This is a genomic window from Neobacillus sp. YIM B06451, assembly GCF_032667185.1.
Taxonomy (GTDB): domain Bacteria; phylum Bacillota; class Bacilli; order Bacillales; family Cytobacillaceae; genus Bacillus_D.
In genome coordinates this window covers 1-57671 of record NZ_JAVFKJ010000010.1, presented here as the reverse complement: position 1 = coordinate 57671, position 57671 = coordinate 1, and the positions used below count along the sequence as shown (strand labels likewise).

The window sequence follows — 57671 nt, the reverse complement described above, 5'->3', positions numbered from 1 at the left end:
GCTCCTTGCATGATTGCCTTTTGCAGTCTTATAAAGAACAAGCGGTTTTGATTTTCGCTTCTCTTCATCAGTCAGAATAATAAGTTCATTATTATAAAATTTCTTGTTGCAGAACTCGATGATTTTCGGGTGGCAGCGATAATGTTCTTTTAAAAGTGTTTTGGGAATTTCTTTATATAGACCCATAATTGAAGTGAGCAAACTATGCTCAGCGTAATTGTATGCTGGGTTCAACCCTGAATTCTGAAAGATCTTGTTGGCTAGTTCTTTTTCTTGGGCCGGGATAACATTAGGCAGCTGTTTCGTATCACCGACAATTACAACATTTTTTGCACACGACAGTGCCAAGGCTCCTGTGACTAGATCGACCTGTGATGCCTCATCCATTAAAACGTAATCAAAGAGGTAATTTTTTGCTGCACAGTTTCGCAATGAGTGCGTCGTGCTTAAAATAACCGGGTATTCTTCTATAAACTTTTCAAACTCTTTCTCTTTCCAGAGTGCATCGTCACTAAATGTCCTTCTCACACTTTTCGTGTATCTCTTAGCCAAATTCGCTTTAAATAATTTCATGGAATTCTGCGAGTATTGGTTCATTGCCCTTTCAAATTTGTAAGCATTTAGCTTTCCAGACAACTCGTCAATATTCGCTTGGAGTTCCCTGCTTTTAACCTCATAATAATCTTGTTGCAAAGATGTGATAACAGCATCCACAGGAAATTTATAAAACTTCAAATTGAAAATCCTATAAGAGAACATATTGTACAGCTTTCTTTTGAGAGATATGCTTTCCTCTTCAGCAGAAAGCTTATAATCCAAAATGAATTTCAATATCTTATCAGCCTTAAGCCGATGCACCCACTTCATATCTATTGGGGTAAAATTGGATTGACTTATGTACTGCTTAAAATATTCATATTCCGTTTCCAATTGGGATAGCTCCTGCTTTACATCTGCCAGTTCATTTTGATAGCTTAACATTTCATTTAGTTTCTGCTGAGAGTTACGAAGGGTCTCCGCTAATACTTTCATTACTTCATCATTAAGTTTCCAAACGGACATGTCTGGGTAGGATTGAGGTTGTTTTGAAAAAAAATCAACCCGGTTTTCTTTATTTCCCAGGTAAGCAGCTAAAAAGCCAACTTCATACCTTTTCATTTTTTCAAGAACATTAGCTGTCGCAGAATTATTATTGGATACCACTGCAACTGTCTTCCCATTCAGTACCGCGTTGGAAATGATATTTAAAATTGTTTGAGTTTTTCCAGTCCCCGGCGGACCCTCAATAACACTCGCCTGCTCGGCGAGTGCTCGTTCTGTCGCGGCTTTCTGGCTCATATTGAACCCAAAAGGAAAGATTACTTGTCCTATCCTCGTTCCTTTTCTGAACGGAACTCCTTCTAAGTAGGAGGCTAAAACACTACGTGGACTGATCGCAGTTAAGCTTCCATATTGCCTGCTTAAAAAACTTTGTTCTTTCTCATCTTTCACACTTATAAATGAAGCCAATCTTTTAAAATACTCAAAACAGTTAAGAACCGGTTTCCTGGTAAGAGAAGTTTCTTCAATAATAAGACTCGCCCTTCTGTACACCTTCTGGTAGCCCGACCCAAAAATTAGCCTTACATAATCACCAAAAATCAGTATCTTAACAACCCCAGATATCGGAAGGTTATTTTCATAAACCACACAGGTTTTAGCGTCTTTTATTAAAGGATCATCATGTTTTTCTATGTTCAAATAATTGTACGAGTATGGTTTAGTGGAATTAAAGAATTTAATTTGCCACTTTTGATGTTCATACCTCATCCATTCAATATCTTCAGTTTTATCTTCACCTTTAACAAGAATAAGGAATTTTTCTATATTCAAACCAAAATAACACCTCTTCATTAGTCCGCATGTTTTAAAAGAGCAACATCTAAATTATACCATTTCTATCTTGGAAGGCGGAGGAACAAACTGCGGCTAAGGGATAGATTGACTCTTTCCGCTATTTAACAATACAAATACTTAAAAAACCACCTTGGCAGGTGGTTTCCTAGGTTATAATTTTTTCTCTTTTTTCTTCTTCATAAACTCTTTCTGCAACAAATTGTTTTAATAATGTCTGGTAAGGAATCTGTTTGATATCTGCAATTTTTTGTAGCCTTTGCAATAAATCATTTTCGATTCTAAGATTAATCGGGTTTTGTCGACTGTTTCCTTGGAGGAGGAAGGTCTTCATCATCTTCTTCAAAATATGTCTCTGCCATAAGTTCTTCGCTCATCGCATGTGTTTCCCAATAATGAATTGTTTCTTCTTCATTCACATTTTCTGGAACTTCATTTAAGTCATGGATTATTATCCTGCCTAATTCGTCGTATTCCTTCTCTACAAATGAATTCAATTTTAAATTTTCTTGAACCATTTTGTTTTTCTTTCCTTTTGCCCCATTTCCAACATTATCCATCTTGTTACCTCCTTCTTCTATTGTATTATTTTCTTTCGCTTTCTGTAGCATCCCATCCTGTGAAGGGTCGGAACTTATTCTCTCTTTTTGTGTAAATTATAGCTAAAATTCGGCCTTCTTCGGTCATGCCTACAATTTTTCTGTTCCTACTATGAGCTATTATTGAAAAAAATGTATGAAAAAAGGTCAGCTGGCTATAAAAGGATGGGGTATCTGACTGACAAAGAGAGTGTTGGGAAAGTAGAACAGATGGGGTTGTTTTAAAATGCTTAGGGAGTGGCCAGTGCAATATTAGCATTTAGCCTTTCCCTAACTGTTCGGTTGCATTCGGAGACCGAGGAACCGGTTTTTACCTTCCTTAAATGCTCACAAGAAAGAGGATAAAATGAAGCATTACCAATACCAGATAAACGCCCCTTTCCACTCCAACCCAAAGAAAAGACTTACACCAAGTTACCGCCCCTTACTCTTTCTAGCGGCGTCATAACACAAAGTAGGATTTCCGAACTGAATGGTAAAGACGCCATCCTTGAAAGTTACCATATAGCTCTCATCCTGATTGATGTCCTCCGCTAAGAAAGCATTTCTGTATTCTTCAATTTCTTCTTCAGTCAGTTCCCTGCTTAATTCTTCGAACACGTTTGGGACCACTTTTTTTGTGAGGCGCAGCATTCCATGCCCTCCAAATTCTGACTCTATAACAGGTACCCAATTATCACCCTGTTTTATTAAGTGTTGATCGTACCTGTATCCGCAATAACTACAGATGAAATATTCATCCCCGCTTTTATAATAGACATCCTTTAAAGCAGGTTTTCCACATACGGGACAATCTACTTCTTCCAAAAAAGAAGCCAAATAGGTCCATCTCCTTTGTAATAGAATAAGGACTTGCCAAAATAGATAGGAATTTAGATTAAAAGAAGAACAGGAAAAGAAAAGGATGTGGAGTCAAAAGATGTGGGATAATTTAGGAGTGGAAAAGGGGCTAGCTTTATTCTATCCCAGTGTAAATTATTGTCAAATATAATAGCGAAAAAGGACGAAAAATATTTGGTTAGTGATTGGAGACTTCTTCAATAATTAGAATTCGTCAAATCTCTATGATTCCCCAAGTAAAATAAAAGAACAGGCCTGCCCCGAAGTAGCATGGGCAGGCCGTCCAATTATTTAAACGTAACATTTACCGCATAACCAATATTCTTAAAAAAATCCTTTAACACTTTTTCTGCATTTTTTTCTGCTTCTTCAAGTAAACCTTCAGAAATGACATTTTGAGTAATTTTCTCTTGTGCCTCAGCGGCCATTTCAAACCCCTCATTCATTTTAACATCACCTCGGAAAAGTCCATTCTTGTCCAAGGCTTGTATTTTATCCATCTGTAATGCTGGTTCCTGGATGAGCTCTGCACGAGGAAGGGAAATATTTATTTCTTTTGTTTCTTCATTAATAACCATGTCCTCAGAAGTAACCTTTTTCAAATCAACCCCTGCAATAACCGTCGCGGGTACAACTAATAAAACTTCTCGATTTGTTCCTGGTAGATTAATATTCAAGAAATTCCGATTATCCTTTACGTGTATAACCTCTTTCGTATAAGCTTTAGCGGTTGCAAGTGTAGATAGCTTTTGAATTCTTTCAACAAACGTGACAGACTCTTTCTTGGTGGTACTGCCCGCAAATTGCCAAATTACTGCTGAGGCAATAATTAAAAGAACTAGGATGGGCAAAATAATTTTAAATACACCAGCTTTAAAAAAGAAATTAGAAATTCCTTTTGGCGGAGATACAGATCTTAAGTTATGATCTACCGCAATAGTTGCAGCACTTTGCTGTTGTGCTTCCTTTAATTCCATTAATAGTCTTTCTAGCTGTGCTATTTTTTCGTCTTTTTCTTCTATATTTTCTCTATTTATACTCAATATTCTCACCTTCCATTTGGATTTCAATCAATCAAAAATACCTTGAAAGTCTTCCCAAATTGCATTTTCCCATTTCAACAAAATTTCAATTGCCATGATAAATATATCATAAGATATTACAAATTAATGTAGAAAAGTTAAAAAATTATCTAATAATGTAGGATTTTCCAACAAACCAGTACTTGCTGGGTTTTCTGATTGATATATAAATAAAGAGAGAAGTGCTCGTAACACTTCTCCCTGCAACGCCTAATATCAGTGTGGTGATATCAAAGGTTATTGATTTAAGAACCACCCTTTTGCTTACGACAGAGCAGAGCGGTTTTCCTTCCGATAAAAATAAGCAGTTTCTTTCCGCAAATTTTTAGACTGTTGCCATTTGTTACATCTCAAACTCCCATTCTTCCTTCAAATGGAGGTAGAGGGCGAGAAGGTTATTTTCGAGTTCTGCCTCTATTTGGGTGTGCCACTCTACTCCTGCTTTTGTAAGTAGTATGGCAGCAACTTGCTTTGTTAGTTCGGTTTTTTCATTTTTGGGGAGCTGGAGGAAGCGGGCGGCGTATGTGTTGATGAGTTTCCAGTCCTTGGCACTGAAGGATTTGATTGTCCAGTCGTCAAGTGCCAGCGTTTCCTTGCTGATGCCCCTGTTCTTCATTTCCGTTTCCAGCGGCGAACTCTTTTTTCCCTTTTTCACCTTTCGCTCATGAATGACAATAGTTCCGGCGACGAGGTCACCGAGCCTTTTGTGCTGTTTATGGAAAAAAATCATGACAATGCCGATGAAATAAAAACCGGGCAGCATGTCAATGATGCGAATTAGATTACGGATTAGGCTCGACAGAAGCGTGATGCTGTGCCCGTTTTCCTGCATGACACGGATGCCTAGAAGCTTTTTCCCAAGCGTCCCGCCGCCGGAGAAAAACTCATACACAAAAAAATATCCCCAATTGACCACAAACAGCCCGATAATAAGAAATCCCAGTACATACGATTCGGCATAACGGATCAGCCAGACCTCAAAGCCAGCCCCAAGGGAAAGTAAAACAATCAGTACAACAGCAATATTGAATGCCATCAACAGCACCTGGTCGATCAGGAACGCTGCCGCCCTGCTGCCAAGTCCTGCGGTTTGGAATTGCAAAGAAACGTATTCCGGTGTTTTGATATCGATTTTTTCCTGCTGCATGCTACTCCTCCGGCTCTTACAGTTTTCTATTAATCTTTCTATTCTCGGCAAAAAAATCTATAATGTAGATAAATGCCAATGAAATCCAGTACAAGCAGGTGCCTATATGGACGTAAAACAGCTGATCAAAAAACATCGTGAAGAATGGAAACAGCTTGAACAGCTCATTACAGAGCTTAGCGGGCGCAAAAAGGGAATCACCGGAGAAAAAATCGACTCTTTTCACCGGCTTTACCAGAAGGCCTCCCAAAACCTATCCTATTGCCAGACGCATTTTCCGACTGATGACGTCACCGGATACTTGAATGGCCTCGTTTCAAAGGCTCATAATCTCCTGTATAAAGACCAAATCTCAAGCGGCAAGCAAATCCGCCATTTTTTCAGCACAAAATTCATTGGGCTGCTGCTTGAACAATGGCGGTTCGTCTTCATCGCGTTCGTGCTGTTTACCGTTGGGGCGGCCGGCAGCTTTGTTGCGGTCGTGAACGACCCGCTTCATATATATACACTTCTTCCCGATAACATCTCGCATGCGGTCGACCCGGACCGGCTCGGGGAAGGTCATGAGACAATAGATTCGGCCGTCATGTCCACGGAAATCATGACGAACAATATCCAGGTCGCGTTTCTCGCCTTTGCCGGCGGCATTACCTTTGGGCTTTTGACTGTGTATTTGCTCGTTTACAACGGGGTAATCGTCGGCGCCCTTGCCGCCCTTTTCTGGCACTCAGGGAAAACGTATGATTTCTGGGCATATATTGTACCTCACGGCATGATCGAATTGACTGCCATCTTCATCGCTGGCGGATCAGGCCTTTTGATGGGCTACAAGCTGTTTGTACCCGGCAATCTGTCGCGCGGGTACCAGCTGAAAAGGCAGGCAAAACGATCCGTCCAGCTGCTGCTCGGCACGATTCCCTTGTTCGTCATCGCCGGGATCATTGAAGGCTATATCACACCTGCAAGTATTTCGCTCGAAGCAAAGTACGCGGTGGCCATTTTAACCGTCTTTGCACTTTTGCTTTATACCATTGTCGGAGGACTGAGATTTTTTAGAGCAACTCCTAAAGAGCATTTTGGTTCATGATGTCGATATAATGCGAAATCGCCGTGACGGCGAGATGTTCCTCTTTGGCCTCCACCATTTGGAGGCCCTGCTTTTCCCATTTGTTTTTGCCTCTTTGTTTAAGCTGCTCCTGTTGCTGGGCGATACTTTTGATCATCGCCGTTTTCACCTCGTCTGGCCTCATTGCGATCCGTTCTTTTAAGGTTCCATCCTCGATTCCAACCATGAAAAACAAATGCCGTTGCCGCAGCCGTTTCAAATAAACGAGAGCGTTTTCTTCATGAAGGAAGGCCCGGACATCGCTGAACAGCAGCAAGAGGCTCCTCTTCTTCTGGACATTCTCGAGATACTGTAGCACTGCTCCGTAATTCGGCTCGACTGGATCGACTTCAAGACCGTAAACCGCCTGAAGAATTGTCTGAAGATGATTCATCCCCTTTGCAGGCGGGACATACACCTTAATGTTTTTTGAAAAAGCAAGGACTGATACATAGTCGCCTTTTTGCAGCACAGCGGCCGCCACCGTCAGCGCTGATTCCAGTACCTGTTCCAGGCGGTTGCCTTTTTTCAATTCGGCTCCCATCATCCTCCCGCAATCGATCAGTAGCGTGATGTACTTCCCATGTTCGGGCTCGTATTCATTCGCCATTACTTCGTGCAGCTTTGCAGTTTGGCGCCAATTGATTTTCCGCGGATCATCGCCGGGCACATAGGAGCGTACCTTGGCAAAATCGCCTTCGCCCATCCTTTTTCGGCGAATAGCAGTACCTTCATGCAACAGGAATTGCTGGGCATTTTCCAGATACCTGCGCGTTTCCGTTAAGTCAGGGATCACCTTCACCTGGTCGGCAAGGTGGGACGTCACCTGTTTTTCCCATAACCCGAGACTGCTGCGGTAACGAAAGAATAAGTTGCCAATCTGATAATCTCCGCGGACAGAAGCGACCGTTTCATATGGGATGATTGTTTCCGATTGTCCATTTGCACTACCTGTGACAGGAAACGGCTGCCTAAAGGTTTGCGGTACTCCGTCGATGAAGCGGAACAAAAATGCGTGCCGCGACTTGTTCGCTACCAGCACCTCAATCCTGGCTGGTATTCCCCTCTCCATTTCGCCTGGGAATACCCTCTGGAAGGACAGCTCCTTCCGCTTCGGTGTAAAAAGCAAATCGGCCAGGCTAAGTGCAAGGAAAAGCACATTCGCACCAAAAATCACCAACCAGGAAACCTTAACTATGACTGCACCCAATAAAAGGGCGGATAGCGACAAAAAAGCTATTAGCAGCCTTTTTGTCGGGACAATACCCCTATCTCGGAACAGGAACCGATCCCACAAGTTCTTCAATGATCTGGTCAACGGCCGCTCCCTCCAATTCCATATGCGGTGCAAGCTGAATCCGATGCCTCAGTGCTGGTTTTGCCACCATTTTCACATCATCGGGCGTCACATACTGCCGGCCCGACAGATAGGCCCAAGCGCGCGCCGCTTTTCCGATGGAAATCGCGGCACGTGTGCTCGCCCCATAGCGGATATAGTCGGACTCCCTCGTTTTCCTGACTATTTGCATCATATAATCGAGCACTTTGTCCTCGACTGTAATCGACGCGATTTCATTTCGAATAAAGATAAACGTTTCAAGATCAAGGACCGTCCGTATGTCTTCGACAGCAAAAACATCGTGCAGGTCGTTTTTCAGAACCTGTTTTTCCTCTTCAAAGGATGGAAAGCCAATGGTCAGCTTAAACAGGAACCTGTCCTGCTGCGCCTCTGGAAGTGGGTACGTTCCTTCGAATTCAATCGGGTTTTGAGTGGCGACAACGAAAAACACATCCGGCAGACGGTAGGTGTCGCCCTGGATCGTCACCTGCTTCTCCTCCATCGCTTCAAGCAAAGCAGCCTGTGTTTTGGCGGGTGTGCGGTTGATTTCATCCGCCAGGAGAATATTCGTAAAAATAGGCCCCTTCAGTGTCTGGAAGCTGCCTTCCTTCATATTGTAAATCATGCTTCCGGTAATATCGCTCGGGAGCAGATCTGGCGTAAACTGAATGCGGCCGAAATCCCCGCCGAGCAGGCCGGCAAGAGTCCGCACTATTTTTGTTTTCCCGGTGCCCGGTACTCCTTCGAGCAGCACATGGCCTCCTGTCAGGACCGCACACAATAGCAGGCGCAGATTCGTACCCTGTCCAAGAATCCTTTCCTCGTAGGAATCCAATAATGCTTGCAGCTGTTTATTCAACCTTTCTCCACCTCTATCCTCAAGTCGTCGAGAATCCTCGACCAAAGCAGGTACTCTTGTTTGTTCAGGCCGTCTTTCACCAAAACGGCGGACAGCCCCTGTAAAAACTCTTTTATTTCCTCTGCCGATTTTACAGTCCATTTTCTTTCCAAATAATCTGCCGCATCAATCCATGGCATTGAATATGGAATTCGCCACTTTTCCTGAAGCTTCTGCTTCGTATAATCGGCCTGAATCTTGATGCTGTCCCCGTAACGCCTACCGCGGATATACCATGCGGCGAGCGCCCGGATGCCTTCGTCACTAAAACGTACGTACTCCTCACGCGGTGCGTAAACCGGACCAAACCGTTTCCCTTTTAGCCAAAGGAAAATGGCGGCGGCAATCGTTCCTTGAAGGACGAGGAGCAGAAACCATTTCGGATAAACGTGTACTCCTGACAATGCACTTCGCTCACCATGCACATACTCATCAAACAAAACGGCAGAAGGGTCAGCATCGTTCAGTATTTTCAAAAAGACTGCTAGGTTGTCCTCCTTCAGCACTTCACTATTTGTGATAAGGTCTGGCGCTACAAGAACATATAATTTCCCTTTTCCAACTTCCCTTTGGGTGGCAACAGCACCCTCCTTGTCGTTGAGGAGAATCTTATCCTTTTTTGATGGAATCAGCCTGTTAGGCAGGTTTACATTCACTTTGTATGTATTCTTTTCTTCGTCTTCCAGCAGGTACGGTTTTTCCACCGGTTTGACGGCTGCGGTTTTCAAGGCGAAAAAACCGTCCGGTATGTGTGACAGAAGCAGGATTGAATTCCCCGCCTCCATGAATTCCTCATACTGCTCCATTTCTGCGGTTTTCGAGATATTCAGCGGCTCTACCATGATCAGAAGCTGGCCTTGGGCCGATTTAGGCAGTACCTTTGGCGGGTGCACCCATTCCTGCGCACTTTTCTTATCTTGCAGGAATGTATAAATCGCCTTCACACCGGTTGGTGCCGGTGATGAGGCGATGTATTTTGGATAGTTTCTTGCTTCAGGCTGATATCCAATAATAAGAATGGCTATAAAAACCGTAATCAGTCCAACAAAGGGAAGCCATGAACGCAGGAGTGAGCCACGTTTACCCATCATCGCTCCACCCTCCCTTCCTCCAGCCATGCAGCAATTTTACTGCGGAAGGAGAGAAAATCATTGTTGCTGATTTGCCTTTCACCGTATGTCACTTCATCAAAAACAGAAGCAAGCTCATAGAAACGATCTGCATCAACCCTGCTGGATTTACCTAGTTCAGCGAAGTATTCCCAGTTCGTTTTCCACTGTCTTGCTTCAATGCACTTTTGCTCGTCCAAAAACAATAGCAGGGCGAGGAAAAAATGGCGGACAGCCGCACGGAGCTGGCCCTCAGCTTCAAGCCTGGAAGCCCTCTCCATATGCATCTCATACGTCCAGTCGATTTCCCGGGAAAACTGAAGCGGCTTATATTCCCTATTCAGTATTTTCCTTCGGCTATTCCTGATCAGCAGATAGGCAATCCAAGCTAAAAGGAGAACTGCAATGGCAATAATCGCAATAAGCAGCGGCGCCGCAGCTGACCTAGACCCTTGTTCCAGGGAAGGAAACCAGCTTTCCAAAAGATCAGAAAGCCAAGCCATTGCCTGATTCCACCATTTTTCAATAAACCCGGGCGGTTTGGAATAAACAGTATATTCATCTTGTTTAAGGATTTCTTCAAGTTCTTTCTTTGCCTCAGTAGAATCAATCAAAACCTTCACCCAACTCAAATTCGAAATTTGCCCTTAAGAAGAAAGATGCTCATATTCTGAAAGCAATCCCTTCAGGTCATCCGCCTCGTTTCTCACTTTTAAATCAAGGTAGATGACACAATAGCCTACGGAGAAAAACATCGTTGTCAAAATGGAAAGCAGACTGACGATGATCGACAGTAGTACACTGCTCCCCAAAAAGGCGGTAAAGGCCATCTCGACGGATGATGCGATAATAGTCGTAATCAGGGAAAAGACAATATAGATGCCGAGCAGCTTCCATGTCCGCTTTTTCGTCAGCGTCCAACTGCGGCCGAGCCCTGGCGATTTGCGGTCCAGTACAACTGAGCCAAAGTAAAAGCTGAAGCGCGTCAACAACAGTACCGCGACAAGGAACAGGCCAATCGAACCGATGACGCCCAGGATGATGCCCGTAGCATCATTGAATAACGCGCCAATCATACCCCCTGCGACTATTCCAATAGTCGGGATGATTATAATAGCGATGGCGAGGAGAAAGAACAAAATCGAGCTTCCAAGCATTGCCCAATAGCGTGACAACGCCAATTTGAATACCGAACCAACCGTGTACTCTTCGTTTTTACGAACATGGTTAACCGCGAAAAGAATGGCAGCTTGGGCAATCGGAAATAAAAACAGGCTAAGCAACGCAGTCACGCCGATTCCAACAAGTTCAGCCGTCATAAACGAGGGGTCAACTTCCCCTGTTCCCTCAAAGCTAGCCATCATCTGCTCAAACCAATCTCCCTCGCCACTCTTATCGCGAAACAATGGTTTACCCGCACCCACCTGAATCAGCGCATCAATGAGATAAACCGGTCCCATAATAGCCAAGAGCACGGTCATGAACTTCTTAAAATGATTCTTGCTCAGCGTAAACGTATGATCCAATATTTCCCCAACACTCTTTGGCTTGCTAAACCTATCATCCACTAAAAAATCCTCCCAAAAGTTAAGATTATTCATAATAATCATTTTAACATGGGGACCGTCCCCCCGCTCCCACTTTTACAAAAAATTTGAAATTCCATAGAGGTGCCTTGCACATATTCTAAAAAGAAAAATGGCTCCACTTTCATTTCAAGGTCACAAGATTGGAACTGTGAAACAACTGTATCGATTAAAGAATTGCCAACAACCTGGCACGTTTTTATAAAAATGATATTATGTTTATTAGTACTTAATTAAACGGAGGTCCTCATGAAAAAGACAGTAAAGGTAGTAGCAGCAATTATAGAAAATGAACAAAATGAAATCCTTTGTGCACTAAGGTCACCAGAAATGTCGATTCCGAATATGTGGGAGTTTCCCGGTGGGAAAGTCGAACCTAATGAAGATTTATTTTCTGCCCTGACGAGGGAAATTGAAGAGGAATTGCATTGCCAGATTGAACCGATTGAATTACATAATGACATTATTCATGAATATGATACGTTCATCATAAATTTGATTACCATTAAATGCAGAATCACTGGCGGTACGCCAACGCCTACAGAGCATTCAAAATTGATCTGGCTTAAGCGGGAAAACCTAAACTCGTTAGTGTGGGCACCTGCGGATGTACCGGCTGTTGAAAAGTTGATAAACGAAAAAAGTATAGTCCTTTGAAGACTATACTTTTTTCGTAAATTCGATATAAAGATTGTATGGCAGCTCGTGTTCCAATTCCATTTGTACGGTGATTGGCTTGTTGCCTTCAAAACTAGTCGTATTCCCTTTTCCGATATAGATAAACGGTTCATTTTTGCCGTCAATGAATTTGTATTTCCTGATAAACAAATGAAGGTTAATTCCTCGGGCTTTATTGTAAATAATATTCTGCCCTGTGTTCGTATGCTGGGCTGTTGTGTGAGGCGTTTGCCACTGGAATTCACGGGTGCTCTTTATTTCATCCTTATATGCTAGCCTTTCCTCAACATCCGCGTCCTTATGCAGGTCGATATACAAGAAATAGTCATTCCCATTTGTTAATAGGCCTGATCCTCTAAAGGAACTGTGGCTTTTCCGAAAATTTGAAAGCAATGCTGCATCCGCCATTTTATACTGTTCATACAGTTTGAAATGCGGGACGCCGTAGTATTCGTTCTTGAATTCTTTTTCATAACGGAAAATCCCGTACATGACAATATCCTCAATGTACTTCCGGTATTCATCGTTCGTAAGAATACTTTCAAATACTGGTGTCTTAACAAGAATTCCATCCTGTAAATCGAATAATTTCAAATTACGGCTCAATTCTCCGCTGTCATAAAAATCCTGATTCAAAGTTTGGAATGAATGAAGGACACTATCATCATCAGCGAACTTAACCCACTTAAAAATCTCCTTTTTGGCGGTAGCTAAAGAGATGTAGTCATGGTCTAGCAGATACTTAATAACAACAAACTCATACACTCGCTTAAGCGGCAACTTACTTGAAAGTTCTTTCAGTACTCGTTCAAACGAATCATCGCTCAATAAGGATTTTAGCCGCTCAGTCTTCTCCACTTTGGCGACAAATTGCAAATAGGTTTTCTCTTTATCGATGAATTTTATCGGATCAGGCGCTCCATCATACTTCAAATAATCCAACAGGAAATAAGGGATCCTTCCCTGATTTAGCTTTTTAAACTCAAAATATTCTTCCTTTAAATACTTCATCCAATTGAAGTTTTCCTGGTCGATCTGCGAAAGAATTCGTTCCTGCGAAATCTTGTCCATTTGGATGTGGGTACACCCAGGAATATTGGCAAAACCGGTCGCAACCGCAACCTTCAAGCTCTCTTTGTCATAATAGCGGCTGCCATTCAGGGCCAGGGCAATTAAGAACGTTTTATTATGATTCCCGATAAAATCAAGAACTGTCAAAAAGCTTTTACCCGCGTGCTTCCGCAACCCACGGCCAAGCTGCTGGATAAAGATGATCGGCGAGTTTGTCGGCCTTAGCATGAGGACAGAATTTACTGAAGGAATGTCGACACCTTCGTTAAAAATATCAACGGTAAAAATAAACTCTAGTTCATCATCGTCATTTTCCAATCGGTTTATGGCCGCTTCACGAATCCTGGAAGAATCCCCACCTTGCAGGCACGTACTCTTGTAGCCTCTCCGATTAAACTCCGCAGCCATGTACTGGGCATGCTCAATGCTCGCACAAAACCCGAGACATTTGCGCTTTTCGCCGTCATATCCGTAGAATTCCATCTTCTCAATGATAAAATCAACCCGCTCATTCACCTTTAAGCGCTTTGTTACTTCCGCGATGTCATCAATAGAAACATCACTCAGATCGATTCCTTCTATATCTGTGATGCCGAAGTAATGAAACGGGATGACCAGCTCGTCATCAAGCGCTTCATGGAGACGGACTTCGAGCGCCACATTATTATCAAACAGATCGAAAACATTATTTCCGTCGCTCCGTTCAGGCGTTGCCGTCATCCCAAGAGTGAATTTAGGCTCAAAATAATCTAAAACGGCTCGGTACGTTGAACTAGTGGCATGATGGGCTTCATCGATGATAATATAATCGAATTCATCTCTCTTAAATTCGTGATAACAATTCGAGATTGTGAGGTTCGTAGTGAAAATATAATCCGCATTCTTCTGCTTGTAATTGCCTGTTAATAACCCGAAGGTGATTCGTTCATTCGGTAACAGCTTTTCAAAAGTTTCTTTTGCTTTTCTTAAAATCTCTTCCCTATGTACAACAAAAAGCAGTTTCTTAGGCCGGAAGCTTTTCACATCAAATGCGGACATATATGTCTTGCCCGTACCAGTTGCTGCAATGACAAGAGCCTTTTTTTCACCAAATTCCCGAAGCCTGGCAAGATTATCAATGGCGCGACGCTGCATACGGTTCGGAGTAATGTACTCCGGTTTTTCAAAAATCAATTGCTGTGAAGCTTGGGTCCCCTTAAGAGTCTTTAGGAATTCCTCATATTCTGCAATCAGCTTCTCGTCAGCAACCTGGGACCTTTCCCATAGAGCATCATATTCCTTCAAGACCTCCTTAATAAAAGAAGCATCACTCTTTGAAATGACCTCCACGTTCCATTCAACATTACTTTTCAACGCGCTCTGCGTAATATTGGATGAACCAATGATCACCTTATAGGAATCTAAATACTCAAAAATATAAGCCTTCGTGTGAAAACCGATTTCCTTATCCGTCACAAACACCTTTAAATCAACGTTCTCGAACTCAGTAATTTTCTCTAATGCTTTCGCGTCCGTAAAATTGAGGTACGTCGAGGTAATAATCTTCCCAGTTACTCCTTTTTTCCCCGCCTCCCGCAACGGATCAAGCAACAACTGAAGCCCACTGAAATTAATGAACGCAACACTAAAATAGAACCGCCTGCACTCATTCATTGAATCTATCAATTCCTGTAGTAAGTTCCCTTTATCAGAATTTACGATTAATCGTTTTTCAACCTGCATGATTCTACTCCTGTCGACAAATTCATTGTTGCTAAAATTTTACTATAATGACAGGGAAGAAGGAAGATCAAAAACCCAAACCACTAGTTCCTCTTCTTAATAAGTCAACAAAAATATGTTTTGTTAAAAGTGCCTACTTTTATTCTTGCGCTTCTGTTTCAACAAACTGACGTAATTTTTTAGTTATTTCTTCATTCCATGCCCCAGGTACCATCTGCATGGCCCCCATCCTGTATCGCTCATGAAACTCTGGGCTGAAATACCTCATCTCATCCGCTTGTTCATCTTTGGTTGGTGTAAGAATATAAACTTCCTTTACAACATGTTTTCCTGTCTCTCTCTCAACAATGCCATCCCGGTATTTATGCATTTCTTCCAAGGCAGTCCCAAGGTTACCGGGTACGCGGTACTTTGGATCAAAGACGATAATTCCTCCTTTGTTTTCCAAAACTATATCCGGAATCATTCTCTGTGTGTATGTATGGTTTGGAGATGAGTTATATTGATAAATACGTTGAAAGTAAAGCTCCATCCCGCCACTGAGCGCAACCGAACTTTCCTTGTTTTCAACCAAGTTTAGGAAGAGTCCTTCTCTTGTTGTTTTAAATAAATTACTGGTATCCAGAATATAGTCTGATTCACGCAAAATCTTTACAACTTTCATATAGCACCATATTTCATAAAGGAAAAAGGTATCCTTTAATGAAATCGAATAAGCAAAACCGAGCCTCTGGTTTTTATGTTTATACAATTTATCGAACCAGTCATACCAGAGGCGGTACACGGGATGCTTCCGAAATATTTGTGTGATTTTATAAGCCCCTTTATTCTCCTTTACCTCTCTCAAAAAAGGGCTGTTTATCCACCTCTGAACGCTACCAATATACTTGGTCAGGTTCCCGACAGTGGAATCTTCTATGCTAACTTCCTCATATCTACGTAGCAAGCGGTAAAAGTCCTGAAGTTGCTGCTTGATTACCTGATTTTCAAAAATGTCGAATGTCTCATTGCTCCTACTTGTTTCTACGAGGATGGGAATCTCTGAGCCATGACCTTTTCTATCCAGCCAATTGAGAGTTACCTGTTCAGCGCGCTGCACTTTTTCTCGTTTCATGGTTACAGGGTATTTAATAAGCCTGCGTATAGGGCTTTTTTCAATCCTTGTGAATATCATCCGAAGTTGGTGAAAGGAACGTTCAATGTAGTTCCATTGAGGCCAGGAAACGTTCCGGCTTTTTTCAAAAGCGTCCATTTTCATCTCAAGCCCGCTTAATTGAAAACAAATATTTGCCTCCGCCAAAATCTCATCTAACATCACTGTGTATTGCTGCTCAGTCAGTTTACGACTATCCGGATATATATAGGTTTCAAAATGTTCTCCATTGACTGATACATGTAAGATTCCGCTTTGAAATGGGGAAATAAACAAAGCATAGTAAGCATTTTGTTCCCGATAAAACGGAACGGGAATTCCGTGAAATAGGATTTCCGCCCTCTCTCCCAAGAAACGAAGCCTATACTCAGTCGCTTCTGTCAAAAAGGCATCTTTAAAGGGAATCCATCCAGATTCAGAAACCCAGATCTCCAGCTGATTACCTCCAGAATTGGGCTGCTCCATAATACTCCAGCTCCTCTTCCATCCTGTTCACATGCCCAAGGGAAATTGACTCATTGCCGAGATTCTCCCTCAACCAAAGTTCCAAAGTCCTCAACATTTCTGAAATTCGCTCATCGCCACGAATTTTGGTTAGTACTTTTTCTGAAATCACTCGATCCAGCGCCTGCAATGGTTCAATCTGATGTTCCTCTGGAAGCTGATAATTGGCATACAGTTTCTTCAGCATTTCATCCATCGTCCTATAGCCAAAATGCAAATTATAACTTAATAATGTTCCATGCAGTGTTTTAAGCAGGAAAAATTCCTCTTCCAGCTTTACTTTTAAATCAGGATCTACCTGACTCCAATACGAATCAAAATCGACGTCCGAAAGTGTCATGACAAAAGCGCGGTCCAAAACTTTGTCCGAGATGGCATGGGTTGTTTCATCCACATTGATCGTGCCTAAAAGATATACATTTGGTGGAATCATTAGTTTCTTTGGAATATCTATAACGTTTTCATCTTGGTGCAAAGGAATTTCCTTTCTTGATTCAACAGCACTGAGGTAGTCGCTCAAATAGTACTCCACCCGCGCTAAATTCATTTCATCGAGTAAGATGAAATGCGGCTTTTCTCGTTCTTTTAAAGCATTCAAAATTACATTCAGGAACTCTGTTTTTACATAACGCTTTTCAAAAGAACTGTAGTAGCCGAATAGGGCGCTTGCATCCGTCCAGTCCGGCCTTACCGGGATAGTTGTAAAATAAGGATTTTCACTTTCATATTCCAACCCATATACCGCATTTGCATACAAACGGCATAATTGGGTTTTGCCAGTGCCGGAGATACCGCTTAAAAGGACAAAATGCTTATCATCCAGAGCTGTCAGATTTAAATGCAAGTCACGAATAATGTCTTTTGAAAAAGTAAAAAGACTGTTTGAAATTGTTTGGTAGATTTCTTCAAAACTAAAATTAGGCTCAAGTTCTTCACTTAATTGAGGTTCATCTTTAAGTTCGTCTGTTACATCATTCGAGGGCAATTCCAACTTCTCACTAGCATGTGCAAAAATAAGGGCGGAATCTATAAAATTCTTTTTTACTGTATCTACTCCTTCAACAAAAAAATCCATCTCATTGTTGAAAGAACCGACACAATATTCAGTTCCCCTCACCCGTACCCCGTGGTCCTTTAGTAGACTCATAGCGTTGCGCATGACTTCATTATTGTTCAGGCTATGGGTACTAAATGTTTTGGTAATCCACCACTCTTTGACTCCATCCCCCAGGATTTCACGCGCATTGGTAAAGATGTGGTTATGACCTTCAAGTTGGACCATTATGGTTTGAAAAGGAGAAAACTTCTCATGATAGTCAAGATAATACACAAACCCTTTTGTCACCATTTGGTCGCCATCGCCATCGTAAATATAAAAAGCCTGCCGTTTCCCGTTTGTTTTTAAATTTTCAATTGTAGATAGCTCAATAGAATAATTTCGTCCCAGTAATTCCGTTTCAGTCAGATTTCTCGATGAAGCCAAGCTCATTAAAGCATCCAAGGCTCTTCTCGACGTTTCAATTTCTTCATCATAATAGGAACGGAACGGTCCTAACTTCTCCCAAGAATCAATTAGTTCTTTGATAAGCATTTCCTCATCCAATTCCCCTGCCAAAGGAAGGGTTTTACCTATCTGGAACCACGGGCGTTTTCTCGGTTTAATACAGTCCTTGATATACTGAATAAACTGTTCCCGTTCAATCACTTCTTTTTCCTTCCATCCTGTTAAAATAGAATACTCTGCAGGAATAGAATCCATGACATCTTGAATGCGGTCATTTTTATACCAACCCCAAAACGGAATAAAGTTAAGTTCAGTATGTAAAAGGATCAGCCCGTTCAAACCATTAAGCTCTAAAGTAAACAGATTAAATTCCTTATCATTGATCTTTCGGTAAAGACCAACATAATATTTCCTCCCTATATCGGAGACTTTTTTCTTCTCTGCATAGGTGGGATTCCGTGAATCATGATATGTAGTAGTAAGAGTTGTGTCATAGCTTCGAATATAGAGTTCACTATTTAACGTGATTTCCAACCTGGCAACAAACCGTTCAAATAGGCTTTTAACAGTTGGAGAAACTTCATCCAATACCCTACGGCACCGTATTTCAGTATTTTCTTCATCAAAGATTGTTTGATAATATGGAAGATTTAGCACGATAGCACCTCTTTATAAAATATTTCCATAATTAACTTTCATACTACTAAAAATGGTTGACGTTTGTATAGAAACATCACTATTAATCCTATCATTTAACAAAAACTCAAGGTTTCATATAAACTGTAATTACGAACCTAGTTAAAGGGAGGAGCGAGATGTACAACATTTCCGGTAACAAAGCCGTCGCAGTTGATGCCGTGACGTTTTCCGAACTTGGTATGACGGAGAATGACATGGAGGAGTTGCTAAGGGCTAATATTGAAATGATATGTGATGAAGAAGAATCCATGTTGATTGTCGGAAAGCAGGTCAGAAATGCTAAGCATGGGCGAAGCGACTTGACTGCAGTCGACAGCAACGGGAATATCGTACTTATAGAAATAAAACGCGATCGTAAGGACATAGAAAACCGCAAAGAAGCATTTGAATTTCAAGCCATCCGTTACGCCGCCAGCTATGCAACCATTGATACACCTGACGATCTCATAAGCAAAATTTACGCACCTTATATTGAAAAGTATGAAAAAGAAACTGAAACGAAAGAACTGACAAGCATTGAACTAGCTACTCGGAAGCTGTACCAATTCCTTCACGACAACGGTGCTGAAAAACAATTCAATGAAAAGCAACGAATAATTCTTGTTGCTTCAGACTTCGACGAACAAACGTTGTCCGCAGTAGCCTGGCTTAACAGCAACAATGTTGACATTAGCTGCTTCAAACTGACCCCATATAAAATACACGAAGAAGTTTATGTGAATATCGAAAAAGTGTTGCCTCTTACAAATAGAAATGACTACTACGTCTCCTTTTTAGAAAAAGCAGAGGTATCGATTGCAAAAACGAACACTACCTTTACCCGACGATCACTCCCGAAAATTGATGCCATGCTTGAATGGGGAGTCGTAAAACCAGGGGATATTATAGTCGCAAAAGATTATCCAGACGAAGGTACATTACTTAGCAACGGAAATATTCTTGTAAACGGCACTGAAATAAGTATGCAAAAATGGCTTAAGGAGTTATATGGATGGTCCAGTATTCAAACTTATGTTTTCGCCATCCATAAGGAGACAGGAAAAAGCCTCGCAGAGATCCGGCAAGAGTATATGGGGAAAACGGAAGTTAGAAATTTTATAGAGTAAAGTAAAATACCCAAGAAAGGAAAAAGCATCTCCTAGTCTTGGGTAATTTCTCTACTTATCCATTTTCCTTATTATTTTCAAGCCTTCCGCTCCGCCACTAAAACCGTCTCCTGGGCTTTAGTTTTTCTCACCAGGAAGAAATAACACATGAATGCCAAAGTACTCGCGCCAAAGATAACTGCTGCCATCGGTACTCCTGTGTAGGCTCCGCCAATTCCTACAAGCGGTGCAGATAGGGAACCCATGACAAAGGGCAATACCCCCAATAAAGCAGAAGCGCTGCCTGCCATATGCCCTTGTGACTGAATGGCCAATGTGAAGGACGTTGTTCCGATCATACTAATCGAAGTTAGGAAAAAGAAAACTGGGATTATGACACCAATCAGTGGGGCTTCCAAAAGGAGTGCAATGAGTAAACACAAACCTGATACATTCGCTAACCCAAGGCCTATTTTCAAGAATGTCCGTTCCGAAATAATATGTGTCAAGCGGCCTACAGACTGGCTGCCGATTATTAAGGCCAACCCATTGACACCGAATAAAAGGCTAAACTGCTGAGGAGATACACCGTAAATGTTTTGATAGACAAACGGAATACCAGAAACATAGGCAAAAATGCCAGCCGTGATGAACCCTTGGGTAAATGCATAGCCCATGAACTCTTTGTTTTTAAATAATGTTCCGAAATTCCCAAGGACTTGAGGCAAATTACTAGGCACCCGCTTTTCTGGCGGCAGTGTCTCTTTTAACTTAAATGAAACCGTAATGGTCAATACAGCCCCAATGCATGCCAGGACAATAAATACCCATTTCCAATCCTGGAACGCAAGGATGGCTCCTCCGGCAATTGGGGCAATGATTGGCCCGAGGTTCCCTACCAACACCATTAAAGTAAAAAACTTTGTCAGTTCCTTTCCGCTATAAAGATCCCTTACGATGGCTCTGGATAGGACGATTCCGCCGGACGCCGCAAACCCTTGCACAAATCGGGCCGCAATAAGGAGATAGATGTTAGGTGCGATTGAGCATGCGAGGGAAGCCAGGATGTATAGGCATAGGAAGAACAACAATGGCTTTTTGCGTCCTTTCACATCACTTAATGGCCCAATGACCAATTGCCCCAAACCAAGACCCAATAAAGCGGCAGTCAAACTGATTTGGACAAGTGAAGCCGTTGTATCAAATTCCCTTACAATGGTAGGGAAGGCCGGCAAATACGTATCAATTGTAAATGGCCCCAAAATGCCAAGTGAGCCTAAAAGCAAAGCGAGCTGCAGCCGCTTCTTTTTGCTAGATTCATTCAAGTCGGTCTCCCCTTTCTATCTGTTTTATGCTGAAGAACTAAGTAACATAATTTCGATATCCGAAATTTCGCATTTGTCCATTATATCCTGAACAACCCGTTTTGGTAAACAATTAATAGAAATATGTAGTTTTCTAATTTAATAATGGACTAATTCTTCTATTTTGGGCTTGCGCCTGGTCCTCTAACTTTTATTCCGTCTTAGTAGCGGCTAAAAAAAGCAAAATTAAAAGGATAGGTAAAGCACAATAAACGTGCTCTATCTATCCTCAGATTTCGTATTCTTTTTCGTTTAATTCTTGTGTGCAACAAGAAAGGAAGTATTCTTACTCCCTTCTTCTAGTAGAAAATTTGGGTTCTATCTAAATGGAGAAAGTGGCTTGGATTACAGGATGGGCGATAAAAGCCGGGATACGGCTTCTTTAATTCTAATAAGGATGGAACGCCTTTGATAGATGTCCAGTGTTAGTTCTGTACTATTTCGGCTATCGTGAAAAAATAGTTGAGTAAGTTGTTCGGCTATGCTTTTATCATACACGATGGTGTTTACTTCAAAGTTTAAATAAAAGCTACGTCTGTCTATATTGGCCGTTCCAACTGATGCAACTTCCTGATCAACTACAATCGTTTTTGCATGCATGAATCCATTTTCATACAGAAGTATTTTTGCGCCATATTTTAAAAGTTCTCCCGCATGGACTCCCGAAGCCCATTTCACAAAGGGGTGATCCGGATTATTAGGAAACATGATTCTTACATCAACACCTGATAATAAAGCGATTTTACAAGCATCCATAAAACTTTTATCAGGAACAAAATACGGTGTTTGTATGTAGACACTCCGTTTAGCGGACATGATAAGCTTTATGAACATGTTTTTGATGTGTTCCGTTTCTGAGTTCGGCCCACTTGCAATGATTTGGATTGGAACATTTGTGTTATGTTTTTCCGATTGTATAAAAAGTCGCCCAAGATCCAGCTTATGTTCCGCCGTATAGTTCCAATCTAAAATAAATCTTCCTTGAATATCGTTTACCGCATCACCAACAACTCTTAAATGTGTGTCACGCCAATATCCAAACTTTTTAGTTAATCCAAGGTACTCATTTCCTACATTGAAGCCACCGATATACGCGATCCTGCCATCAATGATGCAAAGTTTTCGGTGATTTCGATTATTAATCCGGAAATTAATCAATTTTAAAACAGATGGGAAAAACACCTCAACTTCTCCCCCGTATGAAATCAGTTCCTTAAAGAAGGAACGAGAAATCCTTTTGGAACCAATCTCATCATAGAGAACACGAACTTTTACTCCTTCTTGTGCTTTTTTCGTAAGTTCATCCCGCAGTTTTTTTCCAAGGGAATCCGGTTGAATAATATAATATTGGAGATGGATCTCTTTTTTTGCATTTCTGATGTCTTCAAATAAGGCCTGGAATTTATCATGGCCATCACTAAATATGACCACATCATTGTTCACCGTGATTAATGCGTTCGAAGACTTTAAATTCATTTTTAGTAAATCTGCGTATTTCTTTAGTGTATCGTTACGGTACCACTCACTCGTTTTTAATTCATTAAGTTGTTCAACAACCTCTGATTGAAGATAATTTCTTTCTTCTGCAGACAATCGATAAAAATTGGCTTGTTTTAATTGTCTGCCCAGGAATAGGTAAGCAATGAAACCAATGACTGGGATAAAGTGCAGGATCAACAACCAAGCCCAAGTCGAGCCAATATCCCTCCGCTCTATAAATACAACAATCCCCGCAAACAAAATATTGCTAACCATGATGATGGCTACAATGAGTGTAGTTAAATCGTTAAATTCCATATAGAATCCCTTTCTAATTACATCATGTTCGTGTAGATTGTATGAATATCTTGTTTAATGTTTCAAACCCCTTTTCAATAAATCGATTTCCAAGTAATAATTATTCATCGCTTCTTCATAAGGTAAATCCCGTGCAAATTTCTCAATTAGATTACGAAGCGTTACCGCTATAATGATTTTCATGACATAGAGTAATTCTCTATCATTTGAAATGTTTAACGTAGATTGATCGATTAATGAACTAACTTCTTCCTTAAAACTCCCATCCTCTTCAATGTCGATAAAGATTCTGGCATATGCACTTTCGATTTTATGTGTCATATTCAAGAAAATGTTTTTCAAAAAATGGTGGGTATCCTCCTTAGTGAGGATTAACCGGAAAAATTCACTCATCGTATCAAATAAATCACCATTATTTTGTCTTAAAAGTGATATAAAATTGTTCTTATCTTCTTTAACCTGTTCGTTTAATAGGAAGAAAAAAGCATCCTCTTTATCCTCGAAGTACTGATAAAAGCTCCCCCGCGGGATGTTGGCAGCTGTAATGATATTCGTAATCGAGGCTTGATATAATGGTACCCTTGAAAACTCCTGTCTAATAGCTTGAATTAATGTTTCTCTTTTATCCTCGGGTAAATTTAAAAAAGTTACTTTCGGCAAATTTTCATCCCCGCCTATTTAGATAATCGTATTTATGGTGTGTTATTAAATATAGTATTGCGCTGCTGGTGTTCTTTTTTCAAAAATGCGATGAAATGCTGCATCGCCATTGAAGGCTGATCCTTTATAAGGGAGCTATACTCTTTTTTTAGATGTTCTGACACTAGCTCGCTTTTTTTAATTCTCTCAATCATATAGTCGGTACTAATATTCTGAATCTCAATGCGCTGTATTTTGGCCTCTTTGGAAAACGCCATACCGATTGCACCGATAACAGCAAAAATGACAATCGAGGTTGCCGAGTATTGCTGATTCTGATTTGGAGCAACAAATAATAAAATGAACAGATTAAAGATGGATAAAGTAATTAAAGGAAATGAAAATAAAGCGTATTTAGAAGCTTTTTTCAAAAAAGGGGATATGATTTCCTCTAGTTTTTCAATTTCTCTTTTCACAGAATTTGGCACATCGTTCATGAATTGTATCAAACTATCTCTCCTCTTTGCTATGAATCATAATAAGCTCTTTTTATTGGTATTAAAAAATCAGCTGGAACATGAAACCTTTCATTGTTGATTAATAATTCCTGCAGATTCTCTTCATCATTATCTAGTTCCTTAATTTTATTGACTTCTTGATGAATTTTCTCCATCTTCTTATCCAATTGTGTGGCAGAAATTGCCGCTTCTTTTAGTTCATCCTTTATCTTTTGAGGGATTTCCTTATTATATTTATAATAAATTTTGTGTTCCAAGCTTGCCCAAAAATCCATTGCAATCGTACGGATTTGAATTTCCACATAGACATGGTCTTCTCTATCGGACATAAATATTGGAATTTGTAAGATCAAATGAAGGCTTTGATAGCCATTTGGTTTTGGGCTTTTAATATAATCCTTACATTTAATGACTTTAATATCTTTTTGCCTTTGCAGCATGTTACTTATTTCGTAAATGTCAGAAGTAAATGAGCAAATAATCCGTATCCCAGCAATATCAGTAATACCCTCCCTAATCGCAGCTAATGAAAGGTCATATCCCTTCCTCTGAACCTTATTTAAAATGCTCTCGGGAGATTTCACACGATGTGTAACGTGTTCAATAGGATTATAATCATGGATATATTGAAATTCTTGTTTTAATATATTGATTTTCGTATTCATCTCATCCAATGCAAATTTATACGACATCATGAATCGCATCAGTTCTGTTTTTAAAGTTTTCATTTGTTTTAAATTGTCCAGTGCCTGAGCTTCCATTTTTCTCTCCTTTTATATGACTCAATCCAGCATCTTCTTCAAATTAGGCCCTTCTTCTTCAAATCGGATTTCCTATAAATACCCTTGTGGTTGTAATTTAACCATAAGTTCTCCAGACTTCCGGCCTACATATAATCATTTCTTAACCATTTGTGACAGCGTGTCACTTATAATGGTAGCGTGACACAGTGTCATGTGTCAAATTTCACGATTCTATACCATTTTTTCTTTTTTTCTTAAAATACTTACCAAGTTTCTTCTTCGTCCAATTGGGGGGAAAACAAGAAGATATAGTTTGTTAGCAAATTGTTAGCAAAACAGACTAAACAAAAATAGGTTCATAAGGTGAACTCTTTTTCCGTGGTGCCTAGCTGAAGTTAATTTTAAAAGGATAGATAAAGCACTTTAAATATGCTCTACCTATCCTTTTTTTACCCTTATATATAATTTCCTACTTGTGTAATAAGACACTCTCTTGAAATTCAACATAGCTGTTTAGTTTGTAATCAATGCCGTTAGGATTAGGATGAAACCGACTGGGCTCGAACCTGCGACCCCTACCCTGCTTTTAATTTAATATGTATGTTACATGTTTACCTGCTCCTCCTGCTATTGGAAGAACAAAGTTGTTAGTATTTTGGCCAATCAACAGTTCCATTCCAGTTGGTGTGGAAATATTGATTCCTCTCATTGAGACATAAACATTTAATTTTTCATTTTTTCTTATGAGATTATTTCCTGCAATCGTACCGGAATTATTGCCCGAACGAAAGGCGATGGCAGATGGCGCAACATACACATTATCCTGGACGTCCTCTACTTTGTTCCCAGAAACTGAAAACTGCTTATTGTAAGTATATAAGTGGATGCCATTTGCATAAGAATTGACCAGAGTATTATCTTTTATCACTAAGTTTTTAGTAAATGACGCCTGAATAGCACCCGAGATGTTATTTCCCTGCTGTCCGGCTTCAGTTAATTGATTACCTTCTATAGTGCAGTCTCTGCTGTTATCAAATGAAGCTCCAGCCACGACAATCCCATATCCCTTACCGATTCCATCTATTCGGTTGCCCTTGGCTGTACATTTCTGAGAGCCATATAAATCCGTTCCATCATTTCCTGTTGCATTAACAAATGCGATTCCAACCTTGGTATTTCGTATTGTATTGTTGTTAAATGTAATATTCTCCCCGCCATGTGTATCTAAAGCCTCCCATAACGGAATGTCTTCTATTATACTGTCAGTCACAGAACTATCCGCACTTCTCGGATGTGCTTCCAAGCTGCTCTCAGCACCCTTTCGCGAGTAGAAGACGCCATAGGCATTCCCTTTGCTTCCTGGCGAAATTCCCTTTATGTGGCTCTTATCAATATGTATATTTTTAACAGAAAGGCCTCCAAAACCTGCAAAACCGATATCATGAATGAAAGTATTTGAAATCTTTACATTATCAGCAAATTCAGCAAGGATACCATAAAAGCCTATATTGCGAATCTTTACATCCTCTATGACAATATTTTTGGCATAGCCAGTAGCACCTGCTCCCTGAATCCTTATCCCGATTCCTTTACTATCTGCCATCTTATTGCCTGCCCCTTGAAGCTCAATACCATATAGCTTTACCCCACTGCCAATAGTCAACAGGGTTTGGTGTGTAGTATCATTATAAATCTTTGACCTATACCCAATAAGAACGGTGTTGTCTGGAATTTTTAATCCACTGACTTTATATGAACAATCGAACGGCAAAACAACAATTTTGCCGGCTCCAAGATTTATTGCTTTTTGTAATTGATCCGTCATATCAAAATCACTGTTAACCAGGCTATTGTCAATCATATCCGACACAAGTATAACTTTGTTTTTATCATTATCTGCCACTTGCGGATTATTTCCCATTTTTACTTCTGCAAGATTGTAAAGCCTATCATTATCAAAATCCTCAAATTCTATGCCTGAGTTCAGGCCATACTCCCTTTCCCAATTATCATCAATGCCATTTTTGTTATCGTCTATCATACCTTGACCAACTGCCAATGTATTGGGCATCCAAAGCATGGTCACAATTAAAATAATAATAAAACTCTTGAAGTAAATTCTCAGATGCAGCATTTTCCTTCTCCTTCTCCCGATAACTATCCAAAAACACTAAAAATAGTCTTTTTTTCATAGTAACCTTGATATTTTTAACATTATTATACATAAATTAGGTAATTTTATGTAGGTATAAAGAAATGTTTATTTGTATTTTTTTAGAAATGCTTTAAGGAGAAGGTTCATTTCATAATGGATTCTACTGTACAGTTGAGCTAATGTTTTGATTGTGTAGGTCTTATTGATTAAGCAGTCCTACTAAAAAAGGAGCCCCCAATAATAGGGCTCCTGATCATGCAGTTCTAATAGGAAAGCCGACTCTCTGCCAGATTTCTGGTCAATAGAGCCGGCTTTATATGCTTGCCTACCTTATTTCTACAATTTGCTCAAAATTTTATAAAATTTCTTTTTTCCTCCTATCTTTTAGATTTTTAAAACACTTTATGACATCGGCATTTCCTAGGTACTAAGACAGAGTCAAGTGTAAGGAGCATAAAAGAGTTTAATAGAATAAATAACCTTCGAATCCACAATTGAACCGTTTTTTATGATTAGTATTTAATCTTCAATATTCTTGTCTTCTAGTGGCTAGGTTCCCTAATTTTTATACCTACTTTTCAGCATCTATAGAGGGAAGCAAAAATTAAAAGGATAGATACAGCACTTTAAAGATGCTCTATCTATCCTTTTTTCACCCTTATATAACTTCCTACTTGTATAATAAGTTATTCTCTTTAAATGAAACATAGCTGTTTAGTTTATAATCAATGCCATCCCTGCTCAATATCACTTTTTGAAAAATGGCCTGAAGGGTTATTGCGAAGTCCGATTCGGAAAAATTAACCAGTGAGTCTTTAACTCTATTGATTATCTTATTCTGTTCCAATAATTCAAAATATCGATCTTCAAGTTCATTTAGCAGGTTTAAAAGCTTTTGTAGTTTCTTGGTGTCAGCGGAGCAACGGAAATAGTAATTTGTAATGGTTTTGTCCAATTCCATGATTTGTTTCTCTGTGATGGTAATATCATTTAAAAGTAAATCTTCACGGAGAACAATTCCATTGCCTGCAATAGTTTTTGTTAAGACGTTTATAATTAATTTTTCGTGTTTATCTGCCCCAAAATCCCTCTGACCGTGATACTCCAATTTATTTTTGGCATGATCACAAACATAACGACGATAAATACTTGGTTCCTTCTTTACTCCATGCTTAGACTTCGGTCGATTCTTGTTCACTTCAGGTTTTAGCCTTCGTCCGCAATATCCGCAGTAAGCTAAGCCATCCAAAAGAAAATCCTTTCTTGCTGACAAATCAAGATTTCCCTTGGAAGGACGGCGGCCATCCATTAGTTCCTGAACTTTAAAAAATTGATCGTCATTGATTATTACCAAGTTTTCATTTTTGGGCTGGTGTTTCCACTGCGACATATTTATCTTCTTTCCATGAGGTCCATATTTATTGAATGCCGGCCGCCCGATATAGATAGGGTTCCTGAGAAGTCTGGAAATCGTATTATAAATCCATGGTTTCTTGCTTCTTGTTGAAACTCCTTTTTCATTAAGCTCCTGTGCAATTCGGCTACAACCGTATCGTTGTTCTGAGGCCAAATTAAAAATTTGCTTAATTATCTCCGCTTCTTCCTTATTAATTGTTAGGCGCGAATCCGTAGATGCAATACTATAACCAAAAGGAGCAGTGCCACCGGTAAAGATGCCTTCTTCATTTAATTGCTGGAATCTTCTTTTTACCCGCTGGGACGTTTTCTCGACTTCATTCCTACTTTGGATAAAATATTTCTTTTCCAGGTCGGAGAATTCCTCAATGCTCCCTTCCACAACAGACCATACTTCTATTCCTTGCCTATGTAATTCGTTAATGAGATTCTTCATTTCATCAGGGTTTCTCCCTAAGCGGTCTAACATGAAAACTAGAAGGACATCGAATCTGCCAAATTGGGCTCCCCATCTAATTCTTTGCAAACCCTTTCTAGCATCCAAACCGGAAACACCCAAGTCTTCAATTTCCCTGCACATTTGCCATTCAGGCTTATTTGAAACAAAAATGGAACATGCTTTTCTTTGTAAAGTAACATCATGATGAAGAACCTGACTTTTAGTAGACACACGGTAGTATGCCCAGACTCTCTTCATAGTCGTAGTCCTCCTTAATAAGGTATACCTCTATTATAAAACATATGTTCTCATTAATCGAAATTTAGTTATAGAAACAAATAAAAAATCCTAACACCAATTGATGTTAGGATTAGTATGATCCGAGAGGGATTCGAACCCCCGACCCCTACCCTGTCAAGGTAGTATTCTCCCGCTGAACTATCGGATCGTTATTGTTATCCTCTTAGTGAGGACAATCATTACTATACCAGGAAACAAAGTTAGGGTCAATACCTTTTCAATAAATTCGATTTAAAAAGTAAACTTTCAACTTAAAGGCAGATGATTTGGATAACCATCCCTCCGCCGTTTACACTATTGGTAAACACCTTACTGTTAGGGAGGGCTTCAAGTGACGTTAAAGATCCGTGTGATTCAGATTTTGTGTGACCGTTTTGTTATATAGCGGAGGCTCCGCTTAAGGAAGCGATTAAGGGTAAGGATGTTGAGTTGGAATGGATGCCTTTTGAGCTGCGGCCGTATCCCCATGAGACGCTGTCGCCAAAGGGCGATTATATACAGAGTGCTTGGAAGGGTTCAGTATGGCCGATGGCTGAGCGTTTTAACGTAAAGATCGTCCTTCCGGATGTTGATCCACAGCCGCATACGCATCTAGCGCATGAAGGAACCCAGTTCGCGAAAGAGCATGGGAAAGGGAACGAATACAGCGAGGCTGTACTGGCTGCATTCTTTGCTGAAGGAAGAGACATTGGTGACATTGATGTGCTGACGGATGTTTCTGGCAAATGTGGACTTGATAGGTCTGCGTTCAGAGAAGCGCTTGAAGCACGGAAGTATGAGCAGGCGCATAAGGAGGCTCTCCGCCATGCGTATGAGGAAGCCAGGATTACCGCTGTTCCGACGTTTTTTATTGGGGATCAGCGGGTTCAAGGATTAAATACGAAAGAGATGTTGGAGCGGTATATTGTGCGCGAGCTTGGCAAGGAGCCGCCAGCTACGGGCGAAGCTTGCGGGATTGACGGCTGCTGACATGGTTCGTGGGCGCCAGCCGGGGAACCGGCTGGCTTTTTACATAAAAGGGCTTGGACGGTTGGTACATCCTATACTGGCATTAACAAACCAAAGAGAGTTACTCATTGTCATCCTCGGCTTTAAAGTGAATATCAACTGCTTTTCCGAGGACTTTTTCTGCACTGGAAGAAATAAGATCAAAGTACCGGTGTTCCAGCCAATCCTTTTGAAAGGAATTCGCACATGAAATAATTAGGGTGTTTTTCGCCATTTGGACTTCGGTATTTTTAAACCAAGTTTCAAAGGATGGAGCAGAAATACTTGCAGATATTATACTCAGTATTTCTCCCCAAATATCACCCTTTTGATTGTTTATTCCACTATTTGCTGTGCCGCTGTTTTTAGAAACCTTATATTTTCTCTTGAGATTTTCATATTCTTCATCTGTCAGTTCAGAACTTCTAAAAATATAGTCCGCGGCTTGATCCTGATTTGCTAATAATGCTTTCTCAATCCGCTCTTTATCTTTTTCGCTCATGTATTCCTTTACCTGTTTATTAAATTGGCCATAACTTGAACTGGATTCTTGAATTTGGTTAAATTCTTCCTTTGTAAGAGTGGAATATTTGAATAAAACCAATGCGTCGAACCATTTGCCACTTTCCAAGGCTTGCTTGATCCGTTCCCGATCGATTTTTTTGTACATTTCTTCGCTTATGTACTCACTCATGTAGACTCAACCCTTTCAATTTGTTATGAACCTCCAAAAAGGGCATACGGGCAGTGCCTTTCATACTCTAATTTCCAGAATATCTGTTTTGGGTGATGGAGTAATGGTAGATTTCTATATTACTGTCTATAAATCCTCGTCTTTGAGCCGCCTTAAGGGTATGATACATGTTATCGCGTCCAACGCCATTATCCGTATGAAGGTATATCTTATCAGCGCGCAATCCGTTTTCACAGAAATATTTTACTAAATCGTAGCCTGTGGGCAATAGATTTCCGTTCTTATCTTCTCCTAAATCATGGTCGAGCGAAAGAATATGAACGTTACTATTCTCGATCAACTGAATCGCTTCGCCAATATTCCTCGCCAGCACAAATCCTTTGGGACAGTCTCTTAGATCATCAACATACAGATTGATTTTTTCTTTTTTCATAAAGGCCCCCCTATGTCAGTTTAAGCATGTCTTGTTCTTAAACGTGACCCCTTCCCTTTTTCTTTATGTACTACTATATTAACTCACATCTTTGCAACGTTACATAAGCATAGGTTGCAATCAGGTCTGAGCTGTCCTTCTTCAGGACACTTACAAATGGCTGCTGCTTATCGATGTGATCCCAAACGTTATGGGGAACATGGCGCTCGCAAACTAGAATGATTTCCGCCCTGCCGATTTTCCCCTTAAATAGCTCGAAGCCTTCTTCATATGGATTATGGGTCTCGACAGTACACCCATGCATTTCAAGCCTTTCCTTGTACTCATTCATTTGCCTCGAACCGACGATTAACACTTTATAATTGCCAAATGGTTTGTACTTCTTTTGCTTTGTTTCCTTTCTATCTTTCTTTGTCTCTTTCGCTTCTATAATACTAACTTCGTATTGCGGATAGGTGCGGGTGATTTTAGCGACCCCTTCATATATAACGGCTCTTGCAGGCAATTCCATGTTATCGTTTTCTAACTGCAATTCATCCAAGACTGGATATTCTCTTATTTCGGCGGTACTAGTCAGGTCAACAAATAGCCATTCCCCTTCTTTATGGGTCAGATATCCAAGCCTGTCTCTTTCACTCGTGTATTTCGGATTTCTTAAAACGAAAAGTCCTTTCGTTTTTTTCTTCGCATGATAGCTGAGCAGGCTGACCCTCCTCATGAACAGATAAAAGACACTTTGATCGTCTCTGTAAAAATACTTTAGGTTCTCCTTGGTAATGTATTGCTCCAGGAAGTCGAGGAGATCAGGTAATTGAGCAGAAGTGAAAAGTTGTTGAAGGTATTGAATCAGAGCGTGAGGGTTATTCCTTAGTTTGGTTTCCAGGACTTTGTAGGTATCGAGTTCCTTACGAAGGTTCATTATCTCCTCTTTGAGATCCCCTTGCTCTTGTTTTGCTATCGAATCATAGTTATCCAGTTTTTGTTGGAGTTCCGCTTTCATTTTTTTAAGTACTGCCACCTGTTTTGCTAATGAAATTTGCTTTTCAAGCAGCTTTCGATTTCTAGGTTGATTTTTTTTGAGGCTTTCCAGTTCTCGTTGCATTGTTTTTGTTCGGTCGAGCTCGCTCTCGAGCTTTTCATTCAGTTCCTTTGTTTCGTTTTCGTATTCCTTCGCCATTTGGATAATGGTTTCTTGTAGCTGCCATTTTTCCCTCTTCAATGATTCGTTCGTTTGCTTCATGGCCCTGTTTTCTTTTCTAAGGTCACTAACGAGCTTTTTCTGCGCCACCATTTCTTTTCTGGCTGCCCTCACCTGTTTTTGGAATTCCTTTTTTAAGTATTTTTCTCTATCCTGATCCCTTTGTTCTTTTTTATTCCCTTTTGCCTTTACCTGGACCTGTGCTATGAACTTTTCATTCAAAGCATCCCGTTTTCCTTTACTGATTTCTATATTCTTTTTTATATGTACTTGGCGGGTCTTTTTGAACATGGTAGCCACTCTCCGATAGGAACATAGGTTCTATTTGCTTATAATGTACCATATACAGGAAGATATATGAATAATTTGAACTATGTTTTTTTCCAAAGAAAACGAATTGTGTGCGTTGGCCGTCTGATTGTTGAGAGTTGACTGTGTGCGTTGCCGCCAGCCGGTTTGGCGGCTGGCTTTTTAAATAAAAGGGCTCTAAAGGGGCCGAGTACTGCGTATTTCAGTTTTGCGAAGGTAATCTCTAACGCTACTTTTAAATATTTCAAAGCAATTCCCCAAATACATCTAATTAAAATACATTTTTCATAAGCTTAGTTTAGGAACCTTTCTAATTAGGAGGAACTTATGGATCGGTTAAAGCACTCTAAAGTGAAGCCATATTTAGTTCACATTGATAAAGATGATATTGGGTTCACCGTAACTCATCTAAATGAGGTTCTGATTTAATATCAATCATCGTAAAAGGGATGCCTTCGATATCACGGCATCCCTTTTTATCTTTGCTAAATAACGACTTATCCGATTAATAGCGGCTGCGCGTATTAAGTAATATCTATTCTCCTTCATCATAAAATTTATAAGGCCAACTGAATATATTTTTGAATAGTATACGCTCCCCACCCTCAGAGTTTCCGGAGGGATTGTATTGCATCAATGGTTGATCAAATTGGAGGGGAAAAAATGAAAAAATTCGGTTCTTTTTCTGGTACGGTTACCATGATTCAAGATTACTTAGTAGGATCCGATGAGGAATTAAAAGGGTGTTTTAAATTAATGTCCCTACAAGGAGGAGATGGTTCAGTAGTAAATTTCGTCATTAGTCCAACAACCTATTTTCTAGACCATGTCATCGTTTCAGTTGGAGACCGAGTGACTGGTTTTTATGATGTCAATGTACCTGTTCTTCTTATATACCCGCCACAATATCAAGCCCTCATAATCGTAAAAGATAACCCTTATCAAAATATAAAGGTAGACTATTTTAACAGCCAGCTGGTGAGTAGTGATGGCCAGTTACAGTTGAATATTTCTAGTAATACTCTTGTTTTATTACAAAACGGCCAACCCTTCACATTGAATCCTGGAAACCGGAATCTACTAGTTGTATATGGCCCTGCCACATTTAGCATTCCAGCCCAAACTACTCCCTATAAAATCATTGTTCTGTGTTAGACGTCTGTCGGCTGGCTTTTTTGGGGGGTTGTTAACCTACTATGAAACAGGGGACAATTCTGAATTATGAATTGTCCCCTTTACTATAGAATTTAAAAATTGCTTCGAAGAGTTCCTAGATTCTATTCGCTTACATTATTTCTTTAAATACAACCCTGTCATGATCCAAGCTAAACCGTACAAGCCGCCGGATAATAAACCACCGACGAGCGGATTAATGCCGTATATAATAATCATGGCGACGGCAACTGCTGGTACCGTCAGAAGGAATAAAATAGCTGCGGTACGAGGAAATTCATTCCTGCGGCGCAGCACCAGTCCAAGTGGAAGGGCACCCAGATACATTACAATATTGCCGATCCCGGCGGCTAAGTTGATTAAATCCATAAAAGATTTAAAGTCAAAGAAGCCGTGTAAAATAAACGCTAATGCCCCAAGTGCAAACATCGCCTGTCCGAGTCCTGAAAGAAAGGCCCCTGTTCCCCACATAAATCCTGCTTTTGCAGCTGCAACTCGATTGTTGAGTCCGTAAAGTCCAAGGAGTAAACCACACATTGCCAAAAATAGCATGGAGTTATTAACATAATAAGCATAATGAGTCACATCGTGCAGAATCCCGTCATTTCCAGGTGTCACGTCGAGGTATCCTTGCCAAATGTTATTGATGGCCAAAAGTGACCCGCCTGTTATTGCCCCAATGGAAGCCAAACGAATCTGCCCATTACTTAGGTCCAATGCGGAAGTAGTCCCTTCCTGGTCGCCATTTCCCACCTTAACATCCCCCTCCAGAGTTTTTTATTGCATTAATAAGATATTCGTCTTCTCTGGTTTTGAGTACGGACAAATGTTTTGGTAAGGTTAGACGGTGAGAGCAGTTGGCTACCCGCAAAATTGGAGCCTATGACTCTTTTTAGTTGAGGAGCGGTTAGGTATTTTTCTCTTTTTCGTTACACATTCAAAAAATCCGCTTTATTTTCATCTGATCTGCGAATGTTGCTCTCTGAATGCTGTGGAATTTCCTTCGGCCAACAGTTCTCAAGGTGTAGTAGTAAGAGTGGAAAAATCATAAAAGGGGCCCCTATGTTACTTTCGGGACCCCTCTTGGTTTAACTATTAATAAGCTGATTCTTCGTTATTTACATTCAATTGCCAGATAACACCGAATTTATCGGTTACTTGGCCATAAAGCTTTGCCCAGAAGGTTTCTTGTAGCTCCATGCCAACCGTGCCGCCTTCTTTCAGTCTGTTAAAAACAGCTTTAAGCTTGTCCTCGTCAAAGCCATGGTAAGCTAGACTTATGTTATTTCCAACCGTGAAGGGTGAACCGGGAAACGTATCTGAAAACATAACATTGCTTCCATCAATATTAAGACGAGCATGCATGACTAAATTTTTCGCTTCTTCGGGAAGTGGATATTCTGGATTTGGAGGATTCTCACCAAAAGTCATAATACGCGGTACCTCCGTACCAAAAACCTCAGCATAAAACTCTACAGCTTCACGACAATTTCCATTAAAGTTCAAATAAACATCAACAGCCATTTCATTCACTCCTTTCAATTAGTGGAAATAAATAATGTTCCTACTTCATTCTAACCAAAAAACCTATAAATAGCATATTTATATTAAAAGGTTCTTCTAAGGATTAGTAAAAAGTTTTTAAGTGTTTAGTTCCTTCCTTTATTAAGGAAATAGAATAACCCCGTCTTAATTACTACGGGGTTAAAAAAAGTTACCATTCTTTTTCCTAGCTACGCAAACTCCCTTGTAACCAGGCATGGGGATAGGTAGGCCCGATGGGAATTTGAATCAAACAGGTTTTTCCTTTCGATTCGATCCTAAAAAGCTCATCACTTTGATTCGCATCAAATCCCAATAATGCATGCCCTCCCATCCCTAGAGCACACGACACCAAAAGCAGCCGTTGGACGAGAATGCCCGCTTCCATCAGTTGAATACGGTATCCTCTAACCCCCAATATCTCTTTGAGGTGATCCGTGTCTCCAACTACATTCATGCAGAGTGGAACTTGATACATATTTACGAAGGGCATCGTTAATCCAGCTTGCAAAAACTCCCGGTGATCCCCCTTGGTTATGCTCTGAAGTGCATGAGTGCCATTGTCATAAGAATAGGCGCCATCAGGAATTCCCTCTACTTGATAAAAGCTTCCATATAAAGAAACACGAGTCTCAATTTGCCCCTCTGTAAGGTCAAGGTCATTTTGATACAGGAAAGAAAATGTCTCATTTAATAAAGTAGATAATTGTGTTTGGCTTACTTTTCCTAATGTAAAATCAATACCTGGAGAATACCGGTTCCTGCAAGCAGATGCGAAATCAAATGAAAATTGCTCCTTAGCTGGCAGGAAGAACATCTCCGGACCTAATGGAGTCTCAGCATTCTTTTTCTTTACTTTTACAAAGGACTGAGTTGTTTCGAACATCGATGCTTCATTCAGTTTTCTTAGCAACGGATAATCAATGACTCTCTTTGAACGATTATAGGTAGCATGATTCAACACTGGAACTTCCCGGCTCAGTTCAGTTGCAGACACGGCTTCTTCTCTTTTTTGATCGTTGCCAACACAAGTAGTGGACGGTTTCAACGTTAGTGGGATCACCGCATAAACACTTTCTTCCTGTTCGGATATTCCAAGCAAATGATTAAGAGACCGATCAAGAAATTGGTAGCATACACGCGGGTAAAACCCCATCTGATTAGCCACTTCCAGTGTTTGCCCAATGATTACACCTGCATCCAATCCCTGGAGCCTATAGGAAAAATTATTGTACTTATAAAAGTTTTTCCAAAAAACGGTCGAGATAAAAACGGTGCAGAAAGCGTCCGAAATAGGAAAATCGTTATCAAGGCTTCTGGATAGGTAGTCATCGTAATTGCCTTCCCGCAGCAAAATAAGCCGATGATGGGCTACATCGTAATGATAAATACCTTTTGGGACGTCATCCATCTTCACATACACATATAATTCATTCGGATACAACGCCCCTCCTGAGGGAACAAATCTTCGTAACGACTCTGTAAAACTCACATTTTTCCCCTCAAGCCCATCATGTAAAGAAGGAGATTGAGAGAATTGGGTTAGACCGTATACATACCATAAGAAATGGCCAAGCTCTTCGAGACTGGGATTTCGATGGCCTTCTCTTTTTTTGAGTGTTAAGGGCACTTCTGCGGTTAGCTGAATCTCTGGTAAGCCACGGTACAATTTATAGGGAAGTGGCGCGTCTTCCCAATCTACCTGCCAATCTGGCGGAAAGACTTTATCCGTGTCAAAATGCAATTTGTATAGAAATGTTTCCAGCTCCAAATCGTTTGTCCTCCTACTCTTCCATTAAGGGAATGGATGGGGAAATGGATTAAGCTGTTCATACGTTAATGGTTTCGTCTCAAAACCTAGTTTCATTGGGACAGTAAGCACTCTTTCAAGGCCTTTTACGCGAGTGAGGTGGTGTCCGAATGTCATTGGCAGCATACCGGGAATAATAACTTTTACGCAAAATAATCCATTCCGCTTGATGATTGGCGAAGTTTGGTCAACGACAATTACATCGAGGTTCAAGCGGCGAAACCTCTGCAGGATATCCTGAAGGTCATCCTTTAAATCAGCATTGGCGGGTGGCTCTTTAAATTCCTCGGCAAACGTACGTAAAGGCCGATCATCGTCCAATAAAAAATCAAACCTTCCCTCTGCTTCTTTCAGGCCGTAGAGCATCCCATGGTCCTCCATCGTCCGGACTGCGAACGGATCATGCAGCATCCTTTCGTAATTCTTTCTGTTTGTCTCTAATTTTTCATCATCCCTGAACATCATTCCGGCAAGCTCGAAAATCGTGCTTTTTACGGCCTTGATTGGATCAGGGTTTGCACCTGCCGCACAAATGATGTTAACACCGTTGGATCGTTTGTTTTTTGCGATGGCCCAAACACTTGGAATGCCATGTTCCATCGTTGAATTGTAAAAATACAGGTCATATCCGGCCACATCTTGGATACGGTCGACCATCAGCTGTAATTCTGTATCGTTTGCAGAACGAAGATCAAGCCGTGGGATGGGGAGCCTGGCATACCAAGTTAACAAAAAGGAATCCCGCTCGACGACCTCCATGATGGCATGAAAAATGGCTTCCTCCAAACTCCCGCCTACTGCGCATCCGTTTGAGGTTTCATATACAAAACCCTCCCCGCAGCTTAAGCTGTAATAGGCGAGTAACTCTGGAACGAGGATCGGCCGTTCCTGTAAAAATGAGTAACCCCAGACCCAATCCATCGGGCTGTCAGGATTGAACTTTTTGAAAGGGAAATGGTGCTTTTCATATTGTTCGGATTCATGAACGCCTACACTTTCAGGGTTTAATGCGTTATTTTCCAAATTCCTAAAACAATCACGGACGACTGTCTTTTTGCCACGGGGCTCGATTCCGCAATATCGCTCCACCCCTTCCAAAATGGCAGTCAGCTCACTGATTTCATAAGAATTCGTCCGCCCCGCTACTCCCTCATCTCCTCCAAACAGAGGCATTTTCACTAGGACATCAGCGAATGGCAACCTTATATCCTGCATTTTCCCATTCATGAGCCCGGTACGGTAATCAAAATAATCTTTGGCGAGTGCTGTTTTTAATTCATCGATCGAACGGCTGCGATAACTGCCCCCATTGATTTTAGGACTGGATCCCAGCCGGATTTGGGCTAATTCCGATGTATCAATGGGGATTGAACTGCACATTGGGCACGTTGGATCCGGCAAGAAAAAATGGCTTGAGGTCAAAAGCGTTTTTAGGTTCGTGATGTACATTCTTTCCTCTAAGGTGCTTGATTCACCTTGAAGAATCCTCCGCACGCCATGGCTGATCAACTCAGCCATGTGAGCTAATCCCGTCCGTGATACCCAGGCATCCCGCAGTGCACCTTCTTCCGGCGCGATTCTCCCTTGGAACGCCCACATTTCTTGGCGATCAGGCCCTCCTGTTATCCGCCGGATATCGGCACAGCACGAGCATCCCGGTGTATCAGGCCGGACGAATGGGCCAATAATTCCTTCACCAAACGAAACGAAACCCCGAAGCCATGGGATACCTGCTTCCCTAAATCGTTCCTCGGCTTTTTGATGAACCAATGGATGCCAGGAATCGTGGAGAACCAGCGCCAGTTCTGTTTCAACCGGTACGCTTTCTCCTATACTTTGACGCTTAATGGAAAAGCTTTCGGATAATCGATTATGGACAAAATCCGCTAACAAACCCTTTCCATCAATTACTATTTGGGCAGCCACCAGGATCCCTCCTCCCGAACCTGTACACCAAATACCCCTGCAATTTCCTCCTTTAAAAAAGGTTCGAACGAAAGATCATAAACAAATAGGCGCATCCCGTTTTCTTTTAAAACCTGAATGGATGATTGCAGCAGCTCTAATTGAGTCATTTCATCACAAGAAGGTATGGTTAGTTTGGATTCCTTTTTGTCCAGAAAATAGCCTGGCTCTTTTTTCTCTCTTCCCGTTGAATGTGACTGGTTTTGCGTATCTAAAAGTGCTTGTTGCAATGCATTTCGACATGCACACGTTAGATTTAAACCTGCCTTTGTGTAACAGCGGCCATTTGTCGTAACCCGAATGACAGGGAAGCCCAGAATATCGCCTCTCAACTCGATCATTGCTGGACCATTTAAAGTTGTCAGTGCCTTTAAATAATATCTGCAATAACGATCATCGATTGATCCTTCCTGCACAACTAAAACTGTGCCAAGTTGATCTTCCGTGGTTTCTTTTACTTCTTCATCCAAATAACTTTGCAGCCCCCGGCAAACAGCTTCTTCGATTGTTTCTCCCGCACCAATCCCCATAAAACCCTCTGGAATGTCCGGGTCAACATGACCATTCTGATTGTGAAACCCCTTAGCTTGTGAATCGAACCATTTTGAAACATACATTTCAACGCCGGCCAGCCCGGCATTCCTTTTGGCTTCCTCATGTGTAAAACCGGCACAAATCACTTCTTGAAGAAGGTCTGCCGGTCCCTCGGAAATTGGATTAACTGCTTGAACAAAACACTGTGGGAGAGGAAGCTGTATTAAATCTCGTTCCTCCCAGAAATGGAAAATCCCAATCTCTTCGGAAGTCAGCCGGCTAAAATAGTCCAATAGCTTACTAGGCAGAGCATTTCTGTTCGGTTCATGTTCAATTCTAAAATCAAGGTCTTCTAACAGCCCGGGGGTTTTACTTGCTGAGTTAACCAGCGGGTGGGCCATGAACGATAACCAGTTCCCTTCCAATGTTTCAAGATTTAGCAGGTAAATTTGATTGTTTTGAGTCATACTCGAAATTCCTGCAGCCTTTTTGAAAAATTCAAAGACAAGGACATTTGCCAAAATCGATCCAGCTGTTGAAGAAAAGCTGACAGGTTGCTGATCCGCTTGCACGGCAGATTGATGAAGGCGGCGCCATGCAGACTCCCAGCATCCATCTGATTCTGGATGAACGACTGGACCAGCCAGGCCTACTTGCTCTAAACATATGGCAGGCAGGAATACCTTCTTTTCCTCCTTGCAAACAGCATTCAAATTCCTTAGTTCGTTTACATTCCCATCCTGCGAGACATATAGAACCCAATCATAGTCACTCACTGCTTGTTTCCAAAAACTCTTGTGTCCATCTTTTTCAAATGGGACCTCCTTAATCCCCACCTCCGAGTCTGCTTCGCGGGCATTCCGCACAAGCTCATCAATCCGCAGTCGATTTGTAGGTATGGCTTCCGTTACCATTAAATCGAATTTAGGAAGTCCCGATTCAAGTAATGCGCTCGCCAACGAAACTAGAATGGGGCCAGCCCCGATAGCCAGAACGTTTGCCTGACGGAATTCCTGAAAGTGGTACGCACCAGAATCAACAAAATTCTCGATAAATTCAATTTGCGAAGAATATTTTTCAAGAACCGTACGTTTTAATTGATGCGGCCGATCCTTACTTATATCCCGCACAAAGCCATTCTGGTACAACGTTTCCCCTATCTCAAAAACTCTCTTCTTATACGGGACAGTTAGTCCCTCTGTTAATTCTCCCAAGGTTTGCTCCCCGTTGAACATCGGCATCAATGTTTCAATCCACTGATAGATGGTTGCACCTTTCATACGGAATGAGCTTTCGTTATTTCTAAAATACACCCCACCTTCTTGATCAGGCAGATAAAATGTATCTCTTTTTACCTTCAGCCTTGTTGACGAGTTAAGTTTTACCATTCCGCTCCTCCTTACTTCTGAACTATGCACTACCATTCTATGTAGTTTTATTTGTCCCTTATGATTGACTAAAAAGCAGTGTCCCTGCCATAAACTCGCAGGGACACTTTTTTGGGTAAAACGCTATATATTTTAAGGGACAATTACCATCCCCAACAACGATGACATCTAAAGCAGTTAAAACAGCTGAAACAGTTAAAGCAGCTGAAGAAGCAGCTAAAACATCTAAAGCCAAAACAACGATGAAAACCTCCGCAGCGCCCAAAACCTCCAAACCCACCAAATCCCCCAAACCCACCAAATCTTGTATCCTCACTATAAGGATCCAGGTAAGTTAACTCACCAGCTTGGTACGGGGCCATTTCCAAGCTTTGCAGCTGGTTTTGAAAATTATGCATTTTTCCTTCTCCTTTGTATTTATTATCAGGTTAACGATACCTGACGTGAGAGTTGAATGCAGTTATCATCAGATTGGGCATTAAATCCATCAGATTGATTCGAGTACTCTCAAGAACAAAGTATGATTCCTTTTAGGCAGCTGTTACTGGTGTAAGAGCCTAAAATAGATTTAGAACGCCTAATTCCTTGCTTCCTAAAAATTCAAAAGCCCTTCCTTGCTTTATAATTAGAACCCATCGTTCATAAACATACATTATGAACCTATCTAATTAGGAGGAACTTATGAACCATTCAAACCACCCTAAAGTGAAGCCATACTTACTGACGCGTAGTTTGTTTCCGGAAAATCAGGAGACACCTATCCAATTTATCGATCCTGCCATTACACCGGATAAGTTATTTTATAGGCGGAACCACTTTTCTTATCCAGCTCTTTCTTATTCAAATTATTGGCTCCCGATTAATGGAATCGTATCGAAACCGCTTCTACTGTCCAAGCAGGAGATTCTTCAATTGCCTTCAAAAACAATTCAAGTTGTATTGGAATGTTCAGGGGATAAACGCCGCTTTTTCGAACCTAAAGTATTCGGGGAACAATGGGAAAAGGGAGCGATTAGCCAAGGCTATTGGAGGGGCGTTCCATTACGGACCCTGCTTGAACGTTCAGGGATAAGTGAAGGGGCAAAAGAAGTTGTAGTGGAAGGATATGATTTTGGCGAACGAACCGATTTAAATAAGATTTTCTCCTATGCCAGGAGTTTGCCGATCGAGAAGGCACTTCACCCTGACACCCTAATTGCATATGAGTATAACGGCCGGCCGATTCCGTTTAAGCATGGTTATCCACTGAGATTAATTGTTCCACAGTGGTATGCAATGGCATCCGTTAAATGGATCAAGCAAATACGTGTGATCGATTCTACTTTTAAAGGTCCCTTCCAAACAATTGATTATGTGTATTACCCAAATAAAGAAACTAATCAAGACGCCTTTCCGGTTACGTCAATAAATGTGAACTCGACGATTCAAAAGCCTTTGCATATGGAAATTCTAAATACCGGCAAGCATCTGATTAAAGGGATTGCCTGGACAGGTAATGGGTTCATTTCAAAGGTAGAGATAAGTGTAGACAGAGGGAGCACTTGGCTGCTTACTACATTGGAGCCAGTTAGACAAGAAGGTTATGGCTGGCAACGCTGGTCTTATGAATGGTCTGTACCGAAGAAAGGTGAATATGTGATACTGTCAAAAGCGACAGATTCCACTGGCCGTACCCAACCGGCTGACCCTTTTTGGAATAGAAAGGGTTACGGATATAATGCGATTGATCAAATCAAGGTCAAGGTGGAATAATGGGAGAAGTTGATTTCTGGATTTAATAACAATCATCGTAAAAGGGATGCCTTCAATATCACGGCATCCCTTTTCCTTTTGCTAATAACGACTTATCCGATTGCGATTTCTTCTTTCCTATTGAATTCTTCCCTTTCAACGTTTACTTTTTCAGGTTTAACGAGGAATATGCTAATTAACGTGGCTATGGTGAACAAAGCCATTATGACATATAAAACCATGTCATAGGATTGTGTCTTTTCGAGAACATATGCGCTAAGCTGATTGCCTGTCAGCCCTGCCAATGCCCAGGCAGATAAGGCTAATCCATGCACAGTTGAAATACTATTTAAACCAAAGCGGTCAGATAATAGTGGCGGCAAGGATGAAAATCCACCACCGTACCCTGCATTCACGATACAAAGCAAGGCGATAATCAGGATTGCGAAAGAGTTATTGATACCATCAAATACAACGGTCAGTAGGATAACTGAAATCGATGAAATAAAAATAATTTTATAGATAGAGTTGCGGTCTTTTAAACGGTCTCCCCATGAAGAGAACATGATTCGTCCACCTGCATTGAAGATAGCTGTTAGCGAACTAACCAAGCCAATCGCGCCAAATCCGATGAATGCCAAAATGCCTTTTTCCTGCGCAATCAAAGCTAATCCACATGTAATATTAATGTAGAACATCAACCAAATACCGATAAATGTTTTATTCGTTAACGCTTTTCGATAACTAAAGCTCATACTTTGAGCACTTTCTTCTTCATAACCTACTGGTTTTTTTAAAGCTAAGTGGCCAGCAACCATCATCACTAAATAGATGCCTGCCAAAATATAAAACATCGTATAGATATTTGTGGGATTTACTAATATTCCTTCATTGTTTCTTTCTCCAAGCAGCATTTCCATTAAAGGACTTGCAATGACCTTCGCCAAGCCAAAGCCTGCAACAGCAAGGCCTGTGGCTAACCCTTTTTGCTCCTTGAACCAAAGCATCAATGTTTTTACTGGTGTTAAATAACCGATTCCCAGTCCAATTCCCATCACAATCCCATAAGAAACATAAATACCAATCAATGACTTTTGATAGATAAAGAAACCTGTTCCCGCCATGCCGGCAACAAAAAAGATGGCCGCAAGCAAGGACGACTTATGAATGTCTTTTTCAACAAATTTCCCACCAAACGCCGCAGACATACCTAGAACAAAAATGGCGATACTAAATGCCCATTCCACTTCACTTACTGGTTTCCCAATATAAGAGGCAATATCGCCCTTAAACAATGACCAACAGTAAACTGTTCCGATACTACAGTGAATCAACAGAGCTGGTAGTACAGCTCGGATCCACTTATTTTCAAACTTGTTCATATAACTACCCCTCCATTTTAATTTAACCTAAATTACGAACATTTATTTACATATAAATATATATGTTCGATTTTAACCCGAAAAATATTTCATTTTCATAAAAACTCAGGCTAAATGTTTATCATTTACGAACGATTATATATCATCTTTAAACATAAATAAACATAAATTATTATATTTAAATAATTAAATTTATCCGTATCACCAAGAAAACGAAAATAAATAACAGAAAATCCCCCTTACAAAGGCATAAAAAAACAGCCTAATCGCTAATTAGACTGTTTCTAGACTTACACTCACAAAAGAAGCAGCCCAGGTTGATAGGCTGCTTCACTGCTATGTTCTATTTCACCATAAGTTGGTGTTTTAGACGTTTAGTTCACTGGACACAGGACTGGATAGCTGTCTTTGTTTTTTTGCCTTTTTAAAATGGAACAGTTCATAGAATGTCGGGATTACGATCAGTGTCAGGAACGTAGACACGAGCAGTCCGAAAATAACGACAACTGCAAGCCCTTTTGAAACAAGATTCATGCTCATCGCGGATTGATGCGCGAACAAGAGCGGTACCATTGCAAATACGGTGGCAAGGGCGGTCATCAAGATTGGCCGTAATCGCACAGTTCCTGCTTCCATGATTGCTTCCCTGATAGTCATGGTCTCTTCGTTATGGCGGATCCGGTCGACAAGCACGATTGCATTCGTCACGACGATTCCGACAAGCATGAGCATGCCGATTCCGGATGAAATATCAATGCTCGATTTTGATACGACAAGCCCTAAGAGGGATCCAATTGCCGCAAGTGGCAAAGACAGTAGAATCGCAATGCTCGCACGGAATGATTTTAACGTGACGAGTAGGATGATAAACACGATTCCGATCGAGAATAGAGCAAGTTTCGCAAGCTCTGTTAAATCATCGGATGACTGCATGGCTGCGCCGGTGATTTCAGCGCTCGTTCCAACTCCGAATGTATTGTCTTTTTTCCAGACTGCCAATTGTTTATTAATTTCCCCGGCAACATCGACCATTTTCTTCGGATCGACAACAGCATTAACTTGAAGGTAATGATGCCCATCTTTTGAATAAATGGTGCCCGGTTCGTTTGACTCCTTAATCGTTGCGATGCTTGACAAAGCAACTGGTCCTTCTGATGTCATCAATTGAAGATTATTCAAATCGTCCGCACTTTTGATTTCCTGTAGGGCTCCAAGCTTTACAAGCGTGCTTCGGCCATCGATTTCAACAGTGCCGATTACTGCGGGCTCGATCATACCCCGGATTGATTGGGAAATTTGTTGGGCATTCGCGACGGTTGGGTTTACCGTTACTGTCACGGTCGGCTTTTGGTCTTCTTCATTCGTTTCTACTTTTTTGACACCGTCAATGCCTTCGAATGTTTTCTTGACCTTATCCGCTGCCCGGTTAATGTCATCTTCATTGTTTCCGATGACATCCACGGAAACGGTCGTTTTATTCTCACCCATCAGCCCTGCTGTATTGGCGGTTAACTCCGCTCCAGGGAATTGACCTTTTTCGTTCCTCAGTTTCCGAACCAATTTAGCAGAATCTGTCCCTTCTTTCACGAACGCCATGAACTGGGCCTGGTTTGGATCCTGAAGCTCGCCAAACTGGGCAGCATCGGCATTCGTCCCGGCCAGGACAATGTAGTTTCCGACGTCTTTGTGTTCGGAAAGAAGGTTTTCCATTCTCTTTATCCCATTTTCGATTTCCTTGAATTCGGTTCCATTTTGATAGCGAAGCCAAATGGAAAGATAGGCGCTATCCTTTTGGTCGACGGAGCCTTTTGGCATCGCCGCAAACAATCCGATTGAGCTGATGATTACGACAACGGATAGTAAAATTGGAAGCCATTTATGATTCAGTGACCAACGCAGTACTTTAGGATAAAACGAACCATTTTTGTGTTCTTTTATCTTCACCTTTTTCATCATTCGCTGGCTGAGCATCGGCACGACGGTTAGAGATACGAGCAAGGATGCAAGGAGTGAACACGTAATGGTAATCGCAAACGGTGCGATTAAATCTCTTAAACTACCGGAAGCAAGCATCATTGGCAGGAATACTGCTACCGTCGTGAGAGTCGATGATGTAACAGCGGCCGAAACCTCTTTCACTGAGTCCACAATAAAGGCAGGAGTGAGAACTTTCTCTTTTTTCCGCCGGTAAATGTTTTCAACTACAACGATACTGTCATCGACGAGCCGTCCGACCGATACTGCGATCCCGCCTAACGTCAGGATGTTCAACGTAACCCCTAAGAAAGAAAGCAAAATCATCGTGATACACAGCGAAAGCGGGATACTGACAATGGTAATGAGGGTCATCCGGAAGCTTTTCAGGAACAGCCAGATAATCAAGGTCGCAAATAAGGCACCCATTAGTACTTCCCTTGTCATCGCATTGATTGAATCTAGTACCGTGTTTCCTAAATTTAAGAAGACCGTTGCGTTGAAACTTCCTTTATAGTCCTTATTGATCTTCTTAACAACTTCTTCTACCTGCTTGCCAACGGTGACCGCATTACCCGTTGAATCCTTTTGGATAATGAGATGAATGTAATTCTTTCCATTCATATGCGTAATACTATTCGTATCCTTCTCCATTGATACTTCAGCCACATCTTTCAATTTCGTGGTTGCGTTCAACTGAAGATTCTCCACATCTGCAAGGCTGTCAATTTTTCCGGTTACAATAATGCTCGTCGCTTCGTTTTCCAAGGTTTGTTCACCTATAGCGACAGTAGCATTTTTCCCCTGAAGGAGGGTATACATCTTTTCGAGGGAGATTTGGGCCGCGGCAAGCTTTGCCGGATCAACCTTAATCATGACCTGCTGGTTCTTTCTTCCGTACGTCATGACATTCCCTACGCCTTTGATGTTCTTGAACTGGGGAAGAATCTCATTTTCTACGAGACTTATTTCTTTGTTTTCGATTTCTTTATCAAAGGTAAGCCCAAGCTGGACAATGGGGATCTGTGATGTATTCAGCAGCACCACATATGGTTTCATGACTCCATTTGGCAGGTTGACCATCGAGATGTTTTCCTGAATCTGTTGCTTTGCTTCTTTTAAATCTGTGTCAGATTCGAACGTTATCGTCATCTGGGTAAAGTTATTGCCTGTTTCAGCGATTACATTGCGTTTCCCTTTGATGCCTGTTATTGCTTTTTCAATAGGCTGAGTTACCTGTTCATCCATTGTGACGGCATCCAAGCCGTTGCCTACCGTCGATACCGTAATAAAAGGCTGGTCGGCTGATGGCATAAGCTCCATCGGAATCGTCGTATAGCTGAAGATGCCGAAAATCATCGAGACAATGACGGAAAAAACAACCGCAGCCCTATTCCGCAATGCCCATTTTGTGAACCAAGTCATAAACATCCCTCAATTCTTTTTCTTGCAATATAGGAAGATTATACTTAATATCTATGACTTTCGCACTATTAAATGGGAATTACATCAAAACTTAACAATTGCTTCTTTTTTTCTTAAGGAAAAAGTCAACTGGAATTCAGGCTTAACGGAAAGAGTAAACTACATATCTTTAGAACTTGTTCTCTTTATGAAAGGAAAAGACCTTCAATTAAAAACGGCCTTAACCTTATTAGGTAAGCACACCTGAATTACGGTATGATTTGGAAAAAAGATTTGTTTCCCAATTCCGATTCAGTTACCCACCACAAAAAAATGGCTCTCCCAATATGAAAATTGAGAGAGCCATATATATTATGAAATTAATCCATTATCGAAACAAGTCTTCCTGCTACTTCATGGCGTTCTAATTTTTGAAGGCCTTCCCAAATTTCATCAAATGTTATTTCTGAAATGGTAGGATTAATATCACCAGACGCCATTAGCTTGTACACTTCTGCGATATCATTCACATTACCGCCAACACTACCTTTTAACGTTGCAGCCTTTAGAATAAGAGGATCGGTGTTGATTGTTGATTCTAATTTACCCATCCCAACCAGGACAACTGTTCCACCTGGAGCAATGACGTCGATAGCTCCTGCAGTCGTTGTCCCAAATCCAGCATAGTCAACGATTAAATCAGGTGCGATATCCGCCAATTCTTTCACATCTTCAAAGACTTCTTTCACACCAAGTTCTTTTGCAAGTTCACGGGCTTTCGGGCTAACGTCCACTGCATAGACTTCAATGCCTTTTACGACCGCGGCGCGTGCTGCAATTTGACCAAGGCCTCCAATGCCAATGACCCCGACCTTCATACCTGGTTTTGCACCACCAGTTTCGAACATAGCATGATAAGAAGTCATTCCAGCATCTGTACCTGCTGCAGCTTGTGCAAAAGTAATTCCTTCTGGCATTGGAACTAAGTCAACGGCAGGGGCAGACACTAAATCTGCATAACCGCCATCGTATCCATAACCGGGTCCCAATCCAACTTTACTTACAGGACACACACCTACTCGATCGCCAACCTTATAACCAGTAACACCAGGGCCAACTTCTTTAATAACGCCAGCAACTTCATGTCCCATAATAATTGGTGTATACTCAATGATATTCAACCATTTTGGATCACGTAATGCCCCAACATCCGAGTGGCATAATCCAGCAGCCTTCACTTCAATTAATACGCGGCCTTCTGTAGCTTTTGGATCTGATTTCTCTACCAGTCTCAATGGTTCGTTCGTTGTTGTAAATTCCCAGCCTCTCATTTCTATATCCCTCTTTCACTTAATGTATTCTTAAAGAATTTCTCATTATATTCTGATAGGTATGGATAAAATTTTTTTATAGGTTTAAATGGTATCTTTACCGCCATCAACAATGTAGGTCTGGCCAGTAACATACGATGCTTCATCTGATGCCAAGAAGCAAACAACATTCGCAAGTTCCGACGGTTCGCCTATTCTGCCCATTGGGATTGCTTCTGAATATACTTTCAACATGTCATCGTCGACATCTTTTAAAATACCCGTATTCACTACGCCTGGTGAAATACCATTTACACGAATGTTATCACGCGCATAATCATGCCCAGCTTGGCGAGTCAGCATTAACACTGCCCCTTTTGAGGTAACGTATGCTGGTGAACCTGGTGTTGCATGCCGGGATGAAATAGAAACAGTATTGATAATAGATCCACCACCGTTTTGTCTCATATAAGGAACGGCATGTTTAATACCGAAGAATGGGCCATTTATGTTAATGCCTAACACTCGATTCCATTGTTCCTCCGTATATTCTTCTATGTTTGCATAGGCTCCAATAATCCCTGCATTGTTACATAGGATATCTAGCTTTCCAAAGGTATATACAGCTGTTTCAATTAGATTTTTAACATCAGCTTCTTTTGAGACATCTACTTTTACAGCTTTTACACTTTCACCAAATGTTTTTTCCAGCTCAAAAATGTTTTCTGTAATATCTCCGGCAACGACTTTTGCGCCTTCCTTAACAAATTTCTCTACGATAGCGTAACCAATTCCTGAAGCGCCTCCTGTTACGACTGCTACTTTATCTTGTAACCTCGTCATGCTGTCATCCCCTTTATGTTTTACTAACGTACAAGTTTATTTTAGCCCTATCCTAAAATACTTTCAATTAAAAAGTCTTGAATTAAGGATATATAAATTGGATAACTTGGGTTTGAAAAACGTCAACTATTTTCCCAATTAAATGTTCATTTTTTATGAAAAGAAACGGCCTGAACGCGTTTTTCGTCTAATTGGGGAGTAGCTGGCGTTGATCGTAGATACCAACTGGTGGCGTAGCTTTCGAAATTAATGTTGCAAAATTATTGGCGTGGGCGCCAGCCGTGTCTGGCTTTTTCACATTTATTTGTTTTTATAAAAAATTATCATTCAGTACCTTGCATTGAATAGTACTGTATGATATATTTCTTTACAAAGGTATCTTTTAAAAACCAGTACTGTATATTGAATAGTAGTGAAATGTTAAGGAGTGAGGTGTGATTGAATAGTGAATGTCCAATTTAAAAAAGGTGTCCTGGAATTATGTGTTCTCGTATTACTAGATAAGCAGGATCGTTACGGGTATGAACTTGTTCAAAAGATATCCGAACAGATTGATATATCTGAAGGATCTGCGTATCCACTATTAAGGCGATTAACAAAAGAAGGCTACTTTACAACATACTTAAAAGAATCTTCAGAAGGCCCCCCCAGAAAGTATTATAAGCTAACAGATAACGGTAGAGCGTATCTCCATGACCTGCTCCAAGAGTGGAAAGAATTCTCAAATGGGGTAAATCATCTAATTGAAGAAGGTGTAAATGGTGACTAAAAAACAATTTATTGCTGAACTAAATGCTTCCTTGAGGAGACTTCCATCCGATGAAAGACAGGATATTTTACAAGATATTGAGGAGTATTTTGAGATTGGATTAGAAGAAGGAAAGACTGAGGAACAACTTTCAGTTTCACTTGGTTCACCCCAACAAATTGCTAAAGAGTTCGTAGCAACGTATCGTGTTGAAAAAGTTGAGGAAACGGCAACTGCAGGTAATATTTTTCGAGCGGTTTGGGCGGTCATTGGATTAGGATTTTTCAACCTTGTTATTGTGTTAGGGCCGTTTATTGCTTTGGTAGGAGTTATAATTGCTGGCTGGATGGCGGGAGTTTCATTTGTTGTTTCGCCGATATTGGTATTAATAAATGTAGCCATACATCCACAAATTTTTGAGCTTTTCGATTTGTTCTTTTCGATTGGCCTTGCTGGTCTGGGGTTATTTATTCTAATCGGAATGTTCTTTGCTACCCGTGCAACAACGAATGGATTTGTCCGTTATTTAAAATACAATGTACGAGTTGTGAAAGGCGGCATGAAACATGTTCAATATTAAAAAAATATCCATTGTTGCTTTAGTTCTTTTATTAGTCGGTATAACTGGGAGTCTTTTGACCGTTGATGCAAAGAATCATTCTGAGTCGATCAAAGAAGAAAAAATATTTAACAATGAAAATTTCGCCAATATTGATATTAAGGCAGATAACGCAGGAGTAGAAATTATCCCTACAAACAATTCAACAACAAGAGTAGAGTTAGTAGGGAATGCCAAAAAAGATAGAGAATATACATTTGATGCTGATATTCACAAAAACACACTCGCTGTTAACCTAAATGAAAAACAGCTTAAATTCTACAACTTCGGATTTTCTGATTCAGCACTGGCTATAAAGGTATATGTACCTAAAAAATTGTACGACACAATGAGGGTAGAAGTTGGCAATGGCAGTGTAAAAGCAGAAGAGATAAAAATAAAAGATGCATCAGCTAAAACCATTAATGGAACAATTGATTTAAGGAGTTTGGAAACCTCTGCAGTTACCGTCGGAACTGATAACGGCAAAATATTCCTTGAAGACATTGAAGGTGATATTTCCGGGAGTGTCATAAATGGGAGTATCTCTTTTGTAACAGATTATTTAGACCGCAACATTGATTTTGAAAATGTGAATGGCAAAATCGAAATTCAAACTGTAAAAGAGCCAACGAATGCCACAATCGATGTAGAAGTTGTCAACGGAAAGGTTGATATATTGGGCGATTCCAGTAGAAACTCTGTGTTTGGAAACGGAAAGAGCTTGATAAAATTAACAACTGTAAACGGGGATATTACAGTAACGAAATAAAAATTACTGTTTTTTAAGAACTCAACACTAGTAACCAACTGTTGGCGTTACCCGCTAATAGTTGCATGCTGAATTTGAGCGTGGCGCCGGCGAAAGCCGGCTTTTTACATAAGATTGGCTGTTAACCAGACCTGCAATGAACTTAAAAAAAGCAGCCCAGGTTGAGAGGCTGCTTCACTGCTATGTTCTGTTTCACCGTAAGTCGGAGCTTTATGTCACGTTTAATTCAACGGACACAGGACTGGATTGTATCTCTTTGTTTTTTTCTAGTGGAACAATTCATAGAATGTCGGGATTATGATCAGTGAATATAATCGAAAACCCTATCCAGCTCAGTTGCGGATAGGGTTTTTTAAGTATTATTCTTACTTCCGTTTAGTAGGATGTGATTTTTCAATTTGAATTTCATTCACAGTAACGGTTCCACTAACCTCGTTTCCTACCAGGACAAGAGGTTTTTTCGTAGGACTCGAGTTTGCATCAATGAATTCAAGTCCTTCCGGGGATACATCACCAGCAATTGCCTTTGAAAAATCCCTGCTGTTAAAATAATTGGCAAACTGGGCTTTTTCCGGGTTTGAAATGTTATAGGCCATCACTCCGCCAATTCTCTCAAGCCCGACAAATGCATAGACGTCTTTGCCAATCTTTCCGATTTTGACATCTTCAGGCTCAGGGCCTTTTTTCGTACTGCGCTTTTCAAACTCATCATCATCGTTGGACCAGTTAAATACATCCGGGAAGCGCTGTGAGGTGATTGTTTCAAAATCACTGCCGCTGTCATAGACAAGTTCCATTGTATCGGCTTTCCAAATCGAGAAGGAACGTCCACCCAATGTGTAAATCGCATCATTTCCACGGTCGGTCAATACTTCAAGTTTCTGATAGCCAGCTGAATTTTTCATTTTATCAAAAGCTGCCTGTGCTTCCGCAGCCGACATGCCTTTGAATATGCTTGGATCAAGCTCAATTGTATCCTTTACATCTTTAAAATCGGCTACATTGATAAAAGTGGAATCATCTTCAGGCCACTCCGTAGCATCCCCTTCATTGGCGGTAACTAGATAATCAACACCGCCAATTTTTACGTATGCAACCGAATCTGGCATATACGCACCCAATATAGGCAGCCTTTCGAGTTCGATTTTACCATTTCTTGCTGCGTCAAGTTCATTACCCGGAATGGAATGATCTTTATAGCCAAGTGATTTTACAGAAAGTACCTTGCCTGCCTTAATATCAATCGTTGCAATTGCATTATTTTCCTGAAGGGTTACATATGCTTTTTTACCATCTTTGGAAACTGCAATGTATTCAGGTTCAAAATCTTTTACAGAATCCGCTTTCGTTCCACTGTTGCGGATATGCACATCGTCATCAATAACGGCCTGATCATTGAATTTCACTTTGGTTACTTTCCCAGTATTCACTTCAACAATGGTAACTGACCCTTCTGGATCCTCTTGTTCAAGCCCGGCACGCGGCTCTCCTTCATCAGCAGATAAAATATACTTCCCATTATCCGTCAGTTTAACCATATCAGGCTGGACACCTGCATCGTATGTCTTAAGGATTTTCCCATCATAGTTCATTACGATAATCTTTCCGTTTTTCGTATAATCTGCTTCCTGAACCGCTGCCACTACCACATTTCGTTTTGTGTCAATGTCAATGCTCGTTACATCGCCGTATGTAAATTGATCTGTGTTTACTGCATCTGCAATGTTAATCGATTTTTCCTTTTGAAGCTGCTGCACTTCACCAGAGGATTTTTTCAACTTTTTCAGACTGACAATATCAATTGTTTGCCCATGGCCGTTTATTGCATAGAACTTTTTATTGTCGGCATTGTATTTAACGATTTCGGCGACGCCTCCATCTTCGTTCGTCATCCCCATGCTATAGCCTGCGATTTTTTTAACTTCCATTGAAGTTGGAAATCGAGTTTCCGCACTTACATTGTGCACATTCATTTGGCTGTTTAAAAGCAGCATGCTGCCAGCCAGCATTACCTTGCTAAATACGTTGAACTTCTGATTGCCTTTCACCATCAATACCTCCATTTTTAATTAGCATGCTTTTTACAATACAGAAAAACTGCTAAAACAATATTAACTACTCGTAAATATTCAGTGTTGATACTACAAATATTGAGTAAATTCGCGTTTAGAGTTGTAATTGTTTTATATATTTGAAACTTGTGAACTTATCTAGAAAAATCTTACAGAATTTTTACATTCCCTTTACGAGGTCTCAAGAAAGAATGGATATATATCTAATAGAAAGGAAATAAGCAAGAATACTTTTCGGGAGGGATTGAATGAAAATCACGGTTGCTGGAACTGGGTATGTTGGACTTGTAAATGGAGTTTGCCTTGCGGAAATGGGACACCAAGTCGTTTGCATCGATACGGATGAAAAAAAAATTAACACTCTGCAAAAAGGGATTTCCACCATTTATGAGCCTGGTCTTGAAGGTCTTCTCAAGAAAAACAGAAAAACCGGCAGACTCCATTTTACGACGAGCCCGCAAGAAGCCTATTCAGATGCCGACCTCATTTTCATCGCTGTCGGCACACCTGAAAACAAGGATGGATCAGCAAATTTAGATTCTGTTTATTCAGTTTCATATACAATTGCAGCACATCTCGAAAAGGATGCAATCATTTGTACGAGGAGCACCGTCCCAGTCGGCACGAATGCGAAAATCGAGGAAATCATTCTGCGGTTAAAGCCACCTCCGGTTCATGTACATGTGGTTTCACTGCCAGAATTCCTTCGTGAGGGCTCTGCCATTTTCGACTTCTTTAATGGTGACCGGATAATCATAGGGTCCGACAGCAACGAACCAACGGCTGTTCTTGAAGACCTCTTTCATACCTTATCTATGCCTATTGTAAAAACCGACCGAAATAGTGCCGAAATGATTAAATACGCATCCAACGCCTTTCTTGCAACAAAGATAAGTTTTATTAACGAAATAGCGGCTCTATGCGAAAAGGTCAACGCGAATATAGACGAAGTAGCCAATGGAATCGGTATGGACAGCAGAATAGGTCCACACTTCCTTCGTGCCGGGATTGGGTATGGCGGTTCCTGCTTCCCTAAAGACACGAAAGCCCTGCTCAAACTCGCTGGAAATGTCGAGCATCCATTCAACCTTCTTAAATCAGTAATCGAAGTAAACAACAAACAACATTCACTCCCTGTAACAAAAGCAAAAATGGCAGCTGGATCACTCGCAGGAAAAAAGGTTACCTTACTTGGTCTTGCTTATAAACCTGATACAGATGACATAAGGGAGTCCGCTTCAATCAGGATTATCCAGGAGCTGCTGGATGAAGGAGCAAAAGTGGTTGCCTATGACCCTGCTGCCATTCCGAATGCCAAAAGGTATTTCGGAGATACAATCGATTATGCCATGGATATCACCCAGGCATTAACGGATGCTGAAACAGCGATTATCGCGACTGATTGGGACCAATTCAAACACCTGCCGCCATCTGTATTTTCTACTTATATGAAGGAGCCTATCATTATTGATGGCCGTAATTGCTTTCCGCTAGAAAAAATGATCGTTGAGCCAATCACCTATATTTCAATTGGCAGGCCGGCCCTAATCAGGCGATATTCAAACATTCCTGTCTCCAGATCCTGAGGATTTTTATGCCTAGTCTAGGTTTCATTCCACTGCTGTGACCCTCTGTTTGACTTATATTGTTGAGTATCCTAATTCATTTTTGCCAGGAGGTCAGTATGAAAATCGCCATTTTTACGGACACCTATTATCCGGATGTGAATGGTGTTGCTCGCACACTGAAGCGCCTTGCCGATTATTTGGAAGAACACAATATTTCCTGCAAAATTTTTGCGCCAAAAACTCCAACTGAATATGTTGCGGACAATCTTCATCAGTTTACCAGCCTTTCAGTATTTCTATATCCTGAGTGCCGGCTGGCATTTCCAAATCTTAATCAAGTAAAGGCAGAACTCGAACGTTTTTCACCTGACTTAATCCATGTTGCCACGCCATTCAATATTGGGCTATGCGGTTCTTATTTTGCAAAAAAGCTGAATATCCCTTTAGTTGGTTCATATCATACTGACTTTGATAAGTATTTAAAGTATTACAACCTTCAATTTTTATCAAAGTATTTATGGAAGTATATGGCCTGGTTCAATAAGCCGTTCCAGAAAATATATGTCCCGTCAACAGAAACACTGAACCAACTGCAGCGGCACGGTTTCTCAAATCTGGAACTGTGGGGACGGGGGGTTGATTGCAATCTCTACCACCCGGACTATAATAAACTTTCGGGCCGGATGCGGTATAATGCCGGGAATAAATTGCTTTTTACTTATGCCGGGCGGCTTGCACCAGAGAAGGATCTCAACACCCTGATGAATGTAGCAGCAACCCTGCCGGAACGCATCAAGCAACAGGTCCAATGGGTCATTGTCGGTGACGGTCCAATAAGGGAAGAACTAGAAGCAATGGCTCCTGATAATATGGTTTTTACCGGCTATTTAAAAGGGGAAAAGCTGGCTGAGGTGTATTCCATTTCAGATGTCTTTGTTTTTCCTTCCCCAACTGAAACGTTCGGAAATGTCGTACTCGAGGCACTGGCAAGCGGGACGCCTGTTGTGTGCGCGAATTCAGGAGGGGTCAAACACCTCGTCAAGAATGGGGTAACTGGATTTTTATGCGAGCCAGGCAACCCTGAAAGCTTCAAAGAAGCACTAATAAAATTGATTTATAACCCTTCCCTTCTTCAAAGTATGGGACGGGAAGGAAGAAGCTTTGCCCTTACACAAAAATGGGACAATATACTAGAGTCACTTGTCTGGTCCTATAAGGATGTAACCGAAACGGGAGAACAAATAAAATATGCATAACTATTTATGAGTACATACTTGTATCCGAATCGTATTGATTCGGTATTTTTTTCTGCGTTTGACATCAGCGCAGCTCCTCCGGAAAAGGTAACGAACGATGCGCGTTGCCCGTCTAATTGTTGAGTGCTGGCATTGGAGCGTAGATACAAACTGGTGGGTGCAAATTAATGGCGTTGGCGCCAGCCGAAGAGCTGGCTTTTTACATAAAAGGGCTTGGGGGTTGAGGGGTTTGGCTATCAAGGGGTTGAATCATTTTTTGTTTTCGGTGAGCGATTTGGAGAGGTCGGTGGCATTTTATCAGGATGCGCTCGGGGCGAGGCTGCTGGTGAAGGGGCGGAGTACGGCGTATTTCGACCTGGCGGGGATGTGGCTGGCGCTGAATGTGGAGAAGGATGTTCCGCGGAATGAAATTCGGGCGTCCTATACGCATGTGGCGTTTTCGGTGGATGAGGCGGAGTTTGATGGGATGGTTGAGCGGCTGAGGCGGCTGGGTGTGGAGATTCTACCTGGCCGGGAGCGGGATGAGCGGGATAACCGGTCGGTGTATTTCGTTGACCCGGATGGGCATAAGTTTGAGTTCCATACAGGGACGCTA

At 41.0% G+C, this 57671-nt stretch carries 47 protein-coding genes and 1 tRNA gene (1 of these 48 running past the window's edge); 12 read left to right on the top strand and 36 right to left on the bottom strand.

Translation table 11 applies throughout. From position 1 onward, the window contains the following. The 6 genes from RB160_RS15920 to RB160_RS15900 all read right to left on the bottom strand — a co-directional run. Positions 1-1872: the 5' portion of an AAA domain-containing protein gene (locus RB160_RS15920; protein WP_316571414.1), read on the bottom strand. It extends 867 nt beyond the left edge of the window; the window shows 1872 of its 2739 coding nt (coding positions 1-1872); its start codon is at positions 1870-1872; its stop codon lies beyond the left edge, outside the window. 169 nt (positions 1873-2041) lie between these two features. Further along, on the bottom strand, positions 2042-2227 hold the full coding sequence (locus RB160_RS24045) for a CopG family antitoxin (protein ID WP_396954732.1): 186 nt from the start codon (positions 2225-2227) through the stop codon (positions 2042-2044). Further along, positions 2181-2453 (bottom strand): hypothetical protein, encoded by a 273-nt coding sequence (locus tag RB160_RS15915; protein ID WP_316571413.1) that lies wholly within the window; start codon positions 2451-2453, stop codon positions 2181-2183. The genes RB160_RS24045 and RB160_RS15915 overlap by 47 nt, the downstream gene beginning before the upstream one ends. A gap of 453 nt (positions 2454-2906) precedes the next feature. Beyond that, complete coding sequence (locus tag RB160_RS15910) at positions 2907-3125, bottom strand: hypothetical protein (protein ID WP_316571412.1); 219 nt, start codon at positions 3123-3125, stop codon at positions 2907-2909. 494 nt (positions 3126-3619) lie between these two features. Further along, positions 3620-4384, bottom strand: coding sequence for a DUF4230 domain-containing protein (locus RB160_RS15905; RefSeq protein WP_316571411.1), 765 nt, complete (start codon positions 4382-4384; stop codon positions 3620-3622). Between the two features lie 373 nt (positions 4385-4757). After that, on the bottom strand, positions 4758-5561 hold the full coding sequence (locus RB160_RS15900; protein WP_316571410.1) for an RDD family protein: 804 nt from the start codon (positions 5559-5561) through the stop codon (positions 4758-4760). Positions 5562-5667: 106 nt separating this feature from the next. On the opposite strand from RB160_RS15900, the gene RB160_RS15895 reads away from it, so the two are divergent. Beyond that, entirely contained in the window at positions 5668-6648 is a 981-nt protein-coding gene (locus RB160_RS15895; protein WP_316571409.1) for a stage II sporulation protein M, read from the top strand. On the opposite strand, the gene RB160_RS15890 is transcribed toward RB160_RS15895, so the two are convergent. The 5 genes from RB160_RS15890 to RB160_RS15870 are packed head-to-tail and all read right to left on the bottom strand — an operon-like array spanning position 6626 to position 11580. Next, complete coding sequence (locus RB160_RS15890; protein ID WP_316571408.1) at positions 6626-7984, bottom strand: DUF58 domain-containing protein; 1359 nt, start codon at positions 7982-7984, stop codon at positions 6626-6628. The genes RB160_RS15895 and RB160_RS15890 overlap by 23 nt on opposite strands. After that, positions 7935-8864 (bottom strand): AAA family ATPase, encoded by a 930-nt coding sequence (locus RB160_RS15885; protein ID WP_316571407.1) that lies wholly within the window; start codon positions 8862-8864, stop codon positions 7935-7937. The genes RB160_RS15890 and RB160_RS15885 overlap by 50 nt, the downstream gene beginning before the upstream one ends. Further along, entirely contained in the window at positions 8861-9994 is a 1134-nt protein-coding gene (locus tag RB160_RS15880) for a DUF4350 domain-containing protein (RefSeq protein WP_316571406.1), read from the bottom strand. The genes RB160_RS15885 and RB160_RS15880 overlap by 4 nt, the downstream gene beginning before the upstream one ends. Next, complete coding sequence (locus RB160_RS15875) at positions 9991-10626, bottom strand: DUF4129 domain-containing protein (RefSeq protein ID WP_316571405.1); 636 nt, start codon at positions 10624-10626, stop codon at positions 9991-9993. The genes RB160_RS15880 and RB160_RS15875 overlap by 4 nt, the downstream gene beginning before the upstream one ends. 33 nt (positions 10627-10659) lie before the next feature. Further along, the gene (locus RB160_RS15870; RefSeq protein ID WP_316571404.1) at positions 10660-11580 is read right to left on the bottom strand and encodes a DUF7847 domain-containing protein; all 921 of its coding nucleotides are present in this window, start codon (positions 11578-11580) and stop codon (positions 10660-10662) included. Positions 11581-11847: 267 nt separating this feature from the next. On the opposite strand from RB160_RS15870, the gene RB160_RS15865 reads away from it, so the two are divergent. After that, entirely contained in the window at positions 11848-12255 is a 408-nt protein-coding gene (locus tag RB160_RS15865; protein ID WP_316571403.1) for a (deoxy)nucleoside triphosphate pyrophosphohydrolase, read from the top strand. Between the two features lie 3 nt (positions 12256-12258). Here RB160_RS15865 and RB160_RS15860 read toward each other — a convergent pair whose 3' ends face one another. The 3 genes from RB160_RS15860 to RB160_RS15850 all read right to left on the bottom strand — a co-directional run bounded on the left by RB160_RS15860 (position 12259) and on the right by RB160_RS15850 (position 18764). After that, positions 12259-15069, bottom strand: coding sequence for a DEAD/DEAH box helicase (locus RB160_RS15860; RefSeq protein WP_316571402.1), 2811 nt, complete (start codon positions 15067-15069; stop codon positions 12259-12261). Positions 15070-15208: 139 nt separating this feature from the next. Next, positions 15209-16687: a DUF2357 domain-containing protein gene (locus RB160_RS15855; RefSeq protein WP_316571401.1), complete on the bottom strand. Its 1479-nt coding sequence runs from the start codon at positions 16685-16687 to the stop codon at positions 15209-15211. Next, positions 16662-18764: an McrB family protein gene (locus RB160_RS15850; protein ID WP_316571400.1), complete on the bottom strand. Its 2103-nt coding sequence runs from the start codon at positions 18762-18764 to the stop codon at positions 16662-16664. Before RB160_RS15850 ends, RB160_RS15855 begins: the two co-directional genes overlap by 26 nt. Positions 18765-19045: 281 nt before the next feature. On the opposite strand from RB160_RS15850, the gene RB160_RS15845 reads away from it, so the two are divergent. Next, the gene (locus RB160_RS15845) at positions 19046-20035 is read left to right on the top strand and encodes a hypothetical protein (protein ID WP_316571399.1); all 990 of its coding nucleotides are present in this window, start codon (positions 19046-19048) and stop codon (positions 20033-20035) included. Positions 20036-20112: 77 nt separating this feature from the next. Here RB160_RS15845 and RB160_RS15840 read toward each other — a convergent pair whose 3' ends face one another. From RB160_RS15840 to RB160_RS15805, 8 genes are all read right to left on the bottom strand, one after another. Continuing rightward, complete coding sequence (locus RB160_RS15840) at positions 20113-21339, bottom strand: Bcr/CflA family multidrug efflux MFS transporter (protein WP_316571398.1); 1227 nt, start codon at positions 21337-21339, stop codon at positions 20113-20115. Between the two features lie 384 nt (positions 21340-21723). After that, complete coding sequence (gene cls / locus RB160_RS15835; RefSeq protein ID WP_316571397.1) at positions 21724-23175, bottom strand: cardiolipin synthase; 1452 nt, start codon at positions 23173-23175, stop codon at positions 21724-21726. A 54-nt stretch (positions 23176-23229) separates the two neighbouring features. Beyond that, positions 23230-23835: a TetR/AcrR family transcriptional regulator gene (locus RB160_RS15830; RefSeq protein WP_316571396.1), complete on the bottom strand. Its 606-nt coding sequence runs from the start codon at positions 23833-23835 to the stop codon at positions 23230-23232. Positions 23836-23867: 32 nt separating this feature from the next. Continuing rightward, positions 23868-24323, bottom strand: coding sequence for a DUF5392 family protein (locus tag RB160_RS15825; RefSeq protein WP_316571395.1), 456 nt, complete (start codon positions 24321-24323; stop codon positions 23868-23870). 17 nt (positions 24324-24340) lie between these two features. Continuing rightward, complete coding sequence (locus RB160_RS15820; RefSeq protein ID WP_316571394.1) at positions 24341-25093, bottom strand: GTP pyrophosphokinase; 753 nt, start codon at positions 25091-25093, stop codon at positions 24341-24343. 568 nt (positions 25094-25661) lie between these two features. Then, the gene (locus RB160_RS15815; RefSeq protein WP_316571393.1) at positions 25662-27209 is read right to left on the bottom strand and encodes a right-handed parallel beta-helix repeat-containing protein; all 1548 of its coding nucleotides are present in this window, start codon (positions 27207-27209) and stop codon (positions 25662-25664) included. A 691-nt stretch (positions 27210-27900) separates the two neighbouring features. After that, positions 27901-29343 carry a recombinase family protein gene (locus RB160_RS15810; RefSeq protein ID WP_316571392.1) on the bottom strand — a complete coding sequence of 481 codons (1443 nt, stop codon included), beginning with the start codon at positions 29341-29343 and terminating at the stop codon, positions 27901-27903. A gap of 118 nt (positions 29344-29461) precedes the next feature. Beyond that, positions 29462-29533 (bottom strand) — tRNA-Val (locus RB160_RS15805). A 164-nt stretch (positions 29534-29697) separates the two neighbouring features. Here RB160_RS15805 and RB160_RS15800 point away from each other — a divergent pair. Then, complete coding sequence (locus RB160_RS15800) at positions 29698-30354, top strand: DsbA family oxidoreductase (RefSeq protein ID WP_316571498.1); 657 nt, start codon at positions 29698-29700, stop codon at positions 30352-30354. Positions 30355-30454: 100 nt separating this feature from the next. On the opposite strand, the gene RB160_RS15795 is transcribed toward RB160_RS15800, so the two are convergent. The 3 genes from RB160_RS15795 to RB160_RS15785 all read right to left on the bottom strand — a co-directional run bounded on the left by RB160_RS15795 (position 30455) and on the right by RB160_RS15785 (position 32988). Then, complete coding sequence (locus RB160_RS15795; RefSeq protein WP_316571391.1) at positions 30455-31042, bottom strand: DnaA N-terminal domain-containing protein; 588 nt, start codon at positions 31040-31042, stop codon at positions 30455-30457. Between the two features lie 91 nt (positions 31043-31133). Beyond that, positions 31134-31499: a cyclic-phosphate processing receiver domain-containing protein gene (locus RB160_RS15790; RefSeq protein WP_316571390.1), complete on the bottom strand. Its 366-nt coding sequence runs from the start codon at positions 31497-31499 to the stop codon at positions 31134-31136. Positions 31500-31572: 73 nt separating this feature from the next. Next, positions 31573-32988: a hypothetical protein gene (locus tag RB160_RS15785; RefSeq protein WP_316571389.1), complete on the bottom strand. Its 1416-nt coding sequence runs from the start codon at positions 32986-32988 to the stop codon at positions 31573-31575. 681 nt (positions 32989-33669) lie between these two features. Here RB160_RS15785 and RB160_RS15780 point away from each other — a divergent pair. Then, a complete protein-coding gene (locus RB160_RS15780; RefSeq protein ID WP_316571388.1) occupies positions 33670-34161 on the top strand; it encodes a hypothetical protein in 492 nt (163 codons plus the stop codon). 135 nt (positions 34162-34296) lie between these two features. Here the strand turns inward: RB160_RS15780 and RB160_RS15775 are convergent, their stop codons facing one another. The 6 genes from RB160_RS15775 to RB160_RS15750 form a co-directional block, all read right to left on the bottom strand. Next, entirely contained in the window at positions 34297-34932 is a 636-nt protein-coding gene (locus RB160_RS15775; protein ID WP_316571387.1) for a hypothetical protein, read from the bottom strand. Positions 34933-35274: 342 nt separating this feature from the next. Beyond that, entirely contained in the window at positions 35275-35703 is a 429-nt protein-coding gene (locus tag RB160_RS15770; protein ID WP_316571386.1) for a VOC family protein, read from the bottom strand. A gap of 205 nt (positions 35704-35908) precedes the next feature. Further along, complete coding sequence (locus RB160_RS15765; RefSeq protein WP_316571385.1) at positions 35909-37492, bottom strand: SagB family peptide dehydrogenase; 1584 nt, start codon at positions 37490-37492, stop codon at positions 35909-35911. Positions 37493-37516: 24 nt separating this feature from the next. Beyond that, positions 37517-39457 (bottom strand): TOMM precursor leader peptide-binding protein, encoded by a 1941-nt coding sequence (locus tag RB160_RS15760; RefSeq protein WP_316571384.1) that lies wholly within the window; start codon positions 39455-39457, stop codon positions 37517-37519. After that, on the bottom strand, positions 39442-41418 hold the full coding sequence (locus tag RB160_RS15755) for a putative thiazole-containing bacteriocin maturation protein (protein WP_316571383.1): 1977 nt from the start codon (positions 41416-41418) through the stop codon (positions 39442-39444). Before RB160_RS15755 ends, RB160_RS15760 begins: the two co-directional genes overlap by 16 nt. A 143-nt stretch (positions 41419-41561) precedes the next feature. Then, on the bottom strand, positions 41562-41780 hold the full coding sequence (locus RB160_RS15750; RefSeq protein ID WP_316571497.1) for a heterocycloanthracin/sonorensin family bacteriocin: 219 nt from the start codon (positions 41778-41780) through the stop codon (positions 41562-41564). Positions 41781-42099: 319 nt separating this feature from the next. On the opposite strand from RB160_RS15750, the gene RB160_RS15745 reads away from it, so the two are divergent. Further along, positions 42100-43170, top strand: a complete 1071-nt coding sequence (locus tag RB160_RS15745; RefSeq protein ID WP_316571382.1) for a sulfite oxidase — start codon at positions 42100-42102, stop codon at positions 43168-43170. Between the two features lie 92 nt (positions 43171-43262). Here the strand turns inward: RB160_RS15745 and RB160_RS15740 are convergent, their stop codons facing one another. From RB160_RS15740 to RB160_RS15725, 4 genes are all read right to left on the bottom strand, one after another. Beyond that, positions 43263-44531 (bottom strand): OFA family MFS transporter, encoded by a 1269-nt coding sequence (locus RB160_RS15740; RefSeq protein WP_316571381.1) that lies wholly within the window; start codon positions 44529-44531, stop codon positions 43263-43265. A gap of 366 nt (positions 44532-44897) precedes the next feature. Then, on the bottom strand, positions 44898-47930 hold the full coding sequence (locus RB160_RS15735) for an efflux RND transporter permease subunit (protein ID WP_316571380.1): 3033 nt from the start codon (positions 47928-47930) through the stop codon (positions 44898-44900). 359 nt (positions 47931-48289) lie between these two features. Beyond that, positions 48290-49240 (bottom strand): zinc-binding dehydrogenase, encoded by a 951-nt coding sequence (locus RB160_RS15730; RefSeq protein ID WP_316571379.1) that lies wholly within the window; start codon positions 49238-49240, stop codon positions 48290-48292. A gap of 84 nt (positions 49241-49324) precedes the next feature. After that, positions 49325-50062 (bottom strand): SDR family NAD(P)-dependent oxidoreductase, encoded by a 738-nt coding sequence (locus tag RB160_RS15725; RefSeq protein WP_316571378.1) that lies wholly within the window; start codon positions 50060-50062, stop codon positions 49325-49327. A gap of 445 nt (positions 50063-50507) precedes the next feature. On the opposite strand from RB160_RS15725, the gene RB160_RS15720 reads away from it, so the two are divergent. From RB160_RS15720 to RB160_RS15710, 3 genes are read left to right on the top strand one after another with little or no spacing between them, the layout of a single operon-like run. Next, positions 50508-50831, top strand: a complete 324-nt coding sequence (locus RB160_RS15720; RefSeq protein ID WP_316571377.1) for a PadR family transcriptional regulator — start codon at positions 50508-50510, stop codon at positions 50829-50831. Next, complete coding sequence (locus RB160_RS15715; RefSeq protein ID WP_316571496.1) at positions 50824-51390, top strand: DUF1700 domain-containing protein; 567 nt, start codon at positions 50824-50826, stop codon at positions 51388-51390. The genes RB160_RS15720 and RB160_RS15715 overlap by 8 nt, the downstream gene beginning before the upstream one ends. After that, complete coding sequence (locus RB160_RS15710) at positions 51377-52180, top strand: DUF4097 family beta strand repeat-containing protein (RefSeq protein ID WP_316571376.1); 804 nt, start codon at positions 51377-51379, stop codon at positions 52178-52180. The genes RB160_RS15715 and RB160_RS15710 overlap by 14 nt, the downstream gene beginning before the upstream one ends. A 365-nt stretch (positions 52181-52545) precedes the next feature. On the opposite strand, the gene RB160_RS15705 is transcribed toward RB160_RS15710, so the two are convergent. After that, entirely contained in the window at positions 52546-54231 is a 1686-nt protein-coding gene (locus RB160_RS15705) for a choice-of-anchor I family protein (protein WP_316571375.1), read from the bottom strand. Between the two features lie 269 nt (positions 54232-54500). Between RB160_RS15705 and RB160_RS15700 the strand changes: the two genes are divergently transcribed. The 3 genes from RB160_RS15700 to fosB form a co-directional block, all read left to right on the top strand. Beyond that, the gene (locus tag RB160_RS15700; protein ID WP_316571374.1) at positions 54501-55838 is read left to right on the top strand and encodes a UDP-glucose dehydrogenase family protein; all 1338 of its coding nucleotides are present in this window, start codon (positions 54501-54503) and stop codon (positions 55836-55838) included. Positions 55839-55936: 98 nt separating this feature from the next. Beyond that, positions 55937-57076, top strand: a complete 1140-nt coding sequence (locus RB160_RS15695) for a glycosyltransferase family 4 protein (protein ID WP_316571373.1) — start codon at positions 55937-55939, stop codon at positions 57074-57076. 229 nt (positions 57077-57305) lie between these two features. Next, on the top strand, positions 57306-57671 hold a 366-nt coding region (fosB, locus tag RB160_RS15690), incomplete at its 3' end, for a metallothiol transferase FosB (RefSeq protein ID WP_316571372.1).

Coding starts and splice junctions, on each gene's coding strand:
- RB160_RS15770 (WP_316571386.1), bottom strand. CDS start 35,703: ATGGCTGTTGATGTTTATTTGAACTTTAATGGAAATTGTCGTGAAGCT.
- RB160_RS15780 (WP_316571388.1), top strand. CDS start 33,670: ATGAAAAAATTCGGTTCTTTTTCTGGTACGGTTACCATGATTCAAGAT.
- RB160_RS15710 (WP_316571376.1), top strand. CDS start 51,377: ATGTTCAATATTAAAAAAATATCCATTGTTGCTTTAGTTCTTTTATTA.
- RB160_RS15855 (WP_316571401.1), bottom strand. CDS start 16,687: ATGGAGCAGCCCAATTCTGGAGGTAATCAGCTGGAGATCTGGGTTTCT.
- RB160_RS15845 (WP_316571399.1), top strand. CDS start 19,046: ATGTACAACATTTCCGGTAACAAAGCCGTCGCAGTTGATGCCGTGACG.
- RB160_RS15860 (WP_316571402.1), bottom strand. CDS start 15,069: ATGCAGGTTGAAAAACGATTAATCGTAAATTCTGATAAAGGGAACTTA.
- RB160_RS15815 (WP_316571393.1), bottom strand. CDS start 27,209: ATGCTGCATCTGAGAATTTACTTCAAGAGTTTTATTATTATTTTAATT.
- RB160_RS15725 (WP_316571378.1), bottom strand. CDS start 50,062: ATGACGAGGTTACAAGATAAAGTAGCAGTCGTAACAGGAGGCGCTTCA.
- RB160_RS15810 (WP_316571392.1), bottom strand. CDS start 29,343: ATGAAGAGAGTCTGGGCATACTACCGTGTGTCTACTAAAAGTCAGGTT.
- RB160_RS15790 (WP_316571390.1), bottom strand. CDS start 31,499: ATGAAAAAAGAAAAAATCAATCTGTATGTTGATGATCTAAGAGACTGT.
- RB160_RS15915 (WP_316571413.1), bottom strand. CDS start 2,453: ATGGATAATGTTGGAAATGGGGCAAAAGGAAAGAAAAACAAAATGGTT.
- RB160_RS15700 (WP_316571374.1), top strand. CDS start 54,501: ATGAAAATCACGGTTGCTGGAACTGGGTATGTTGGACTTGTAAATGGA.
- RB160_RS15740 (WP_316571381.1), bottom strand. CDS start 44,531: ATGAACAAGTTTGAAAATAAGTGGATCCGAGCTGTACTACCAGCTCTG.
- RB160_RS15730 (WP_316571379.1), bottom strand. CDS start 49,240: ATGAGAGGCTGGGAATTTACAACAACGAACGAACCATTGAGACTGGTA.
- RB160_RS15895 (WP_316571409.1), top strand. CDS start 5,668: ATGGACGTAAAACAGCTGATCAAAAAACATCGTGAAGAATGGAAACAG.
- RB160_RS15900 (WP_316571410.1), bottom strand. CDS start 5,561: ATGCAGCAGGAAAAAATCGATATCAAAACACCGGAATACGTTTCTTTG.
- RB160_RS15750 (WP_316571497.1), bottom strand. CDS start 41,780: ATGGCCCCGTACCAAGCTGGTGAGTTAACTTACCTGGATCCTTATAGT.
- cls (WP_316571397.1), bottom strand. CDS start 23,175: ATGGAATTTAACGATTTAACTACACTCATTGTAGCCATCATCATGGTT.
- RB160_RS15880 (WP_316571406.1), bottom strand. CDS start 9,994: ATGATGGGTAAACGTGGCTCACTCCTGCGTTCATGGCTTCCCTTTGTT.
- RB160_RS15865 (WP_316571403.1), top strand. CDS start 11,848: ATGAAAAAGACAGTAAAGGTAGTAGCAGCAATTATAGAAAATGAACAA.
- RB160_RS15755 (WP_316571383.1), bottom strand. CDS start 41,418: ATGGTAAAACTTAACTCGTCAACAAGGCTGAAGGTAAAAAGAGATACA.
- RB160_RS24045 (WP_396954732.1), bottom strand. CDS start 2,227: ATGAAGACCTTCCTCCTCCAAGGAAACAGTCGACAAAACCCGATTAAT.
- RB160_RS15745 (WP_316571382.1), top strand. CDS start 42,100: ATGAACCATTCAAACCACCCTAAAGTGAAGCCATACTTACTGACGCGT.
- RB160_RS15735 (WP_316571380.1), bottom strand. CDS start 47,930: ATGACTTGGTTCACAAAATGGGCATTGCGGAATAGGGCTGCGGTTGTT.
- RB160_RS15705 (WP_316571375.1), bottom strand. CDS start 54,231: ATGGTGAAAGGCAATCAGAAGTTCAACGTATTTAGCAAGGTAATGCTG.
- RB160_RS15820 (WP_316571394.1), bottom strand. CDS start 25,093: ATGGAAGCTCAGGCACTGGACAATTTAAAACAAATGAAAACTTTAAAA.
- RB160_RS15910 (WP_316571412.1), bottom strand. CDS start 3,125: ATGCTGCGCCTCACAAAAAAAGTGGTCCCAAACGTGTTCGAAGAATTA.
- RB160_RS15795 (WP_316571391.1), bottom strand. CDS start 31,042: ATGTACAAAAAAATCGATCGGGAACGGATCAAGCAAGCCTTGGAAAGT.
- RB160_RS15785 (WP_316571389.1), bottom strand. CDS start 32,988: ATGTTCAAAAAGACCCGCCAAGTACATATAAAAAAGAATATAGAAATC.
- RB160_RS15695 (WP_316571373.1), top strand. CDS start 55,937: ATGAAAATCGCCATTTTTACGGACACCTATTATCCGGATGTGAATGGT.